This is a genomic window from Roseburia sp. 831b, from assembly GCF_001940165.2.
GTDB lineage: Bacteria > Bacillota > Clostridia > Lachnospirales > Lachnospiraceae > Roseburia.
Map to the genome: position 1 here is coordinate 1,690,001 of NZ_CP135162.1, position 57,671 is coordinate 1,747,671.

At 41.9% G+C, this 57,671-nt stretch carries 37 protein-coding genes and 1 pseudogene (2 of these 38 running past the window's edge); 5 read left to right on the top strand and 33 right to left on the bottom strand.

What is annotated here, in order from left to right:
• Positions 1 to 1,190 (top strand): annotated as a pseudogene (locus BIV16_RS07915) (transposase); it begins 188 nt to the left of the window's first position.
• 372 nt (positions 1,191 to 1,562) lie between these two features.
• On the opposite strand, the gene BIV16_RS07920 reads toward BIV16_RS07915, so the two are convergent.
• The 14 genes from BIV16_RS07920 to gpr all read right to left on the bottom strand — a co-directional run bounded on the left by BIV16_RS07920 (position 1,563) and on the right by gpr (position 24,715).
• Positions 1,563 to 3,230 carry an ABC transporter ATP-binding protein gene (locus BIV16_RS07920; protein WP_075681510.1) on the bottom strand — a complete coding sequence of 556 codons (1,668 nt, stop codon included), beginning with the start codon at positions 3,228 to 3,230 and terminating at the stop codon, positions 1,563 to 1,565.
• Positions 3,231 to 4,970 carry an ABC transporter ATP-binding protein/permease gene (locus tag BIV16_RS07925; protein WP_075681512.1) on the bottom strand — a complete coding sequence of 580 codons (1,740 nt, stop codon included), beginning with the start codon at positions 4,968 to 4,970 and terminating at the stop codon, positions 3,231 to 3,233.
• A 15-nt stretch (positions 4,971 to 4,985) separates the two neighbouring features.
• Complete coding sequence (locus BIV16_RS07930; RefSeq protein WP_242940408.1) at positions 4,986 to 5,315, bottom strand: nitrous oxide-stimulated promoter family protein; 330 nt, start codon at positions 5,313 to 5,315, stop codon at positions 4,986 to 4,988.
• A gap of 202 nt (positions 5,316 to 5,517) precedes the next feature.
• Positions 5,518 to 6,825 (bottom strand): O-acetylhomoserine aminocarboxypropyltransferase/cysteine synthase family protein, encoded by a 1,308-nt coding sequence (locus BIV16_RS07935; protein WP_075681516.1) that lies wholly within the window; start codon positions 6,823 to 6,825, stop codon positions 5,518 to 5,520.
• Positions 6,826 to 7,023: 198 nt separating this feature from the next.
• Positions 7,024 to 9,732 (bottom strand): response regulator, encoded by a 2,709-nt coding sequence (locus tag BIV16_RS07940; protein WP_075681518.1) that lies wholly within the window; start codon positions 9,730 to 9,732, stop codon positions 7,024 to 7,026.
• The gene (locus BIV16_RS07945) at positions 9,729 to 11,177 is read right to left on the bottom strand and encodes an HD domain-containing phosphohydrolase (protein ID WP_075681520.1); all 1,449 of its coding nucleotides are present in this window, start codon (positions 11,175 to 11,177) and stop codon (positions 9,729 to 9,731) included. The genes BIV16_RS07940 and BIV16_RS07945 overlap by 4 nt, the downstream gene beginning before the upstream one ends.
• A gap of 187 nt (positions 11,178 to 11,364) precedes the next feature.
• Positions 11,365 to 14,940, bottom strand: coding sequence for a carbohydrate binding domain-containing protein (locus BIV16_RS07950; protein ID WP_075681522.1), 3,576 nt, complete (start codon positions 14,938 to 14,940; stop codon positions 11,365 to 11,367).
• Between the two features lie 139 nt (positions 14,941 to 15,079).
• On the bottom strand, positions 15,080 to 16,807 hold the full coding sequence (locus BIV16_RS07955; RefSeq protein ID WP_075681524.1) for a [FeFe] hydrogenase, group A: 1,728 nt from the start codon (positions 16,805 to 16,807) through the stop codon (positions 15,080 to 15,082).
• Positions 16,801 to 18,633: an NAD(P)-binding protein gene (locus BIV16_RS07960; protein WP_075681526.1), complete on the bottom strand. Its 1,833-nt coding sequence runs from the start codon at positions 18,631 to 18,633 to the stop codon at positions 16,801 to 16,803. The genes BIV16_RS07955 and BIV16_RS07960 overlap by 7 nt, the downstream gene beginning before the upstream one ends.
• Before the next feature lie 135 nt (positions 18,634 to 18,768).
• Positions 18,769 to 20,562: a S8 family peptidase gene (locus tag BIV16_RS07965; protein WP_075681528.1), complete on the bottom strand. Its 1,794-nt coding sequence runs from the start codon at positions 20,560 to 20,562 to the stop codon at positions 18,769 to 18,771.
• A 259-nt stretch (positions 20,563 to 20,821) separates the two neighbouring features.
• Entirely contained in the window at positions 20,822 to 21,364 is a 543-nt protein-coding gene (locus tag BIV16_RS07970) for a phosphatase PAP2 family protein (protein ID WP_075681530.1), read from the bottom strand.
• 98 nt (positions 21,365 to 21,462) lie between these two features.
• A complete protein-coding gene (locus tag BIV16_RS07975; protein ID WP_075681532.1) occupies positions 21,463 to 22,392 on the bottom strand; it encodes an N-acetylmuramoyl-L-alanine amidase in 930 nt (309 codons plus the stop codon).
• Between the two features lie 64 nt (positions 22,393 to 22,456).
• Positions 22,457 to 23,623, bottom strand: coding sequence for a stage II sporulation protein P (locus BIV16_RS07980; protein WP_330546265.1), 1,167 nt, complete (start codon positions 23,621 to 23,623; stop codon positions 22,457 to 22,459).
• A gap of 135 nt (positions 23,624 to 23,758) precedes the next feature.
• A complete protein-coding gene (gene gpr, locus BIV16_RS07985) occupies positions 23,759 to 24,715 on the bottom strand; it encodes a GPR endopeptidase (RefSeq protein WP_075681534.1) in 957 nt (318 codons plus the stop codon).
• 216 nt (positions 24,716 to 24,931) lie between these two features.
• Here gpr and rpsT point away from each other — a divergent pair, with 216 nt between their 5' ends.
• Entirely contained in the window at positions 24,932 to 25,195 is a 264-nt protein-coding gene (gene rpsT / locus BIV16_RS07990) for a 30S ribosomal protein S20 (RefSeq protein WP_334309943.1), read from the top strand.
• A gap of 126 nt (positions 25,196 to 25,321) precedes the next feature.
• Here rpsT and BIV16_RS07995 read toward each other — a convergent pair whose 3' ends face one another.
• From BIV16_RS07995 to argC, 12 genes are all read right to left on the bottom strand, one after another.
• Positions 25,322 to 25,603, bottom strand: a complete 282-nt coding sequence (locus tag BIV16_RS07995; RefSeq protein WP_075681538.1) for a DUF4190 domain-containing protein — start codon at positions 25,601 to 25,603, stop codon at positions 25,322 to 25,324.
• Between the two features lie 160 nt (positions 25,604 to 25,763).
• Complete coding sequence (gene holA / locus BIV16_RS08000; RefSeq protein ID WP_075681540.1) at positions 25,764 to 26,744, bottom strand: DNA polymerase III subunit delta; 981 nt, start codon at positions 26,742 to 26,744, stop codon at positions 25,764 to 25,766.
• A gap of 5 nt (positions 26,745 to 26,749) precedes the next feature.
• Complete coding sequence (locus BIV16_RS08005; protein ID WP_083625291.1) at positions 26,750 to 29,086, bottom strand: DNA internalization-related competence protein ComEC/Rec2; 2,337 nt, start codon at positions 29,084 to 29,086, stop codon at positions 26,750 to 26,752.
• Positions 29,087 to 29,113: 27 nt separating this feature from the next.
• Positions 29,114 to 30,067, bottom strand: coding sequence for a GerMN domain-containing protein (locus BIV16_RS08010; RefSeq protein ID WP_075681542.1), 954 nt, complete (start codon positions 30,065 to 30,067; stop codon positions 29,114 to 29,116).
• Positions 30,068 to 30,077: 10 nt separating this feature from the next.
• Entirely contained in the window at positions 30,078 to 31,517 is a 1,440-nt protein-coding gene (locus tag BIV16_RS08015) for a sensor histidine kinase (protein WP_075681544.1), read from the bottom strand.
• Between the two features lie 12 nt (positions 31,518 to 31,529).
• On the bottom strand, positions 31,530 to 32,222 hold the full coding sequence (locus tag BIV16_RS08020) for a response regulator transcription factor (RefSeq protein ID WP_075681546.1): 693 nt from the start codon (positions 32,220 to 32,222) through the stop codon (positions 31,530 to 31,532).
• 9 nt (positions 32,223 to 32,231) lie between these two features.
• Positions 32,232 to 32,828 carry a ComEA family DNA-binding protein gene (locus BIV16_RS08025; protein ID WP_173664566.1) on the bottom strand — a complete coding sequence of 199 codons (597 nt, stop codon included), beginning with the start codon at positions 32,826 to 32,828 and terminating at the stop codon, positions 32,232 to 32,234.
• A gap of 106 nt (positions 32,829 to 32,934) precedes the next feature.
• On the bottom strand, positions 32,935 to 34,134 hold the full coding sequence (locus tag BIV16_RS08030; protein WP_075681550.1) for an aspartate aminotransferase family protein: 1,200 nt from the start codon (positions 34,132 to 34,134) through the stop codon (positions 32,935 to 32,937).
• Positions 34,127 to 35,026: an acetylglutamate kinase gene (gene argB / locus BIV16_RS08035; RefSeq protein WP_075681552.1), complete on the bottom strand. Its 900-nt coding sequence runs from the start codon at positions 35,024 to 35,026 to the stop codon at positions 34,127 to 34,129. The genes BIV16_RS08030 and argB overlap by 8 nt, the downstream gene beginning before the upstream one ends.
• A 33-nt stretch (positions 35,027 to 35,059) precedes the next feature.
• A complete protein-coding gene (gene argJ / locus BIV16_RS08040) occupies positions 35,060 to 36,283 on the bottom strand; it encodes a bifunctional glutamate N-acetyltransferase/amino-acid acetyltransferase ArgJ (protein WP_075681554.1) in 1,224 nt (407 codons plus the stop codon).
• Positions 36,284 to 36,343: 60 nt separating this feature from the next.
• Positions 36,344 to 36,805: a GNAT family N-acetyltransferase gene (locus BIV16_RS08045; RefSeq protein WP_075681556.1), complete on the bottom strand. Its 462-nt coding sequence runs from the start codon at positions 36,803 to 36,805 to the stop codon at positions 36,344 to 36,346.
• 60 nt (positions 36,806 to 36,865) lie between these two features.
• Positions 36,866 to 37,921: an N-acetyl-gamma-glutamyl-phosphate reductase gene (argC, locus tag BIV16_RS08050; RefSeq protein ID WP_075681558.1), complete on the bottom strand. Its 1,056-nt coding sequence runs from the start codon at positions 37,919 to 37,921 to the stop codon at positions 36,866 to 36,868.
• A gap of 442 nt (positions 37,922 to 38,363) precedes the next feature.
• On the opposite strand from argC, the gene BIV16_RS08055 reads away from it, so the two are divergent.
• On the top strand, positions 38,364 to 39,587 hold the full coding sequence (locus tag BIV16_RS08055) for an argininosuccinate synthase (RefSeq protein WP_075681662.1): 1,224 nt from the start codon (positions 38,364 to 38,366) through the stop codon (positions 39,585 to 39,587).
• 91 nt (positions 39,588 to 39,678) lie between these two features.
• Here the strand turns inward: BIV16_RS08055 and pdxR are convergent, their stop codons facing one another.
• The 5 genes from pdxR to BIV16_RS08080 all read right to left on the bottom strand — a co-directional run bounded on the left by pdxR (position 39,679) and on the right by BIV16_RS08080 (position 46,656).
• Positions 39,679 to 41,103 carry a MocR-like pyridoxine biosynthesis transcription factor PdxR gene (pdxR, locus tag BIV16_RS08060; RefSeq protein ID WP_075681560.1) on the bottom strand — a complete coding sequence of 475 codons (1,425 nt, stop codon included), beginning with the start codon at positions 41,101 to 41,103 and terminating at the stop codon, positions 39,679 to 39,681.
• A gap of 1 nt (position 41,104) precedes the next feature.
• Positions 41,105 to 41,962, bottom strand: a complete 858-nt coding sequence (locus BIV16_RS08065; protein ID WP_075681562.1) for a DUF2225 domain-containing protein — start codon at positions 41,960 to 41,962, stop codon at positions 41,105 to 41,107.
• Between the two features lie 22 nt (positions 41,963 to 41,984).
• Positions 41,985 to 43,667 carry a glutamine--tRNA ligase/YqeY domain fusion protein gene (locus BIV16_RS08070; RefSeq protein ID WP_075681564.1) on the bottom strand — a complete coding sequence of 561 codons (1,683 nt, stop codon included), beginning with the start codon at positions 43,665 to 43,667 and terminating at the stop codon, positions 41,985 to 41,987.
• A gap of 498 nt (positions 43,668 to 44,165) precedes the next feature.
• Complete coding sequence (locus BIV16_RS08075; protein ID WP_075681566.1) at positions 44,166 to 45,011, bottom strand: rhomboid family intramembrane serine protease; 846 nt, start codon at positions 45,009 to 45,011, stop codon at positions 44,166 to 44,168.
• 370 nt (positions 45,012 to 45,381) lie between these two features.
• Positions 45,382 to 46,656 (bottom strand): IS110 family transposase, encoded by a 1,275-nt coding sequence (locus BIV16_RS08080; protein ID WP_075680211.1) that lies wholly within the window; start codon positions 46,654 to 46,656, stop codon positions 45,382 to 45,384.
• A 295-nt stretch (positions 46,657 to 46,951) separates the two neighbouring features.
• Here BIV16_RS08080 and BIV16_RS08085 point away from each other — a divergent pair, with 295 nt between their 5' ends.
• On the top strand, positions 46,952 to 51,202 hold the full coding sequence (locus BIV16_RS08085) for an acyl-CoA dehydratase activase-related protein (protein ID WP_075681568.1): 4,251 nt from the start codon (positions 46,952 to 46,954) through the stop codon (positions 51,200 to 51,202).
• Between the two features lie 126 nt (positions 51,203 to 51,328).
• On the opposite strand, the gene BIV16_RS08090 is transcribed toward BIV16_RS08085, so the two are convergent.
• Both BIV16_RS08090 and BIV16_RS08095 read right to left on the bottom strand, forming a co-directional pair.
• Entirely contained in the window at positions 51,329 to 52,540 is a 1,212-nt protein-coding gene (locus tag BIV16_RS08090; protein WP_075681570.1) for a cohesin domain-containing protein, read from the bottom strand.
• 17 nt (positions 52,541 to 52,557) lie between these two features.
• Positions 52,558 to 57,276 carry a S8 family serine peptidase gene (locus BIV16_RS08095; protein WP_075681572.1) on the bottom strand — a complete coding sequence of 1,573 codons (4,719 nt, stop codon included), beginning with the start codon at positions 57,274 to 57,276 and terminating at the stop codon, positions 52,558 to 52,560.
• Positions 57,277 to 57,404: 128 nt separating this feature from the next.
• On the opposite strand from BIV16_RS08095, the gene BIV16_RS08105 reads away from it, so the two are divergent.
• Positions 57,405 to 57,671: the start of an IS91 family transposase gene (locus BIV16_RS08105; protein WP_075679811.1), read on the top strand. 858 nt of this gene lie beyond the right edge of the window; only the first 267 of its 1,125 coding nucleotides appear in the window; it begins with the start codon at positions 57,405 to 57,407; its stop codon lies beyond the right edge, outside the window.

Genomic DNA, 57,671 nt, shown 5'->3' on the forward strand with positions numbered 1-57,671 from the left:
AATGCTTAAAGCTTTTCTGATTCAGCGTATATTCTCAATCCCGACTGATATGCTCCTAATCGTTTTCTTGAAATACTCTCAGGAATTACGTGATTTCTGTGGCTTTGATGTTGTTCCTGATGCCTCAAAATTTACCCGTTTTAAACAGGATTTCCTGATGGACTTACAATCTATGTTCGTTCACATGGTTGATATGACCGAACCGATATGCCAAAAACTTGATCCTCATCTGGCGGCTATGACCATCTTCGATACCTCTGGCATTGAAGCCTGGGTGACTGAAAATAATCCAAAATACGCAAACCGTATTATCAAGCAGTTAAAGGCTTTCAAGAAATCCCATAACCTTGATGATTCCTATGATCCTTATAAGGCTGCTTATGGTTCCATGCCTACGCATGCTGCTTCCAATCAGGCAATCCAGCAGATGTACATTAATGGACATTTCTGTTACGCCTATAAGTTTGGCATTGTAACCAACGGACTTGGTATTGTCCGTGATATCACTTTCTATAACAAAGAGTTCCTAAAGGCTCATCCGGATATCGTTGTGGAAAAGAAATCTGACTCTCCTGATGAGGATAAATCTCTTGCCGATTCAAAAGCCCTGCTTCCTGTCCTGGTTGATTTCTTTCAGAAGCATCCGCTTATCGCCCCTAAGACTTTTCTTGGTGATGCTGCTTTTGACACGATTGAAATCTACAAATCTCTTTTCGGTGAAATTGGATTTGAAAAAGCATTTATTCCTCTCCGCGTTAAACTTTCTATGGAAGATAACGGTTATACCATCAACGAAAATGGTGTTCCCTGTTGTCCTCATGATCCTTCGCTTCCTATGAAAAGAGAAGGTAGTAAATCACACTTAAAAAGCAAAATTCCCACGATGAAATTTGTCTGCCCGAAAATGAAATGGGAATACAATAAAGCAGATAAAACAAAACGCCGTGTATGCCATTGTGATAATCCCTGCACAACATCTTCCTGTGGAAGAATGATTTACGTTTATCCCGAAAAGAATCTTCGTGCCTATCCCGGAGTGGAACGGGGGTCAGACGAATGGGAAGAAACATATAAAATCCGTGTAAACGTTGAAAAATCTATTAACCACTTTAAAGACAGCTTTTGCGTAGCTAATCGTAAAACCCAGAACGAAAAAACGCTTCATGCCGATTTACTTTTGGCTGGCATAGCTCAACTTGTTACAGTAATCGTTGCTGATAAAATTCATCAACATCAATACATCCGAAGTCTTAAGCCTTTGATTGCTTAAAATTGAGATTTTATAAATTTTTCTGCTTCATACTAACTATGAAGCCTTTTTGTCATGCCCTAAATGAATGACTGCCACCTTCCATTCCAAGAATCCTGCATTGCAGGATTCTATCCTTGTTTTCAATCAAGATTGCGAACTTGTTTCGCAATTACCTAATAATAGGTCTGTCCATGAAGCCCTCCACAAAGTATAACTTTGATAAAAAGTGCTGTCAACTCTATTTCTTCTTATGAAATTGTGGCAGATATTATGCTATCTTTTGAAATTGTGATGGATATGACAGTGTTTGTTACATGTGCAGCACGTTTTTGGCAATTCCCATTGTCGATTTACGGTGTGACACCAGAAGAATTGTCTTATCCTTTGCTTCTTTTTCCAGGCTTTTTAAAATAATGCCTTCATTCAAACTATCCAGATTACTGGTAGGCTCGTCTAAGAAAATGACATCTGCCTGGCTTAAAAAAGCTCTCGCAATTCCAATTCTCTGGCGCTCCCCTCCTGATACGGAGTCTCCTAACTCGCTTAACTTTGTGTCATAACCATCTGGAAGTGAGCATACAAACTCATGAAGAGACGCTTTTTTTGCTGCTTCTATCACTTCTTCTCTCGTCGCATTTTCCTTTGCAACCTTAATATTATTCTCAATCGTATCGGAAAAAAGAACGGTCTCCTGCGTCACGTAGGAAATGTGATTTCTTAATTCCTTTGTCGTAATTTCATTTACATTTGTAGTTTCATACTGGATGCTGCCACCTGACACTTCATAAAAACGCATCATCAGTTTTAGCAGGGTTGATTTTCCACAACCACTTTTTCCAAGAATTCCATGTATCGTATTTTTGGAAAATACATGGCTGAACTCAGAGAGCACCGCAGAATCTGCATCTTCATAAGAAAATGTCACGTCTTTTGCAAGAATATCTCCTTCTTCAAACGAAGCGCCATCTGTCACATCATAGACAACCGGTTCCTCCTCCAACAGATTTAAGACACGGTTTCCACTTGCAAGCGTCTGATTCAGATTGTTTGACAGCGCAGATAATGCTGCGGTCGGCCCAAAAGAGGACATCAGGGCAATGGTTACAATCAATACCTCTCCTTTGTCTAACATCCCTTTTTCAAATAGGAAACTCGATATTCCAAGCATCACAATCCCCGCTAAAAGAATCACACTGTCCGTTGTAATTCTTTGGATTGCCTCTTTTTTCTTTAGCGTACGATTTAATTCTTCTAACTCTTTGGTGCACGCCTCCATCTTTGCAAGGCGTTTCTTTTGCTGACCATACTGGATAATCTCGTCTAATCCATATAAATTGTCCAGTACAACGGTATTTAAATCACCGTATTTTTTCCGGTAGCGTATGCCATACTCCTGCCCTGCTTTTCCATTTAAAACCGGAATCACCACTCCTACCATCATGTAAAAGACAGCCGCAAGGATTCCAAGACTCACATGGTAGTGCCCCAGGAAAATACACATAACTACAGATGTAATTGCTGCAATTGCAATCGGTGAAATGGTGTGTGCATAAAAAACTTCCAATAACTCGATATCACTTGTAAGCACCGAAATCAGATTTCCTTTCTCACTTCCTTCTAATTTTGCCGGAGCTAATTTTCTAAGGGAAGCAAACACTTTCGAACGGATTCTTGCCAGCAGGCGAAACGCAATATTATGGTTGCTCGCCTGTTCTGCATAACGCAAAATCCCCCTTGACACCGCAAGTATGACAATCACCGTAAATAAGAATCGCCAGCTAATGTTTGCATAAAAGCCAAGCACCTTCCCTAGTCCTACTCCGCCAAGCACTGTGATAAAAGTTGCTGCAAGATTTCCCATGCATCCCATTAAAATTGCTACTGCCATAAGCCCTAGCAATGGTTTTACCATACCAATCAGACCAAGCATTACTCCAAATGCACTTCTGTTTTTTGTTTTCCTCTGTTCCATGCCCATCTAACCTACTTTCTTATCCTGATACCGCTCTAACTGTTTCTGCTCTAAGAACAATTTTGCATAATAGCCTTCCTGCCCCAGCAGTTCGTCGTGCGTACCATGTTCCACAAATGTCCCATTTTTCATCACATAAATCTGATTTGCCTTTGTCACATTCGCAAGCCTATGAGAAATCAACAGTACCACCTTCTCTTTTGCAAGCTGGCTGATGACCTGCATAATGTCATTTTCACTCTCCACATCAATATTAGAAGTTGCTTCATCAAATAAATAGACATCCGTCTGATGTAACAAGGCACGTGCAAGGGCAAGCCTTTGCTTTTGTCCACCGGACAGGTTAGACGCTTTCTCCAACAGCACCATAGAAAGTCCACCATTTTCCCTGACAAAAGAAAGCAGGTTTACTTTGCGAAGTGCCTCTAACATTTCTTCGTCACTCGCATCCTCTTTTCCCATAAGGAGATTCTCTCTGACGGTCCCTGCAAAAAGATAGCTGTCATGGCAGACTCTTGTAATCTTTTTATGTGAGAGTTCCGAGGAAACGCCTTCTATTTTTCTTCCATTGATTCGGATATTTCCCGCCTTTTTTTTCTGTTCTTTCATAAGCAGCGAAACCAGTGTGCTTTTTCCACAGCCAGACTCACCGACAATCGCAGTCAGCCCCTTTTTTGCCGTCATGGAAATGCCCTTAAGCACCGGCTGATTTTCTTCATAGGAAAATGAAACCTGTTCCAATTTAAGCCCCTGCTCCTTTGTCTCCATTTCTGTTTCTGTCGCCTCTACTGTCTCCTCTTTCTCATCGAGCAATGCAAAAATTTTATCTGCCGCGGCATTTCCGTTCATTGCAATATGAAAAAAAGACCCCAGCAGACGAAGCGGCAGGAAAAATTCGGATGAAATCATCATGATAAAAAAGCACTGTGGCAAATGGATTGCCCCTTTTTGTAATTCCAAAATACTAAGAACAATTCCGACTGCGGTTCCGCCATAGGCAACTAAATCCATCACACTGATGGAGTTCAACTGCATCACGAGCACACGCATTGTAATTTTACGGAAATTTTCAGACTCCTCGTCCATCTTTTTTGCATAGCGCTCGTCCGCCTGATAAATTTTTAACGTTGTAAGTCCCTGCAGGCATTCCAGAAATGAATCTCCAAGCTGTGTGTAAGTTCCCCAATATTTTGCCAGCATCTTTTTTGCAAACTTCTGGACTGCAATAATGGAAATCGGAATTAACGGCACGCAAAGCAGTAACACAAGTGCAACCTTTAAACTCATTTCTCCTACAATCACAAATAAGGTAAGCGGTGCAATCATACTATAAAAAAACTGCGGTACATATTTTCCAAAATAAATTTCTAACTGTTCTACACCTTCAGTACTAATCTGGACAATCTCCGCCGTCTTTAAACTATTTTTGTAGTTACTTCCCATCCGCATCAGTTTTTCATATACCAACGCTCTGAGGCGCTCTTTTAACTGTTTTGAGATGCAAAAAGAAAGCTGTTGATTCCAATAGGAAAGAAATCCTCTCACAATAAGTATCAAAAAAAGCGTTACCACAAGCTGTATGAAAGTCTGTGGTATACCTTTTTCCTTCACAACCGCCTCCACCATATCCGCAGTTGCAATCATTAGTACAATATTGGCAAAAAGCATGAGCCACTGCGTCAACACCATGCCAGCTATCATACTTTGATTTTCTTTAAACTCACGCATTAGTCTCTTGTGAAACATGTTATATCCTCTTTTCTATCTTTCCATCACATTTTTTATCTTTTGTGTATTTTGACTTTCACACTTCTTCTTGCTTCTTACATTCTTTATGGTTACATAAGCATGTTTGATTGCAAGAACCGGGTGATACCATAGCATCCGTGGTCCGGAAAAACGCATTACTTCTTTGATTTTTTCCTTTTTCTCCGGTGCGTAGCAGTGTACCTTACATGCACTACAAAAAGTTTTGGTCTCCATAAACGGACATTTGCTGGTGCGAAGCGCAGCATAATCAGCAAGTTCCTTACATTCCGCGCAAAGTCCCCCCTTTGTTTTATGTTTCTTTTTGCAATACACCTCTATCATCAGGCGCACGATGCGCTCCTCTTCTTGTCTTTTCTTATTCACATCCACTGGAATATTCCCCTCTCTTTTGCTAGTTAGTCCATTCTAACCACAATAGAATAGCGAATTTTTTCTGGTAACGCAACAAAAAAGGCACTACTGATAAAATCTATCAATAGTGCCTTTTTCTTGTTTTAAGACTTACAGATTATGGCAGTTTTCCTTACTGGATTGCCTTAAACGCCTCGTCTAAGTCTTCAATAATATCATCAATGTTTTCTGTTCCGATGGAAAGACGGATTGTGTTTGGTTTGATTCCCTGATCTAACAACTCTGCCTCGTTGCACTCGGAATGTGTGGTAGATGCAGGATGAATTGCAAGAGATTTCACATCTGCAACATTTGCAAGAAGTGAGAATAACTCTAAGTTATCAATAAATTCCTGTGCTTTTTTTGCATCCCCTTTGATTTCAAAGGTAAAGATAGAGCCACCGCCATTTGGGAAGTATTTTTTGTAGAGTTTCTGCTGTTCTGGGTCCTCTGAAATAGATGGATGGTTTACTTTCTCTACAAGCGGCTGATCCTTTAAGTACTGAACAACCTTAAGTGCATTCTCTACATGACGTTCTACACGAAGGGATAATGTCTCAAGTCCCTGTAAGAAAATGAAGGAATGTACCGGTGAAATGGTTGCACCTGTATCTCTTAAGAGGATTGCTCTAATATAGGTAGCAAATGCTGCCGGAGCGCAGTCTTTCGCAAAGCTGACACCATGGTATGATACATTAGGCTCAACTAACCATGGGAATTTTCCACTTGCTTCCCAGTCAAAGTTACCGCTGTCGATGATAACACCACCGATTGTAGTACCATGACCACCGATGAATTTGGTTGCGGAATGGATGACAACGTCTGCGCCATATTCAATCGGGCGAACCAGATATGGTGTTGCAAATGTATTATCCACCAAAAGTGGGATGTTATGCGCATGTGCAATTTTTGCAATTCGCTCGATATCCACAACCTCTGAGTTTGGATTTCCAAGTGTTTCAATCTCGATTGCTTTTGTATTTTCTTTGATGGCAGCTTCGATTCCATCATAGTCGAATGGGTCTACGAAAGTTGCCTCAATTCCGTAATCTGGAAGTGTGTGTGCCAATAAGTTATATGTTCCACCGTAAATATTTTTTGCTGCTACCACATGGTCTCCTGCATGAGCCACTGCCTGGAATGCATAAGTCAATGCTGCTGCACCGGAACCAACAGCAAGTGCTGCAACACCACCCTCTAATTTTGCAATTCTTTGCTCGAATACATCTTCTGTCGGGTTGGTAAGTCTTCCGTAAATATTTCCTGCATCACGAAGGCCGAAACGGTCTGCTGCATGCTGGCTGTTATGGAATACATAAGAGGATGTCAGATAGATTGGAACTGCTCTTGCATCGGTAACCGGGTCTGGCTGCTCCTGTCCAACGTGTAACTGTAAAGTTTCAAATTTTAAATTTCTTTCTGAATATGATTTTTTTGCCATAATAGACTCCTTTCCTGTGAGAAAAATATATCTTTCACATGAAGCATTCTTTTCTTTTTTGTGCTTCTGTTTTTATTTCCTACTTGATTACAAGGACATCTTATCATCTTAATTCCTACCTGTCTAATATGAAAAAACATCATCCAGTTATAGGCGTATCCTATATCTGAATGATGTCCTTATTCCACACAAATCCTGTTATACTTGTTCCTCTTTGGTCAGGAATTCTTCCAGGAGTTCGCTGCCCGTCTCATACTCGATCTGTTCCATCGCATCGCAAAGCTTTGCAAGCAGACTTACCTTTCTATCCTCTAATACAATTTTCTGCAATTGTGCAATCGCTTTTTCAATTGCATTCAAATCATAATCATCAAATCCTTTTTTCACGTCCTCCCAACATCTTCGTTCTTCCTCTGGCGAAACCACTTCTTTTACAGGTGCAGTCTCCTTTTGCGTCATACGCTTTAATTTTTCCTGAAGTTCTTCGAGTACCTCCCGGTACTCTTCCATAAAGTCTCCCAGGTTCTCCCGCAAAAAGAGTAAATGTCCTGCCTTTGCCGCCATTTCCATAATCTCCGCAGAACGTGCCATCGAAGGGAATCCCATCTGTCTCATCAACCCTTTCACGCCGTGCACCTTGATACGGAAAAGTTCGACATCTTCCCTTGCATACTGTTCCAGACTTTTTTCCAGTTCCTCTAATTCCCTTACCACCACACGATACGTCTTTTGTCTGTTCTGTTCCCGCAGACTTGCATCACTTTGATAGTTTTCCATGTTTTGCCCAACACAGGAAACTCTGAATGCCTCCGGGAGAAATTGTTCGAATTGTGCATTTAATTCATTTAATTTAATTGGTTTGGTAAGAAAACCTTCCATTCCGTGTTCTCTTGCCTTTAATCTTGTCTCATTGGATGCATCCGCTGTCAGAAGAATCATCGGCATCTTGTATTCTTTCCGCAGTAATTCCGCCGTCTCCATCCCACTTAACCCAGGCATCATCTGGTCTAAAATCAAAAGGTCGTAAGGATGCCTTTTTACACGCTCAAGTGCTTCTTCTCCGCTTGAGGCAACCTCCGGTTTGATGTTCCAGATGGATGCTAATTCCGCAAAAATCTCCTGGTTGACTTTCATATCATCTACAAGAAGTACCCTCGCCTCTGGATAATTCCAGTTTTTGATAAAAAAGGTCTCCTCTTCCTCTTCGTCAGATACCGGCTCCTTACTCTCCCAGTGAGATGGCTCGATTACACTACTGTTCTCACTTAATTCCTGCCAAAAAGAAAGTGTAATTGTAGTACCCGTTTTTCCATCACTAAAAGCTTTCACTTCCCCATCCATAAGCCTGGCGAGATTTTTTACAATCGCAAGTCCTAATCCAATCCCCTCTTCCTTATCTGCCCCTGCGTGGGTCACATATTCTTCAAAAACTTCCTCAATTTCTTCCTCACTCATTCCGCTCCCGGTGTCTTTCACCATGCAGGTCATTTTTACTTTATTTACTTTATTTTCTTTCTTTTCCATCTCGGCAAAAATTTCACAGGTAATGCTGCCCTTTTGCGTATACTTCACTGCATTATACAAAATATTTTGCAGCATCTCACGGACCCTTAGCGAATCTCCCACCAGTTCTTTTGGACATTCTGTGCGATAGTTCAATGAAAATTGTACCTGTTTTTGTTTCAGTTGAACCACGGTAAGTTGTGCTAGTTCCTCCATCAGCTCCCGGAACGAATACGCCTCCCGGAGTAAAATAAGCTTTCCTGTCTCAATTCTAGAATAGAGCAAAATATCATTTACAATCGAAAGCAGTGATGCACCGGCTTTTTTCATCTGTTTTAGGTAATTCCGGTTTCTCTGCGATAAATCCTTTCTGGCGAGCAAAATATCGTTTAATCCAAGCATCGCGTGGAGCGGGCTTCTTAAATCATGACTCATATTGGCAAGAAATCTGCTCTTAAAGACGGAACGTTTCTCTGCTTCCTGACGAAGTTCCTCCATCTTTTGCATTTCCTGCTTTTCTTTCGTAATATCGGTAAACGAAACGATATAGCCACATGACCTTCCATGCACCTTCCTCTTTTCCACATGGCAGCGATAACATCTTTTTCCAATCAAAAATTCTTCATCCACAGCCTGATCCAGATTTTCTTTCTTCTGCTGTTCTATGGGAACTTCTTTTTCCTCTTTTTCAAACAGTGTCCTTGCTGCCTGATTTGCCTTTAAAAAATATCCATCTTCATCATATAATACAATTGCGGCATCCGAGGAATCAAACAGATTTTCCTGCAATAGTACTGACGTATCCTCCAGCTGGTCTGTTTTCATCAAATATAAAGCAATCAGACACGACCCTGCTATGGAAATCGGAACAAGCACATCCTCCGGCATCTTTGTTAAATTGTGAATCAATAGTGCAATCTCCGGCAACACCAGCGCAAGATATAACATATTTGCCACGTGATGTTCCCTCATGTTCAAATAACAGTTCTGATATACATAGGTTGCCAGCACCAATACCAGAATCAGATATAAAAAAATATAAATGGTAAAACAAAGACGGTATAACTCATGATTATGATACAAAATCATTGCCATTGCATACATAAATAGCATGCTAAAAATCAACAACGCATCTCCCCATTTTGGCATTTTTAAGTAACTAAATTCCAGAATATAATACACCAGAACATAAAGTGCCTGTATCAAAATCACATTTTCCAAGATAACGATGACCTTGCTTAAGTCAATCGCATATTGCAACACCTGCAATACATTGTAGGCACTGATTAGACAAAGTAAAAGGGGCAACAGTCTGTGTGCCTTAGACTGAATGCCCTTTCTTATATAATAGAATATAACAGAAAACGTTATCAAAAAACAAATACACTGTATTGCAATCATCATCCGATATCACTACGTCCTTCCAAAATTCTTTTTATTTCTGATCGAACATATACCGGTTTATACGGTCTTACAATATAGCCGGATACCTTTAACTGTCTACAGCGAAGCACTGTCTCCCTGTCACAAAGCGCTGTCACGAAGATAATCGGAACTTTTCCTTTTGTAAGCTCTAACATGCGCTCCGCCGTCTCAATGCCATCCATTTCCGGCATATCAATATCAAGAAGAATCAAATCCGGAAATCCCTTTTTTTCGAGATAGGTAAGCGCCTGACTTCCTGATTTCATCAAGATAACCTCATAACTATATTTTAAGATTTCGTTGAGTACCTGAAGATTGGATTTCATATCATCTACCACCATAACCTTGGCATGGTAGAAATCTTTTATCATTTCCTTACGCTCTTCCTCATACCCTTCCATCACTTCCTGTTTCTGGTCTGTGATGCACTCTAATCCGATACTCAGATATTCTTTTCTGGAAAGATCCAGCAATTCCCCGGAATAGAGTTTTACGACAGGTCTTAGATTGTGAACCTCACTATTGTCAAAAATAATCCCTTTTTGTCCATTAGATAAGCTCACTTCCGTACCCTTCGGGTAAAGCGGAACATGGCACATTAACATCTCTACTGCTTCTTTATCAAAAAGGAATCCACAGCCTCCCATCAGATACTCAATCGCCTCTTTCGGCGAATATGGGTCTTTGTAAGGTCTTTTAGACACCAGTGCGTCGTAAACATCCGCCACATGCAAAATCTTGGTCAAAAGCGTCTGTTCATCTCCGGTAATTCCATTCGGATATCCGGTTCCGTCCACATTTTCATGATGAAGTAATACTGCATTTTTTACCTGCGCTGACAAATCCCATCTCTCACAAATCAATTCATAGGAAAGTCTGGAATGTGTTTTGATAATGGCGTACTCTTCCGGTGTTAAGCGCCCCGGTTTATTTAAAATATCAGGAGAAATCAGTAACTTTCCAAAATCGTGTAACAACGCAGCTATCACGAGATTGCGAAGATCTTCCTCTGGCAGTTGATAGCCCATTCCTATAATACAGGAAATGACAGCCACATTTACAGAATGGGCATAGGTGTAATCATCATAGGTTCGAAGATCCGTAAGATCCAGTGAGATATTTCCCTTATCTAAAATCTCCTCCACAATCTTTTTGGCAACATCCATACACATATCGACATCGCGGTTTCTGACGCTCTGCAGCCCCTCTGCGCGAAGCTGTGGGGAAATTGCTGCCTCAATCTCAATATCTTCCGAAAAATCGTCACTAATATAGACCCCGTCAAAACCAAAGTCTAACAAGCGTTCAATATAGTTTTCTGAAAGCGGAGTGTTTGCTCCCACAAGAATTCTTCCATATGAATCATATACATCATATGCCAGTCGCATTCCTGTCTTTGCATTCTTTAGTGAAATATATCTCATAAACTCTACATGTTCCTCCTCGTGTGTACACCTGATACTACCCTTAAGTATAGCATGTTTTTCCTTTTTCTAAAATCCCTTTTCCTAAGAAAATCAGGTCCTTCTTGAAAGAATTTTTCTTAAAAAGGACCTGATTTTTTATTTTATATTCTTTTATGTAAAAATTATATTTTCACCCACACAATTTCTACTCTGCAATCAAGGCTGCAGATACATCCTGCATGGTCAGATTATGGTTTCCTAACACAGCACCACTTTCCGGTGTTCCAAGAAGCAACGCAAACTCTCCTGTATTCGTTGTATCCTCTGTCCAGATTGTTTCTACTTCATAGTCGAGCTGCTGGCCTGCTGTTACTGTGATGTCGTCATAATAACCTTTATAGCCATTCGCAGGATCACGGAATGCAAGTTTACATGTACGATTCACATCTGAGACGACGGAAAACTTAATCCGATACCTTCTGTTCTTTTCCAAAACAAGATTCTGCTGTGCAAGCTGAATATCCCAATTGTTTGTTCCAGAATTGTCGATTGCAAGTGTATAAACACCATCTTCCTGCGATGCTGACACATTACATGCAGGGTCCGCATAAGTATAGAGACCATTTAATATATTTTCTCCTTCTGGCTGCGTCGGCGTAATCACTGGTGCCTCAATCTTCTCTAAGGAAATCTGGTCGAAGCAGACACGATGTTTCTGTGAAATCTGTATGCCATCAACAGCTCCAAGTGTAAAGGACAAAATCGAATGCAAGTCTGTTGCGCTTGACATCTCAAACTCAAGTCTTATTGTCTGATATTGATTATCCCCCCGCAATTCCACAATCTTACTTCCTGTATACGGAATCCAGTTATTATCTGCGGAACCATCTCTTTGAATCGCATACATAATCTTACGGTTTAAGTCGGATTTCACATCAAACTGCAAACGATACCATTGACCTTCCTCTAACACAATGTCATTCTGTTTCAACTGGATATACCAGTCTGTATCTCCTGTATTTTCAATTGTGATGTCTGCTGCATTATTTTCCTTTAAGCTGTCTACCACAACCGTTGCCAATCCATCCGAATATTTGTAGAACTCATAACCGGAAAGACCTGCATTAAAAGAACCGTTTTTTATCAAAGAATCTTCTACAATCTTGATATTGTCAAGATATACTTCCCCATTTCCGGTCATTTCAAATCGTAAATCTTTGTTTTCATAAACATTGTCTTGAATCTTCATGGTATAAGTCTGACTCTGATCCGTTAAGGTATACGACTGCTCCACGCCTGCTGCTTTTACAAGTAAAGCTACATTTCCTCTTGCAACAAAAGACAATTCATAATTGACACCATCGTTAAACGCAAGTCCTTTCTGTTCCACCACAAGTGGATTGTCCTGCATATGTGCTACTATTGCATGAAGCTCCCTGACATTATCTTCATTTGTAACAGACACTGCGCCAGCATCAGATGTCTCCCAGTATGCAAATCTTCCCTCGCCTTCCTGGAATTCTCCATTGTATACAAGACTTCCATTCGCAAGAATTGTTTTTTCTTCCTGTTCATTTGGATCTGCATCGCTTACCATTCGAATCACAACATTTTTTAAATCAATTTCTGCAATAGAACCTGCATTTCCCATATTAAATTCCAAGCGGCCATTGGCATCACTATCCTCTGTCATCTTGAAGGTATAAGCGAAATGCGTCCAATCTGGCGTTAATACTGTATTTTCACTCATATACGCCATGTAAGACCGATCTGGTGCTTTCACAGCCGTATTCATAGTCCTTGCTTCCGCTGCTTTGGCATCATAAGACACCTCGTAGGTTGCCCCCTTCTTAAACGGAACTCCTGCCTGTACAAGCTGAACGCTATAATCTACACTGCCAGCACTCTTTGTCTGGATCTTCATCATATTATCTTCAATCACAGCCTGTGCCTCTCCACCATTTGCAGCTAAGAATTTCCAATCCACATCATCTGTTAAACTTTCTTTCGTCTGGAAACTTCCGTTATTAATATAGTTTCCATTTTCATCTGGATTACGTAACACAATCTCCTTTTTCGGTTTTGTCACATTCTCATCATAACTGTCTTTCTGATATACTCTCACATAATCAACGACAAGCTGTGCGCGCTCATCAAATGGTGTTTCTTCATCGATATCACCTACCCAAGAACCACCAACCGCAACATTTAAAATCATATAGAATGGCTGATCAAATGGTGCCGGATACGCAACCGTTCCCACGTTTTTCTTTGTGGAATACCAGTCCTGTTCCTCATGATATAGAACACCATCTACATACCATTTTATAGAACCTGGCTCCCATTCACATCCAAACACATGATATTTATTTGCAAAATCTCCACTCCTAAGTATCTTCGTTCCCTGGCTCTGTGCATGTGGTTCTCCATAATGAATGGTTCCATATAATTTATTTGTCTGCTGTCCCATTACCTCCATGATATCAATTTCACCACATTTTGGCCACTGACCATAAAGGTTTTCATTGGATGGCATCATCCAGAATGCCGGCAGATAACCAGAACCTTCTGGGACTTTTGCGCGACATTCAAAATAACCATATTTAAAATCATGTTTTCCCTGTGTATTTACTCTTCCAGATGTATAGCTGACATTTCCATTCTCATCTACTATTTTCTTAGGCTGGATAACTAAATTACCATCTTTTAAGAAAACATTATCATCACTCTTTACATAGGATTGCAATTCTTCATTTACCCATCCTGGCTCATGAATTTCATAGTTCCAATCCGTTTCTGCCAAAGAAGCCTCCTCAAATTCGTCCTCCCACACCATATGATATTTCGACCAGTCTGGTTCCTTTGGTGTATCCGGTTTCTCTGGTGTGTCTGGTTCCTCTGGTGTGTCCGGCTCCTCTGGTGTGCCCGGTTCCTCTGGTGTGTCCGGCTCCTCTGGTGTGCCCGGTTCCTCTGGTATGTCTGTTTTCTCTGGTTCATCTGGCGTGTCCGATTCAGCTGGTGTATCCGGCTTCTTTGGTGTGTCCGGTTTCTCTGGTTCGCCTGGTGTGCTCGATGTACCAGATGGTCTAACATTCTGTTCTGGAGTCACATTTATAGCCTCGCTTCCTGACGTATTATTTGCTGTAACAACATTCACTTTTTGACTGTTCTTCTTCTCTTTATTGACTGTTCCAAGCATTTCCAATGTATTGTCGTTTGTCACGACAAGCATAACTGAAAGTTTTTTACTTTCTACCGCCCCTTTAATCGCATCTTTTATCTTTCTGATAACCAGATTCTGAATATCTTCCTGCTCAGACGTAACAGATAGCTGAATCTTTCCATCTGCTTTTAAAAATCCCATCTCATACGTACAGGATATAATCTCATCCATACATTTTTCTAATGTCAGATTTTTTTTATCTAATGTTTCAATCACCTGCTTTGCATCGTCATTGACCGCTTCTATTGCAAGTACATTATTTTCCTCATCAAGATAAATACGAAATTCTGGATTAATCTTAATTGTAATTACCGATGCATATTCTTCTGGTGGAACAAAATCCGTTTCTGTCTCTGGTTCCATCGTCCGCTCTTCATCCTCCTGTGCTATCTGTTCCTCTTTTTCAGTCTCCTCCTTGACCATCACATCTTTTGCTCCTGTCTCTTGTCTTTGCTTCAAAAGTGAAATGCAAAGACAAGTTCCCGCGATAATTACCCCAATTATCACCGCGCCCAAAATCATGTAGCGCTTTCTCTCCTTACTCCATTTGCTTAACATAAAAAACCTCCCTTTTCTTTCTGCATCCTTTCGAGTGTCCCACTACTCTGATGCATGTACCTTTAAGATACAAAAGAAAAGGGAGTTTAAAAATCATTTTTTTGAACTAAATATCATTTTTTTGTCATCTTTTTCACTCTTATTCATCCACACAACAATGCTTCGTGTGCAATAACTGATGTGAACGTCTAGAAAGTGGTTTCTCCAAATAGTCCTGATATAATTTTATTACATCCGGATTCTCATGTGAAAAACGAATCGCTGCATGCTCATCTAAAAAATACAGTTTTTCACCACGAACTGCTGCAAGCTCCTCGCCGTCGCAGATAGGTTGTCCACCACCGCCGACACATCCGCCTGGACAGGCCATCACTTCCACAAAATCATAGTGAACCTCTCCACGTTCTATCGCTTCCATCAGCTTTCTGGTATTGCCTAAACCACATACCACTGCTGCCTGCACCGTATCGGCTCCTAACGTGATTTGTGCCTCTGTCACACCATTTTCTTTTGAGTTTCTCACATTCAAGAATGCATCCGCAGACGGATTTTTCCCATTTACAAGGAAATAAGCGCTTCGAAGTGCTGCCTCCATCACGCCGCCTGTGGTTCCAAAAAGAACGCCTGCTCCGCTTCCTTCTTTCATCAGAGCATCACATTCTACATCCTCTAAATACTTTGGATCTAAATGCGCAGAGCGAATCATTCTCGTCAATTCCCTTGTCGTTAACACGGCATCCACTTCATGACCTGCATACTCTCCGTCATAAAAATCCATTTCTGCCTCTGCTTTTTTTGCCACACAAGGCATGATGGAAACCGTGTAAATATTCTCCGGTGCAACATTGATTGCTTTTGCAAAATAACTTTTCATCACGGCACCAAACATCTGCTGTGGCGATTTTGCCGTGGAAAGCTGTGGCAGGAAATGTGGAAACTGCGTTTTTAAAAAGCGTACCCATCCCGGACAACAGGAGGTAAACATTGGGCGGAACTTCGTCTCACCCTTTCCAAAACGCTCCAGGAATTCATTTCCTTCTTCCATGATGGTAAGGTCTGCGGAAAACGCAGTATCAAACACATAATCAACGCCCATTTTCCGCAGTGCATCCACAATTTTTCCAACGGATGCTTCCTCCCTGGACAAGCCAAGTGCCTCTCCCCAGGCTGCGCGCACCGCCGGTGCAATCTGCGCAACGACAATCTTTTTCTCATCTGCGATTGCATCCCATACTTTTTCGGTATCATCACGTTCTCTTAATGCGCCAACCGGACAGTGCGTCACACATTGTCCGCAAAGTGCGCAGTCTGCCTCTGTAATCTTACGGTTCCCAGACACTCCTACTGTCGTTCTCGAACCGGTTCCTGCCACATCCCAGACATGCAGTTCCTGTACTTTATCACAAATCTGGATACAGCGCATACATTTTACACATTTGGCACTGTCACGGATGATTGGAAAATCTTTTTCCCACGGAACCGTTTCCAATCGCTCCCGGTACGGAAGGTCGATGATATTCAAATCATTTGCCACGCCCTGAAGGGTACAGTTTCCACTTCTGACACAGGTTGCGCACTTACAGTCATGCTGCGACAATAACAGCTGAACGGTTCTTCTCCGATGCGCCCGCACCTTCGGGCTGTTCGTGTGAATGACCATTCCCTCTTTTACCACGTTGTTGCAGGAAGTGATTAATTTCTCCATTCCCTCTAACTCTACGACGCAGATTCGACAGGCTGCAATTTCATTGATGTCTTTCAGATAGCAAAGCTTCGGAATTGAGATATGCTGCTGCCCTGCGGCCTCCATAATGGTCGTGCCTTCCGGTACACTAAATTTCTTTTCATCTATTGTAATCGTTACCATATCTTCTCACGACCTCCTTTCAGAATTCCATAGCCAAAATGATCGCAGCGCAAGCATCTGCCTGCCTCCTGTTTTGCCTCCGCTTCTGTCATGCAGTTTTCTACACCTTCAAAATCACAGACTCTCTCCCCTGCTTCCCGTTCTGTTAAATTGACACGTCCGCAAGGCGGTCTGTCATCCAATCTTGCCGGTGGGATTTCCACATCACAGGAAATGATATGGCGGTATCCTAAGTATTCATCTATATTTGCTGCCACTACCTTTGCCGCTGCAATCGCCTTGATTACCGATGCCGGCCCGGATGCACAGTCTCCTCCAGCAAAAACGCCTGGAATATTATCAAATCCACCGTATTTTTCGGTTAAAATTTTACCGCGTCTGACCGGAACACCGGCTTCCTCAAAATGCTTCGTCTCAATATCCTGTCCGATTGCCACGATAATGGTCTGACAGGGAATTAAGATATCCTCTTCCCCGGTCGGCACCACACTTGCCCTTCCATCTTTGATTTTGCTAATCATCTGAGGGGTCACATAAAGTCCTGACACCGCACCGTTTTCATCCACTGCAATCTTAGCTGGTGCCATCAGGGTCTGCACTTCAATCCCTTCTGCAACTGCACCTTCAATTTCCGCCGGCAGTGCTGTCATATCTGCCACTCTTCTGCGGTAAATGATGCTTACCTTTTTGGCACCTAAACGTCTTGCGGTTCGCACTGCATCCATGGAAACGTTACCGCCACCGATTACAGCAACTTCCTGTCCGGTCAGATCCGGATTACATTCTTTTCCCACATCACGTAAAAACTGTACGGCTGAGAGAACCCCTTTTGCCTGCTCTCCCTCAATGCCAAGCTTTTTGTCGGTGCTTGCCCCAATAGTAATCAGTACTGCATCGTACTCTTTTCGAAGAGACTGAATCGTGATATCCTCTCCGATACGAAGTCCATGCTTCACCTCGACTCCGGTCTTTAGAATTGCCCAGATGTCATCCTCTAAACGTTCCTTTGGAAGTCTGTAATTTGGGATTCCATAACGAAGCATTCCGCCAAGTTTTGGCAACATCTCATACACCGTTACCTGATGTCCCATCAACTGTAAGTAATAAGCTGCGGAAAGGCCACCCGGTCCGCCACCAACAATTGCAACTCTCTTTCCGGTGGAAGGCGCGCACTTCGGTGGCTCCACCCTTCTGGCATAATCCGCTGCAAAACGTTTTAATCCTCTGATGTTAATGGCATCATCCACAAAGTTTCTCCGACATCTTGCCTCGCAAGGATGTTCACAGATAAATCCGCATGTAGTTGGAAATGGATTGTCCTTTCGAATCAGGCGAATGGCATCTTCGTATCTTCCTTCCCCAACCAGTGCCACATAACCTGGCACATCTACATTTGCCGGACATAACGCCACACATGGAACCGGCTGTTTGGACTGACAGATGCATTTTCCCAGTAAAATATGTTCCTCATAGTCATCCCGACAGCCGATGATGCTCTTGTGTACCATCTCTGCCGCCTCGTATCCAATCGCACAATCCGCTGAATCCATAATGGACGTCGCTAATTTTTCCATCTCATCCAAAATACTCATTTCTGCCTTGCCATTCATAATATCGGTCAGCATATTTTTCAGCTGCCATAGACCAATCCGGCATGGAACACATTTTCCACATGTCTGTGCATGACACAACTCCAAAAATGCTCTCGTAATGTCCACGGGACATAATCCAGGCGGGCTGGATTCGATTCTTCGCTCAAGATCTTTGTAAAGCCCCTCAATTACAAGCTGTGCCTGACCTGGATTTGGAATTTCAAGTCTGCTCATGTTTTCTCCTCCTCTTTCCTTAGAATGCGACGAAAAATGACTTCGTCTGCCTGATAATTTCATTATAAAGGAGCATTTTCGGAATTTCAACGAATGTTAATTTCTTGTCGGGGATGTTAAATTATTATCATTTTTTTACAAATCCGGCAGACTGTCTGCCACACAAAGCGACCCAAATCCAGTCATGGGGTTTGGACTTTGCAGCCCAGGTAACTGCCTTGCTCCGCGCAATAAATAGGCCTTCATTTTCTCTCCATACAGATACGGATCATTTCCATTTAAAATCCCCCATTCCATCAAAAGTGCTGCCGCTCCCGTCACGAACGGTGTTGCCATGGACGTTCCGGTCCGCACCGCATATCCTCCACCCGGAGCCGTCGATGTAATGTCAACGCCGGGAGCAGCCAAATCCGGTTTCACCTGATTGGTCTCTCTCGTAAATCCTCTCCCGGAAAAGGAAGCATATTGATTATAGTAAGCATCGTATGCTCCTACCGTAATGGCACGCCCTGCCGTGGATGGAATCGTCAGCGTCGTCTCTGCCGTCGGCCTTAAAAAAAGTGTATCCTGATTCAAAACACCACCCGAAGGAAACCACATATCATAATTGCCCAGCACAATTTTTTGTGGAATCAGGCGAAGTTCCCAGACGCCAGAATCGACATACTCTCTTACCGGAATAAAGTCAAAATAAATTTCCTGGTACGGGCTAAACGGACTTGGCTCCCCATAATACAGTAAAATCTGTGTCCCCTCGATTGTAAAACGCTGTGGTCCCTGGATTCTTTGCACGGTTCCCACCACTTTTCCAGACGGATGCACCAGAGAAACTGCCACCTCATCTAAATAGGATTTCCATAGTTGCAGATTCAGCCCTGTTTCGTATTCTCCAATTGCAAACTCCACGACCTCCATCTGACTTTGCTTTATGACTCCAGACGTATGACGTCCTGCCGCCCCCTCATTTCCGCTTCCAATTACAATTGTAGTTTTCCAGCTGTTTGCCATCTCATTTAAGTACGTTTCAATCAAAGACGTACCGGAATGGGAACCATAATTATTTCCAAAGCTAAGATTCAGGGCAATCGGCATCCCATAGTTTCTTGCCTTTCTGATACAGTAATCGACCGCCTCCATCAGCTGCGTGGTTCTTGGAAACGCATTTCTTTGCTGCACCCCAAGCTTTACAATAAGAAGTTCGCTCTCAAAAGCAACACCGCGGTATTTTCCGTTAGAAGCCCTCCCGTTTCCTGCTGCAATTCCTGCCACATGTGTGCCATGCCCCGATATATCCCTGCTCGGACAGATGGCATAGCGTTCTGCCTCCGTTGGCATACGAAGTGCCTCATTGATTTTCTCCCTGCTATATTCCACCCCCTGCAAAAATCCTTCTGGCGGCCTCTCTGCTCCCCCTTCTTTTGGCACAATCGTCTGATCCCACAAATCAAGAATCCTTGTCGTTCCATCTGCATTTAAAAAATCTGGGTGCGCGTAATCAATTCCAGAATCAATGCAAGCCACGATGACACCTTTTCCGGTCAAATGATTTGTCCCTGTCTTTTGCACATTTCCTGTTACAGCTGTCTGAAGCGGCAGAATACACGACGAACGAATCCCCTGATTTACCGCAAAAAAAAGAAGTTTTGGCTTTTCCATATATTCAATCGACGGAAATGCTGCCACGGTCTCCACCAGATTTTGTGGAATTTTTAAAATGGCATATCCATTACTAAGACTCGTAACCGTAATCATGGGAAATGCCTCTAATAATGCCTCCCTGGTTCCCCCATATTTCACGACAACCTCCCAGACATTGTCTGTTTCATCAAAGCCGATATGAAGTTCAATCGATTTTTCACGTTCTCTCTCGGTTGCATCCAGGGCAAGATTTAAAAGATTTTCTATTTTTTCATTATTTTCCGATGCCACAACGTGCTCCTGTTAAACATTCTTTCTAAAATATACGCGTCATGTTTTCTCATCGGAACAAAATTGACTTGTCATTGTGCAATTTGCCAGGGAGAAAATAAGAATCCTGCTTGCAGGATTCTCCGCCTGCGGCGGGTCGCATTTGCGACATTATTCAACTCCGCCGCAGTGCGATCCTCGCGGAGCATTTTTTTGTAATAGGAAATTTCCTATTACAAAAAAAGAACCATGAAACACTTCATGGTCCTAAAAATTATTTTTATTCTTTTGTCTGAAATTTCTTTTTGTATACGGTACACACTGTAATTGCAACCAACGTTCCAATGATTCCTCCGCAAAGGACATCCGTCGGATAATGGATTCCGATATAAAGTCTGGAAAATCCCATTAGAAATGCATAGATAAGTGCCGGCACACCGTATTTTTTCGGCAACATGATAAACATGACCACCGCAGTTGCAAACGAACTTCCGGTATGTCCGGACGGGAACGATAAATCAACCGCCTTCGGCACCATAAGGTGTAAACCATCAATCACTTCGTAAGGTCTTGTCCGCGCCACTAAATTTTTCAAAATCAGATTGTTAATCACAAACGCCCCACCCAGGGAACATGCCATCAAAGTTCCTGTCTTTCTGGTCTTTTGAAAACATAGAAATGCGACAGTAAGGAAAATCCAAATAAATCCAATATTTCCTGTTTTGGTAATAAATTTCATAATCGGTGTCAGGAAATCATTTCGGACATTATCCTGAATCCAAAGCAATATTCCTGCATCTATCTGCCATAATGTATGTAACATATTTCTGATACGCTCCTGTTTTTCTTTTGTCTCCCCATATTCTAGATTGTGTATTATACACAAACTTTTTCAGATTCGCAACTGTTTTTTCACCTAGATTATCTGCTAAAATAAGCATCAATTCCATTTGCAATTCCATTTGCAAGCTGATTCTGATACTCGTCCGTTGCCATCAACTGATCCTCATTCGGATTTGTCATATAACCCATCTCAACGATTGTCACCGGAACACTGCACCAGTTGATTCCACTCATGGTATCTGTTTCCCAGACATATTCTTTTTTACAGCCACACGCAGAAACCAGACCGTCTAACACATCATCCGACAACGCCCTGCTTTGACTGTAATAGGCACTGTTATAAGGATTGGACGCTGTCTGACAGATGGTCATTGCACCGTTTGCACTCGAACTTTCCGATCCGTTTGCATGAATTCGGATAAACGCATCCGCACCGGCATTGTTCGCCACCGCAGCACGTTCACTGTTGCTGATATTCACATCGTTGGTGGTACGCACCATAATAACCTGATATCCTCTGTTCGTAAGCTCCGTCTGAAGCTTTAATGCAACCTGTAATGTCAGTTCATACTCTGGCAAACCGGTTACAACACCGCTCGTTCCGCCTGCTACCTTTGCTTTCATCTCGGAAGAACCTGGTCCTATCGGTTCCTTTTCGCTGTTTCCTCTGCTCTGATGTCCTGCATCGATGCAGACGACATACGAACCACGGTCAGCCGGCGCATTTTCCTGAACCGCCTCCTGACTACTGGTATCTGAAACCGCTTCCTGCGTCTTACTTTCCTCCGTCTTTGTTTCTGTCACATTACTCTCCTCTGTTGCTTCTTCTGTTGCTTCTTCTGTGACTTCTTCCGTCACTTCCTCTGTCTCCACCGGATTTGATGTTTCCTGCTCTGATGTTTCTTGTTGTAACACTTCTTTTTGTGGTACGTCTTTTTTCCCACATGCCGCTATCAGGCAGACGATAAGAAGAAATGCGATACATCCTATTTTTTTATAACTCTTCATGATTCCTCCCAAATTAACACAATTTTTCAATTGTATTATAGCATAACAAAAATACCCATGCATCTTAATTTTTCGGATGAATCACCTTATCCATGATGTCCGCAAGCGGAACCATCGCGTTCTTCGCTTCCTCGTAAGTGTTATTCTGATCCCCAACCTCAATCAGGGTGCTTTTCGGCAGAAAATGCATGTTATACCGATAACCCTTCAGATAAATCTTTCTGGAATAATCGGGATAATACTGCGCTGCCGTAAGCTGCATCTGAAAGGAAAATGCCAGGTTGGCATCTAAGTTTGGATTGGCAAGATACGCAATATCCCCATGCGCTGTCGTATGGCTTAGCCCATTGAAAAACATGATTTTTGCCATCTCTGTTCCATCTACATTTGTAGTTGTTTTTGTGTCACCTAAAATTCCATTCCTATGTAAGTCAATCACAACCTCTACACCTGGATTTTCTGCTAAAATCTGTTGGATATGCGGTGCTGCCACACTGTATGCCTTGTCGTGTTCCGGTATATCATAAATTCCGGTATCATGAATGACCTGATATCCATATTGTTCCCGCAAAATCTGTGCCAGATATTCACCCACGCCTACAATTGTAGTTGAAGTGTCCTCATAATTCGTATCCACAAACCCTTCCTGCGAATGGGTATGATAAATCAAGATTTGTGGCGTCGTGGCATCATGGGAAAGGGACATGTCCATTCCCAACATATTTTCTGCATTTAGCTGCCTTCCGTCTGTCGTTGTCGTACTGTCCACCGAATAAAAATTTTGAATCAGATAGTCAAAATCATTCAGTTTTTCAATCGGATAATCCACTAATTTTTCTGTTCTTTTCGCAACGGACATGGTCGTTTCCGCTGCCTCTATTTCTTCCGTGACCGGCGGTTCTTCCCTTACGGCAGCTTCCGTTTCTGGCTGTGGCTGCTGTTCTTGCCCATTTGCAGCGGAATCTTCCCCCAGAAAAAGTTCATCCGAACCCTCCCTTTCTAACACAACCTCATAGGATAGCTCGCTCTCCACCAAAGTCTCATATTCGACCTCCTTTTTTACATATTCATTCAACGGAAAAAAGGAATCCATCACACACTCTGCCATTGTTTTGGTATCGTTCGTCCCTGTTCCATGATACAGGTTTGGTGCATATAGTTTTAATATTTTTTCATAACAAAAGGACTCTGCCTCTTTTTTCAAATGTAAGGCATCTGATTTTACCTCCATTTTTCCTAAGAAAAGAGATAGCGCACAGATTCCGATGAAAAAAAGGCAGATAAGCATTGCATATTTTCTTCGTTTTCTTTTTTTGAAATACATATTACACTATATGCATGTCCCTTTCTTTTTATGTCACGGTTTTTATGCAAAAACAGCCTCCGAAAACGCAAGGTTAATTCCTTCTGAAATGGTAAAACTAAGTCGTTTGATGGACTCGTCAATGTCCTTTGGCGTCACAAACATAGTATTTAAGTTCGGAGAAAGCAGTTCCCGAATCAGTTCATATTTTTCCGCATCGCTAAATTCCTCTAAGGAATTTCCAATCGTCTTAAGCAGCTTGCTCTGGCTCATCGCTGCAATTAAATTATGCATCGTATCATTTACAATGGTGGCTGCATCCACAACGGTCGGCACCCCAATGGAAATCACCGGAACTCCTAAACTTTTCTGATTTAACCCGTGTCTGTGGTTTCCGACTCCGCTTCCCGGATTTATCCCCGTGTCGGTAACCTGTATTGTCCGTTTGAGCCTTCTGGTGCTTCTCGCTGCTAACGCATCAATCACAAGCACAAAATCCGGTTTTGTCTCCTTCATAATTCCGTGTACAATCTCCACGCTCTCCATCCCGGTCTGTGCCATGACACCTGGTACGATACTGCTGACCCTTGGAACGGTCTTTTCCCCAAATGCATACTTTCCGTATTCTTTTAAAATATGTCTGGTGATAAACAAGTTATCGACGACCCCGGGTCCTAGCGCATCCGGTGTCACTTCCCGGTTTCCAAGCCCTACCACCAAGACCGAGTAATCTTCTTTCTTATCCGGAATCAGCTTCTTTATCACATTTGCTAATTCCTCGGACACCTCCCTGTGATATCCCTCGTCTTCCTCCTCTAAGCTTCCCGCCTCGATTGTAATGTACGTTCCCTTTGGTTTTTCCATCGTTTTTGCACCGTTTTCTGTTTCAATTACAACTGTACTTACGACCAAATCCGTTCCCTTTTTTTCCTCTAGGAAACGCACTCCCTTTAGGTCTGCATGTTCCTCCTGCTTTTGTTCCTGTGTTTCTAATGCTAAGTCTGTTCGAATCTGATACATAAGAATTCCCACACCTTTCCTGGACGTGTCCTGGCACACTCTCCATTTTTTTCTCTTTCCTAGGTATTTTTTACATCTTTTTTCAAATTATGTATTGACAAAATGTGATTCTTATCCTAAGATATTCTAGTATGTTTACATTGAACTGTCCGTGTCCGGCTTTAATGTAACAATCATGAACAATAACAATATTGATTATAGTTGGAGGTGTACAGATTGGCTAACATTAAATCTGCAAAAAAAAGAATTTTAGTAACAGAAACTAAAGCTGCAAGAAACAAATCTATCAGATCAGAAGTTAAGACAGCTACAAAGAAAGTAGAAGCTGCAGTTGCTGCTAACGATAAAGAAGCTGCAAAAGCTGCTTTAACAACAGCAATTTCTACAATCGAAAGCGCTTGTTCTAAAGGTGTTTACCACAAGAACAATGCTGGTAGAAAAGTTTCCCGTTTAACAAAACTTGTTAACACATTAGCTTAATAACAGTAATAGATAAAACACCAGTACCGTCATACTGGTGTTTTTTTGTGTGCAAAAAAAGAAGCGGAAAACCTCCGCTTCTTTTTCGTTCCTATCTAAATTGGTTACATCCCAAAAATGCCGAAACTACATTAAATTAGATACTGCAAGTGCTGCTCCTGCAATTGCATTGATTACTGCAAGGATGATGGTAATAACGGACATGATAATACCTGCGATTGCCATACCCTTTCCACCTTTTTTCATTCCCACAATACCAAGGATTAAACCTACGATACCAACAGGTCCACCAATGATTGGAATACACCATGCAATCAAACCTACGATACCTAATACCATAGATGCGATGGACATGCCCTTCTTCTCTTCCTGTGGTGGCTGCTGATCATACATGTAATTGTCACTCATAACATTCTCTCCTGTAATTTTATTGAAACTGCCTACTCTCCATGACAAATCTCCATATCCCTTGTCACAGTTCACTCTGCAATCCCTTATACATAAGCGTAACATACTTTGACTCTCAAAACAACTCCATTTGTTTTAATTTTTCTTTAATTTTGCAAGATTATGATTTGCTGTAAGTCAAAAGAAAAAGCTCGACCGCCATCTGGTCATTCATGCGTCCTGTCTTTACCGCTTCCTCATAAGATACGCCGTCCTCTAATGCCTGTCTTAACTGCTCTAGTGTAAAATTTCTTGCCTGAGCCTGATTTCTTCGTACGGCGAACTCCGGGATTCCGGCCTTTTGTGCAATCGTTCTGTTATCCACACGCTTTGCCGTTGCACTCTTGACGTTGAATAAAATCTGAAACTGCCTGCTGATTAAAAATAAGATTCTCATCGGAGGTTCCTTTAATGCAAGCAAGTCATAGTACAAATCCAGTGCCTTCTTCTGGTTATGTTCTGCAACTGCATTGACCATATCAAATATCTTATTGCTAATCTGTTCTGTCGTAACGGCCTCCACATCCTCCGCCGTTATCACATCACGCCCCATCGTATAGCAAAATAGCTTTTCTAATTCCCTGTCGATATTTCCCATATCCGTCCCTGTTTTGCTCAAAAAAAGCTGCATGACCGAACCGGTAATTTTCTTATCCTCCCGCTTCAGTCTGCCTAGCACCCATCTGGTGAGGACGTCCTCGTTCTGCTCCGCAAATTCTACAATTTTTCCTGCATTTTTCACAGCCTTGTACATTTTCGAGCGCTTATCCACTTCTTCTTCCACAAAAAGAAAGTAAGTCGTCGGTGCAACCTGTTTGATATATTCTGCCATCTCATCCGCTGCGTTCTTGAAAAATCCGCTGTTTTCAATCAAAATCACGCGTCGCTCCGCAAAAAAAGGCAATGTCTCGGCCAAGTCAATGACTTCCTTTACATTAATGTCCTTTCCCTCAAATGCAGAAAAGTTCATAGTGTCCTCCGCATCTGCCATCGCCTTTTTTAATTTATCCTTATATTGTTTTTTCAAATATGCTTCGTTTCCATATAGCAGATAAATCTGTTTAAATTGTCCTGTTTTAATATCTTCATCAATTGTTCTCATGCCTTTTATTGTACCACAGGATAGGCTGTAACTTCAAGTTTGTCTAAATACTTTTGAATCAGAAGCACTTCCTTTTTTCTTGTAATCTGAATCTGTCCACACTTTCTTGTGTCAAAAATATCACAGCCCACGTCTTCAATATGCGCAACCGCTTCTTTTCCCGGATGACCGTAACGATTTCCTTCTCCACAGGAAATCAGAGCAATCCTAGGATGTAATTCTTCTAGAAGCTCTTTGGAATTCGAATAGTTCGACCCGTGGTGCGCAGCCTTATAAATTTCAAGTGACGCTCCTGATTTTACTTTTTCAATTAACACTTCTTCTTCCACGCTAGAAATATCCCCCGTCAAAAGAGCGGACAGCCCATTCTCTTCATACCACAATACCAGTGAAGCTGCATTGCGGTCTTGCGTATCCTGATTTTCCCCAGGAAAAAGGCACCGGAATTCTGCACTTTTGGTATGAAGTACATCCCCCTCCTCCAGAAAAAGTAACTGCGTGTCACATTCTTTTGCCAGCGATGTCAGTTTCTGATATGCCTCATCTTTTATCACCCACTTCGAAAACACCAGACACTTTACCGGATAACCGGATTCTAACACCTCCGTCAGTCCCGAAATGTGATCGGCGTCAAGGTGGGAGACAAACCAATAGTCTACCCCCTTCACACCTTTTGCCTTTAAAAATGGAAGAATCCGGTACGTTCCAACCTTTGACACATCGGTACTTCCTCCATCGACAAAACAGACCACATCATCCTTGGTGCGAAGAAAAATGCCATCCCCCTGTCCGACGTCTAACATGCTAAGCTCGAATCCCCTTCCGCCATTTCCTGCCAGTAAAAATACCAGTGCCACGATTGGAAACACCATGAACCAGGATTTTTTCCAGGTTTTTATGAGAAATACAACTACAAAAAGTAATAGATAGTAACCTATCATCTTCGGAAAAGACGGTTTTCCAGAAATCCAGACCGCGTTTGGAACAGAAAGAATTCCCTCACATACCTTCTCATAGGCCCATAGAATAATCTCACACGGAAGAAGCAGCAGTTTTGCAAAAGAAAGGTTCACAAATCCAACCACTCCTCCTAATATTCCAAACATCAGCACGCCGCCCAGAAACGGTAATAACAGGGCATTTATCAAAACGCAATAGACCGGTATTTCATAATAATAAAACGCCGCAAGCGGTAGCGTCATAAGCTGAATCGAAAGACTCGCCCTAAGTGTCTGTTTTTTCTGCATCTGTATGCCGTCCTCTTTTGATTTCTCCCATATTTTCCCAACTCCAATGACGCCTAACACCGCTGCGTAGGAAAACAAAAATCCGGCATACCAAAGCAAAAACGGATTCTCCCAGAGCAGTACAATCGCTGCAAGGGAGAGCGCACTTGCGGAATCATAACTCCTTCCAATCGAGGAAGCGGCAACAGAAAGCAAAAACATAAACACTGCACGCTTTGTCGAGGTCCCCATGCCAGTCATCATGCCATAACTGATTAAAAGTATGGAGGATACGAAAGCTGCCATTGCCAATGACATTTTCCGCTTTCGAAGGAAACGATAACAGGTTATTCCAATAAACGAAACGTGGAGCCCTGAGATTGCTAATATGTGAGAAATTCCCGCTTTTTGATAAAGCTCCTTTGTCTTTGCATCCAAAAGTGATTTATCCCCTAACAGCATGGTAAGAAGAATTCCAGCCGTATCCTCCTTCATACACTGCTGGTAAACCGTGCAGAATTTTTGCTGCAATTGAAATAATTTTTCCTTATATGTATTTTCTTTTCCATAAGCATCTGTTATGGTTGCATTTTGGAGCGAACACGCAATTTTTCTGCTGAAATAAAAGCCCTTTTCATCAAAATTCCCTTCGTTTACTGCGGTTCTTCCTAATACTGCTTTTCCGGTTACTAAAATGGTTTTTCCGATGGGATATCCATCCTGATTCTGATAAACTAAGATTTGATGACAGGGAATCATCCCCGTCTTATGATTTAGATAACATTGATCTAACGTATAGACAATCTGATTTGATTTGTTCTCTTTTTTGCTGATTCTGCCCTGTACCTGTATTTGCATTTCATTTTCTAAGACAGCCTCATATCGATTTGCAAACTCCCGTTCATTGCTGTAACGCGTTGCGCCTGCCACAATACCTGCCACAAAGAAAAAGAGGTACCAAACGAAATAATTCCATTTCTTTTGTTTTCCAAAACTGGCAGCAATTTTGCATATCATCAAAATCGCTGCCAGCAAAAGATACCATTTCTGAAATGCCACAAGAAGGATTCCAAGAATCATGCCACACGCCATAAGACAACATGGCCTTTTCGTCATATTTTTTTCTCCATTCCTGCGTTACTGCTACTGCGCTTCCGTATCAGACAACTCCTCATCACTTTCCTTTGATACAACGTAGTCTAGATTTCTGTCATACAATTTATCTAACTCGAAACTGTCGCGATACGTTCCTTTGGTATCACCGTTCACCGAAATCTGTACTTTGCTGATTGTTGGAAGCTCCGACAGAGAATCCACAATGGAATAGATAACAATCGGTTCACTAATCTCATAATTTTGATTTCGGAATGTCTCGTCTAAACTGACATAGCAGACGCCATCTACCACCGATACATTGACCAGCTTCGTTCCCTCTGGAATCGCGGACTTCGCATCAGCACCTTTCGGTCCCTCTAAAAGCTGCTCTAAAATCAGCTTCTCCAAAGAAATATTACTGCTATAATAAACATTTCTGGTTTCCTTGATAAGTCCGTCTCCGGAATTATTGGAAAAGTAAAGCGTCAGTGTCGCATTCTGAATCGAGTTAATCTGCTCGCCCGGATTCTCAATAAAGCTGTCCTGTGTCATTGCACCAATCAAATTTCCGTTTCCATCTGATAGTGGCGTGTCACCCACATAAAATGTAACACAGTCAATTCCGTCAATCTGCGTTAATGTCCGAACAATCGCAGCTCTTCGAAGCACTTCCTCCGACGGCTCCATCGAACTATATTGGTCTGAAAAGTGCAAGGTCAAAAGCGCACCGTCCACATCATAGCTTGTAATCTGAACATCGTTTGGAATCGTCTTCCGGTACTCCACACTTCCGGGATCTGTCTCTAGCTGTTCTATCAGCTCGTCAATCAATCCCCTTGTGTCGGTTGCCGTGGGTTCATAATCTACCCGGACAATCTTGGTCTTCTCTTTATTCAGATATTCAATCTGATACGCATTCGCATCGTGTTTCTCCTGCTTTGTGCATCCTGTCAAAAGAAGAAGGAACACAAAAAGCACCACCAGGCTTACTTTTTTCTTCATGCTCTTCCTCCTATGAAATATAATTTAACGGGATTCGTACATTAAAAATCGTACCCTCTCCCTCTGTACTAAACACCTTGATTGCACCGCGGTGCATCAAAATAGCATTTCTCGTAATCGCAAGTCCAAGTCCTGTTCCACCAATTTCTCTCGAATGGGACTTGTCTACGCGATAAAAACGCTCATAAATATGCTCTAAGGATTCTTCTGGAATTCCCATACCCGAATCCTCCACCTTTAAGTATAAGTACTGATGATCTGCATTTAGTGAAACATGCACCCATCCACCCTCATGATTGTATTTGATTGCATTCTCAATCAGATTCGTAAAGGCGAGCGTGATTTTCACCTCATCCACATCGGCAGTAACCGGTCTGAAGCTTTCTAACACAAGCTCCACCTTCTGCTTGTCTGCAATCGGACGAAGACGTTTCATAATCTGCTCTAACAGTTCATTCACATTCACATTTGTGACATTCAAATCTGCAGCCGACTTATCCATTTTTACAAGCGACAGCAAATCGTTGATAATCTTTGTCTCACGCTCAATTTCATTTCCGATATCTTCCATGAATTCCTTATAAAGTTCATTTGGAACATCTTCCATGCTGTTTAAGGAATCCGCTAACACCTTCATGGATGTAAGCGGTGTTTTTAACTCGTGAGACACATTGGAAACAAACTCCTGTCTGGAATCGTCCAGAACTTTCATTCTTCCAAGCATTTCGTTAAATTTTTCACAGATTTGGATTGTCTCCGTATAATCATTGATTGCCAGACTATCATCGCCGTATCCGGTCTGAATCTCCTCAATAGATTTTGACATATGATGGAGAGGCTTCACCAGTCTTGTTGCAACAATGACACTGAAAAAGATGATAATAAATCCGCAAATCATCTCAATGACAAACGCATTGTTCCGCAAATATCCAAGATTTAGTTCTACATTATCCGTAGAGACACTCATCAGCATAACACCAACAACGGTCTTATCCGTATCATTGACATCTGTTAACGGAATGGTCATCTCAATGTAACGGTTCTGCGAGTCATATTTGGAAATCTCCTGTCCGTGATAGCTCTCAATCACTTCCTGTGAAATAATCGTCTTTTGTTCGTCCAGATTATAGGTGTCCTTTACAATATGAAACGAGTTATCAATAATCATCACTCTTCCATCATAAACATTCGATAACTGTTCTAATTCTGCATTGATAATATCCGATGTGTCTACATTGGAAAGATAATCGCTCGCCACAATCTGGTTCGCAAGAATTTTTGCCTGGCTTAAAATCTCGCTGCTCTTAATCGAAACCGCACGATCCTCGTAAGATTTTAAAATTCCGATTCTAAGAATGACCGCCGGAATAAATCCAAGCAAAATAAAAAGTAAGATTAGCCTGAATTTCAGGCTATGGAAAAAATTAGAAAACTTCTTTAATCTTGTCATACCAATCCTCTGTTAATTCTGATAGTAGTAGTAACCAACGCCCCACTTGGTATGGACATACTTTGGCTCACTTGGATTACTCTCAATCTTTTCTCTTAAACGACGAACATGTACATCCACCGTTCTCACATCGCCCGGATATTCATATCCCCAGACAAGATTCAGTAAATCTTCTCTGCTGTATACCTTGTTTGAGTGGTTCACCAAAAGCTCTAACAAGTCAAATTCCTTCGCGGTTAAATTGACCTCTCTTCCAAGAATATAAAGTCTTCTGCTCTCACAGTCTAACTTTAAGTCACCATCTTCTTTGATTTTCGGATTCTCCTGTTTTGGCGCACTTACTGCTGTACGTCTCATAATCGCCTTGATTCTTGCCTTGACTTCCAGAATATTAAACGGTTTGGTAATATAATCGTCTGCACCATATTCAAGGCCTAAAATCTTATCCATATCATCGCCTTTCGCGGTTAACATCACGATTGGCACATTCGAAAAGTCGCGAATATGCTGACACACCTCAAACCCATCCATCTTTGGAAGCATAATGTCTAACAGAATCATGTCGTATGGGTTTTCTTTTGCCATCTTAAGCGCCTCTTCCCCATCATACGCACAATCCACTTCCATTCCATCCTGCTCCAAACTAAAACGGATTCCCTTTACGATTAATTTCTCATCATCTACTACAAGAACCTTTTTTGCCATTCCTACACCTCAATCAACTGTTATCTTATCTTTAATCTGGTTGTAGACACCGTCTTTTATCCCAGACACCTTTTTTATTGCATCCACAGAGGAAAATGCTCCATTCTCCTCCCGATAGGAAACAATGCTCTCGGCTTTCTGCTGTCCAACACCCGGAAGTGTCATTAAAATCTCTGCCGTCGCCGTATTGATGTTTACCCTGCCATCCTGCTGCACGGACTGCTCCTTTAAAGCATCCGCAGCCGCTTCCTCACCGGCTTTCTCTTCCATCTCATCCGGCGTATAGATTTTAATCATCTGCCCGTCTGCGATCAGCTCTGCCTGATTCACGGCTTCCGCCGCTGCATCCTCTGTCATTCCACCCGCCATCTCTACTGCTTCAAAAATATGGCTTCCGGCAGGCAGCGAATAGACTCCCGGCTCTTTTACTGCTCCGCAGACATACACGTAACAGAGACCAACATCTTCACGCATGTCAGTCTCTGTTACCTTCTCTTCCGTTCCTTCCTGTTGCACCGCCTCAAGATACGTCGTCTCTTGCCTTCCGCACCCAGCTAAAAGCACTGCCACAGCACCGAATACATATATTTTCTTTTTCAAATTCATGTTGTGCATTCTCCTTCATCTGCTATGAAAGAGTTCCTCAATGCCGTTACATCCATTTTAACGAAATTTTACAACAATGACAAGTCTATTTCAAAAATATTTCAGTTTAAAAATGATTTTCGTCCAATACTTTTTCTAATTTTGCAATCATCTCATCTACATGTTTCTTCTCGATGATAAGCGGTGGCACTAAACGAATCACGTCCGTTCCTGCCGTAATAATAATCAATCCCTCTTCTAACGCTTTTGCTGCAATCTTTCCAACCGGTTTTTCGCAGACAATTCCCTGCATCAGTCCCATTCCACGGTGTGCCGTAAGGAAATCATATTTTGTAACAATTTCGTCTAATTTTTCTTCCAGATAAGCACTCACTTCTTTGACATGGTCCGTGATGTGATCCCGTTCCATCATCTCAAGCACTTTATTGACTGCTGCGCCGATAAACGGATTTCCTCCGTATGTTGTTCCATGGTCTCCCGGTGCAAGCGACATATCTGCCACCCTTTGTGTCATCAAAAAGGCACCAACCGGCACGCCACAGCCTAACGCTTTTGCGCTTGTCATAATATCTGGCTTCACACCATAGTGCTGCCATGCAAACATCTCTCCGGTACGCCCCATTCCACACTGAATCTCATCTAAAATAAGTAAGATATCGTGTTCATCGCAAAGCGCTCTGACACCTTCTAAGAATTCCTGGGTTGCCGGGTAAATGCCGCCCTCTCCCTGTACGGTCTCCATGATAATGGCACATGTTTTTTCATTGATGAGTTTCGCTACGCTGTCTAAGTTATTGAACTCGGCAAAATGTATTCCTGGAAGTAATGGTTCAAACGGCTCCTGATAGTGTGCATTTCCGGTTACAGACAACGCCCCAAGGCTTCTTCCATGAAAAGAATGCTGCATTGCAATCACTTCATGTCCTGCATGTCCGTCTCTTGTGTAGGCATACTTCTTGGCTGCCTTAAGCGCTCCTTCAATTGCCTCTGTTCCACTGTTGGTAAAAAACACGCGGTCCATGCCACTTACCTTTAACACGCGCTTCGCTGCTTCCATCACCGGCACGTTATAGTAAAGGTTAGAGGTATGCATCACCTTATCAATCTGTGCTTTTATTGCATCGTTATATTCTTTGTTGTTATACCCAAATGCCTGTACGGCGATTCCGGCTGCAAAATCTAAATATTCTTTTCCATCCGTATCATAAAGGTAAACGCCTTCTCCATGGTCTAACACCAATGGGAAACGGTTATAGGTATGTAATAAAACCTTCTCTTCTTCCTCGATATATTCCTGCTTATTCATGATAAAATTTCGACTCCTTATCCCCTAAAATAGCGGTTCCAATTCCGCGGTTTGTAAAGATTTCAAGCAACAGACAATGTGCAATTCTTCCATCTAAGATATGAACTCTTGATACACCATTCTCAATCGCATCGATACAGTTATTGAGTTTCGGAAGCATTCCTCCGCCGATATAGCCATCGGAAATTAATTTCTTTGCATCCGAAATCGGTAATTCGGAAATTAACGTAGACTTATCCGCTGGGTCTTTGTATACACCCTCGATATCGGTTAAGAATGCCAATTTTTCTGCATTGACTGCCCTTGCAATCGCGCAGGCTGCATCATCCGCATTGATGTTGTAACTGTTATACTCGTCATCCATTCCGATTGGGCAAATGATTGGAAGAAAATCTTTTTCTAACAAATCATACAAAATTTTTGGATTGACCTCCTTGACATCCCCGACAAATCCGATGTCCTGTCCGTTGGAATATTTCCGCTCTACTTTTAAAAGTCCGCCATCTTTTCCACTGATTCCGACCGCGTTCACGCCAAGTTCTTCCACCATCTGAACCAAAGATTTGTTGACTTTATTTAACACCATCTCCGCAATTTCCATCGTCGCCGCATCTGTCTTGCGAAGTCCATTGACAAATTCCGGTTCCATTCCGACTTTTTCAACCCACTTGCTGATTTCTTTTCCACCGCCATGCACAATAATCGGCTTAAACCCAACCAGTTTTAACAGTGTCACGTCCTGAATAACATGCTTTTTCAATTCCTCGTCAACCATTGCGCTTCCGCCGTATTTCACAACAATGATTTTCCGGTTAAATCTTTGAATATAAGGAAGTGCCTCAATCAGCACATTTGCTTTTTCCAACAACTCTTTCATATATTTCTCATCCATGTTCGTCTATACACCTTTCTTTTTTTTGCTTTCTTAGGAACGATAGTCTGCGTTGATTTTGACATAATCATACGTCAGGTCACAGCCCCATGCCGTTGCACTCGCATCCCCCATTTTGACGTCCGCAATTGCGGTTACTTCTGGTTCTGACAAAATCTTTGTCGCCTCTTTTTCATCATAGTCAAGTGCAACACCGTCTTTAATAATCTGCATTTTTCCTGCTGCACTCTCAAAGTAAAGATCTACTTTTTCCGGGTCAAACCGGACACCGGAATAACCCATTGCACAAAGAATTCTTCCCCAGTTTGCATCATGTCCAAAAATTGCAGCCTTGGTAAGACTGGATGTGATAACGGATTTGCTTAAAATCTTTGCCTCTTCCTTATTCTTTGCTCCGATTACTTTTACTTCAAACAATGCTGTTGCACCCTCTCCATCTCCAGCCATCTGTTTTGCCAGGTATTCATTGACTGTATAAAGTGCTTCTTTGAAGGTGTCATAATCTTTGTTTTTTTCTGTAATCACGTCATTTCCGGCAAGCCCGTTCGCCAGAACCACACAGGTATCATTGGTGGAAGTATCGCCATCCACGGACACCATATTAAATGTATCCGGCACAACCTCACTCAGTGCCTCTTTTAACAGTTCCTGTGAAATAGCTACATCCGTAGTTAAAAAACAAAGCATGGTGCACATATTGGGATGAATCATGCCGGAACCCTTACACATTCCACCAAGAACTGCCTTCTTTCCACCGACTTCAAATTCCACTGCAATCTCTTTTTCATGTGTATCCGTTGTCATAATTGCCTTTGCCGCCTGATTTCCTGCCTCTATGGTATCCTTTAATTCTGGAACCATCGCTTCAACTCCGGCGCAGATACGCTCGATTGGAAGCTGCATTCCAATGACTCCTGTTGATGCAACCAAGACATCCTGTTCCTCAATATGAAAAAGTTCTGCCGCCTTTTCCGCTGTTGCCTTACAATAAGAATAACCTTCCTCTCCGGTACACGCATTCGCGATTCCCGCATTGACGACCACTGCCTGTGCCTTCTTGTGTTCTTTTACAATTTTCTGATCCCACAAAACAGGTGCTGCCTTTACCACATTTGTGGTAAACGTTCCTGCCACGGTACATGGATTCTTGCTATATATCATTGCCATGTCGGTACGATTCTGATATTTGATTCCAGCTGCTGTTGTCGCTGCCAGAAAACCATTTGCTGCTGTCACGCCACCTTGTATCTGTTTCATATAAGCCTCCGTTCCTATGTGAAAAATTTCACATTCATAACTTTTTCTAAACTCTCTTTTTTAAGGATTTACCGTGCTGATATTATTCTGGTTTAAAACTGCCTCATAATAGTTGATATCATCCCGGATTTTCCAGTCTAATCCCTGCCAGAACTCGTTTCCAAGCTCGTTATTCTTAAATGCCATCAAATTTACTTTATTGATTTTTTCTTCTTTTAATGCCACAAGACAATGTCTGACCATCGCTTCCCCGATACCTCTTTTCCGGTATGCCTCGTCCACGCAGACATGGTAAAAGCATGCGCTTCTGCCATCATGTCCGCAAAGGATTGCACCAACAACATGCCCCTCTTCCACAGCAACTACGCTTGTCGTTGGATTTCTTTTTAAGAAGCGCTCAATTCCTTCTCTTGAATCGTCGATGCTGCGGATGGCGAAACCATGAATTTTTCCCCACAGTGCATACACCTCATCGTAATCGTCCATCTCCATTTTTCTGATCTGATATTGTTCCTGTTTCATCTTAATCTCCATTCTTGCACGGCTTTTTTGTATCAGGTTTGTACAAAAACACAACCTTTCTTACGGGAACATCGGAACAAGGCAAAGTCCCTCGTCTTCCGGTAAGCCAAATAATAAGTTCATATTCTGTACCGCCTGGCCAGCCGCACCTTTTACCAAGTTGTCAAGTGCACCCATCAAAATAACTCTTCCGGTACGCTCGTCAATCTTAAAGTTGACATCAACATAATTGCTTCCCTCTACCCATTTTGTCTCCGGGCAGACATCTTTTTCCAGTACACGGACAAATTTTTCTTTTCCATAGTACTTATCATAAACTGCCTTGATTTCTTCATAGGTTGGAAGTGAGCCATCCGGCTTTTTCACAAGGCTTGCATACTCCGTTGCCAGGATTCCACGGTTCATTGGAACCAGATGTGGTGTAAAGTTCACCATGATTTCTTTTCCTGCCGCGTATCCTAACTGTTCTTCAATCTCCGGTGTATGGCGGTGCGTTGCGACACCGTAGGCTTTCATATTCTCATTTACTTCACAAAACAGGTTTGGAACCTTTGCTCCTCTTCCTGCACCGGAAGTTCCTGATTTTGCATCGATAATCAAAGTGGTCGGGTCAATCAGGCCTTCCTTTACCAATGGATATGCGGTCAGAATCGAACAGGTTGTGTAACATCCAGGGTTTGCAATCAGTCTTGCATTTTTTATCTGTTCCCGGTTTACCTCACAGAGTCCATACACTGCCTCCTTGATAAACTGTGGACTCTTATGCTCGATTTTGTACCATTTTTCGTAAACGGACACGTCCTTTAGACGGTAATCCGCACTCAAATCCACAATCTTGGTCTGACTTAAAATTTCTTCTGTCAAAACACCTGCCAGATATCCCTGTGGTGTTGCCGTAAAAATCACATCCACTTTTTTTGCAAGTTCCTCTATCTGATCGTCCATGCAATCCGCATCCACCAGTTCAAACATGTTCTGATAAATCGATGCGTACTTCTGATCCACATAGCTTCTTGAACCAAACCATACAATCTCTACATCCTTATGTCCTAATAAAATTCGAACCAGTTCATTTCCCGCATAACCGGTTGCGCCAATGATTCCTGCCTTTATCATTTTTCTACCTCTCAGTGCTTCTTATTTTATAATCTCACAAACCAGATTCCTGACTCTCTTTCTTGCTACTTCCTATCTTAGTCCTTCTGTTTGCCTTAGTAAAGTGTTAAATTGTATATTTCGCTTTGCTGTATTGCATAATTATACATCCATGTTTTATATTATGCAATACCTGTTTTTATTTTTTCAAATTTGCATCATGTTAGTATGAATATATTTTCTACGTTATTATATATATCATGCATTTTCATTCTGTTTTATGTATTTTATACAGAAATTAATGTATATTTATCACGCAATTATGTATAAATTTACGGTTGCTGTTTTTGTGTTTTTGTTGTATATTAATTCTTGTCAACAAAATTTGATTTTAAAAAAGTTGCAGAGAACATTTGCGAAATCTGTGACAGCGATAAGAATAGAAGAAGGAAGGTACATTATTATGAAAGAAAAAGTTGTATTAGCTTACTCTGGTGGTCTTGATACTACCGCTATTATCCCTTGGTTAAAAGAAACCTACGATTATGATGTTATTTGCTGCTGCGTTGACTGCGGACAGGAAGAAGAATTGGACGGTTTACAGGAACGTGCTAAGTTATCCGGCGCTTCTAAATTATATATTGAAGATATCGTCGATGAATTCTGTGATGATTATATCGTTCCTTGTGTGATGGCAAACGCTACCTACGAGAACAAATACTTGCTCGGAACTTCCATGGCTCGTCCTGGTATTGCCAAAAAATTAGTTGAAATCGCAAGAAAAGAAAACGCCGTTGCGATCTGCCACGGTGCTACCGGAAAAGGAAATGACCAGATTCGTTTCGAGCTTGGAATCAAGGCGTTAGCTCCTGACATCAAAGTAATTGCTCCATGGCGTAACGATAAATGGAACATGGATTCCCGTCAGGCAGAAATCGATTACTGTAAATCCCACGGCATCGACCTTCCATTTTCTACGGACTCCAGTTACAGCCGTGACCGTAACTTATGGCACATCAGCCACGAAGGTCTGGAATTAGAGGATCCTTCCCAGGAGCCAAACTACGATCACTTATTAGTGCTTGGTGTCTCTCCTGAAAAAGCTCCAGACGAGGGCGAATATGTGACCATGACATTCGAAGCCGGTGTTCCAAAGTCTGTCAATGGAAAAGAAATGAAAGTTTCCGACATTATCCGTGAATTAAACAAACTCGGCGGAAAGCACGGTATCGGTATCATCGATATCGTAGAGAACCGTGTAGTCGGCATGAAATCCCGTGGTGTCTATGAGACTCCTGGCGGAACTATCTTAATAGAAGCACACAAACAGTTAGAGGAATTAGTACTCGACCGTGCAACCATGGAAGTAAAAGAAGAAATGGGCAACAAATTAGCACAGGTTGTTTACGAAGGAAAATGGTTCACACCACTGCGTGAAGCAATCCAGGCATTTGTAGAGTCTACCCAGCAGTATGTAACCGGTGAAGTGAAATTCAAACTTTACAAAGGTAACATCATCAAAGCCGGAACAACTTCTCCATATTCTCTTTACAGCGAATCTTTAGCAAGCTTTACAACCGGCGATTTATACGACCATCACGATGCAGAAGGATTTATCACTTTATTTGGACTTCCATTAAAAGTTCGTGCCATGAAGATGCAAGAAGTAGCCAAACAGCAAAAATAATTCGAATAAATTTTTCCTCTGTGTAGAAAAATGCCATGCACTCTTTCTGCACACACAAAAAAGGAACCGGTTGACCGGTTCCTTTTTTCTTTTATTTTTGCGCCGTCAGAATCTGATTTAAAAGCTCCATTCCCTGCTCAATCTCTTCTTCCGACGGATTCCCGTATCCTAAGAGAATGGTTGGAAAGCATTCACCTTTTTGCTCCATTACCTCATAGGCACTTAGGCCCTCTAGCTTCATGCCACATTCCCTTGCTTTTTCTACAATCTCATTCTCCTCCATTGTCGTCTCAATCTCCACAAGCAGATGAAGTCCGGCATTATCCCCATGAATTTTCTTTACCCACGGATATTTTTTTAGGACACTCACTAACTTATCGTGCTTGTTTCGATAGATTCCACGCATTTTATTTAAGTGTCTGCCAAAATGGCCTTCCTCTAAGAAAACACGAAGCACATCCTGTGACAATCTAGAAACCGTTGTAGAATAAAAAGCGCATCGTTCCTCATACACTTTTTTTAGATCCTTTGGCAGCACCATGTAACTGACACGAAGGGACGGTGCGATGCTTTTAGAAAAAGTTCCAAGATAAATGACTTTGCCATGCGAATCGATACCCTGTAACGACGGAATCGGCTTTCCCTTATAACGGTATTCACTATCATGGTCATCTTCAATCAAAAAACGTCCCTCATCCTCCGTCGCCCATTTTAAAAGCTCTAGGCGCCTTTTTAACGGCATCACGCCACCGAGTGGGAATTGATGGGATGGCATTAGATATAAAAGATTCGGTGCCACCTGGCGGATTTTCTCCAATGGAATTCCCCCCTCTTCTTCCACCGACACACAGCTTACCTGATAGCCGATGTTTTCAAATGTACGATACGCCTGCAGATAGGTCGGATTTTCCATTAAAACATGCTTCTTTTCCCCAAGAAGCTGTGAAAGCAGAATCAACAGATATTCATTTCCTGCGCCGATCACAATATCATCCGGCTCACATTTTACCCCTCTCGCCTGGTAAAGATATTTTGCAATTGCATTCCGAAGTCCATACTCGCCCTGTCCATCCCCGGACAGTAAGATTTCATCCCTGTCATCCAACAGCAGATTTTTATGTATTTTTCTCCAGATATTAAATGGAAAATGTTTGTAGTCAATTCCATCTGCCGTGAAATCCAGGTATTTTGTTTCCTTGGAATCAATCTCCTCTTGTTCCAGATTCTCTTTGGGATAAAGGCTCTTTTCCTGAAGTTCATACAAATCCGCAATGTCACAGACATAGTAACCGCGGCAGGGCTGCGATTCAATATACCCTTCCGACAAAAGCTGTTCATAGGCAAGTTCCACGGTGCTGCGGCTCACCTGAAGATATTTTGCCATAAAACGAGTAGACGGTAATTTTTCTCCCTGAGAAACCTTACCGTCTGAAATATTTTTCCTTATCGATTCGTATATCTGTTCATACAAAGGGATGTTGCCATCCCCTTGTAAATGAATCATAAACTCGATCATTTTATTTACCTTTTCTGATTTCTGCGATGATTTTTTCTTTCATATCATACGCACGGTCCTTCATCTTCTGACCAGCTGACTGTGATGTTAAAATACCACCGACCAGTTTGGAGGACACGTCAAATTTTCTAAAGTGGAATGCCATTGCTGCAAGCAGGTAATCAATGGTAGTCTGATCCATTCCACAGATTGGGAACATTTCAGTAGACACTGCTTTTGTCAGACCATCGTATGCCTGCTGATAAAAAGCTTCCTCTTCCTCTTTGCACGCTGCTTTTAATTTCACAGTCTCTTCGTCTGTTCCGGTTAAAGTCTCTGCTTTTCCACGTAACAGCCATGAAATCTTAAGGCAGGTGTATGCCTTCTCACTTGTTTTTCCTTTCTTGACAAGTGTATTATATAAAGCTAACTTATAGCGCTCGATTGCGGTATCATAATCATACTCTTCCGGAAGCTCTGGTTTTACTTCTGGCTTGAAGTTTGCACAAACCTGCTCTTTTACCAGTTTTATCTGAGCGGATGTAAGATGCTCAAAATAACGGTTCATTGCGGTATAACCGCAAAACGGACAGGATGAAACATCATATTTTAAAGTATCGATATACTGAAAACGTGGTCTTAAGTCAAAATCAGGCTCTAAACGCTTGATACGGCCATTTTTAATCATCTTTGTCTTAAATACTTTGTCACACACGGTACAACGAATTGCCTTTTCCAATAAGAAAGAGGACTCTGCCGGAACTTCTTCGCCTGTGCTGGTCTTTACCACTGGTCCTTTGTCTTTCTTATCCTCTTCAAACAAATCTGTTTTCTCGTCCGCCTTAATTCCAAATTTTTCCAATCCTGCAAATAAATTCATATTTTACCTCACTATTTCTATCCTAATTATTCGTTGGCAATTTGTAGGAACTCTTTAGTGATACGATTCGGTTAAATACCGGATGTTCTTTGGTGGAATCCTTCGCATCCACACAGAAAAATCCCTGTCTGACAAACTGGAAGCTGTCATATGCCTTTGCATCGGCAAGGTCTGGCTCAACATAGCAGTCTGTCAAAACTGTTAACGAATTTGGATTTAAATTTAAACTACCGTCTTCATTATAAACCCCAAGCTCTTCATCTACAATATTCTCATATAGACGAACTTCTGCTTTTTTCGCATACTTTGCGGAAACCCAATGGATAGTTCCCTTTACTTTACGTCCATCCGGGCTGTTTCCACCCTTGGATGCAGGGTCATACGTACAGTGAATTTCTGTCACTTTTCCATTTTCATCTTTGACAAAACTTTCACATTTTACAAAATATGCATTCATCAGACGAACCTCGTTGCCTGGGAACATACGGAAATACTTCTTTGGAGGTTCTTCCATAAAGTCTTCTCTCTCAATAAAGATTTCTTTGGTAAATGGAACCTTACGGCTTCCAAGTGCCTCATTTTCCAGGTTGTTTACAACTTCAAGATATTCCACCTGATCTTCTGGATAATTGTCAATTACCACTTTAACCGGGTCTAAGACTGCCATGGTTCTAGGTCTTTTCATCTTTAAATCTTCACGGATACAGTACTCTAACATTGCGTAATCGACAGAACTGTTTGCTTTGGAAATACCGCAAAGCTCTACAAACTTCTTGATAGATTCCGGTGTAAATCCTCTTCTTCGAAGTGCTGCGATAGAAACAAGACGTGGGTCATCCCATCCATCTACGATTCCATCCTCGACAAGACGTTTGATGTAACGTTTTCCGGTTACAACGTTTGTCAGGTATAATTTTGCAAACTCAATCTGTTTTGGTGTTCCGTCCGGTGTGTCTTTGTAACCAAGCTCCATCAATACCCAGTCATAAAGTGGTCTGTGGTCTTCGAACTCCAAAGTACAGATGGAATGTGTGATTCCTTCGATTGCATCCTCAATTGGATGTGCGAAATCGTACATTGGGTAAATGCACCATTTATCCCCTGTTCTATGGTGTGTCATATGTGCCACACGATAGATAACCGGGTCTCTCAAATTAATATTAGAAGAAGACATATCGATTCTTGCACGAAGCACTTTAGAACCATCCTCAAATTTACCTGCCTTCATATCTTCAAAAAGGCTTAAGTTTTCTTCCACGCTTCTGCCTGCACTTGGGTCTTCCTTACCTGGCTCTGTCAGTGTACCACGGTATTCACGAATCTCTTCTGCGGAAAGGTCTGAAACATAAGCTTTTCCTTTTTTGATTAATTTTACAGCTGCCTCATACATCTGGTCAAAATAATCCGATGCAAAAAACAGTCTGTCCTCCCAATCTGCGCCAAGCCATTTGATATCTGCCTTGATAGACTCTACGAACTCAGAACGTTCCTTGGTCGGGTTCGTATCATCAAAACGCATGTTGAATTTTCCATTATATTTCTGTGCCAGACCATAATTTAACAAAATAGATTTGGCATGTCCGATGTGTAAATATCCATTTGGTTCCGGTGGAAAGCGGGTGCGAATGGTTTCGCAATGACCTTCCTCTATATCTTTTTCAATAATCTGCTCTATAAAATTCTTGGAGACAATTTCGTTTTCCATTTGCCTACTCCTCCTAATCATACAATTCATGTTTTATCATACCCCATACACCACTGTTTTCGCAAGTAGAAGTTCCTATGAAATGCAATTTTCTTAATTCTCCAGATTTTAAATCCATATTATCAGACATGTCGAATTTGGCAGCAAATCGGCGAATTCTGCACTTTCATCTTTTCGATTCAATGCTATAATATTTATAGACGGCGAAACAAACACTTATTTTACTGTTTTCCATTAACGAATAAGATTTAAGCCGTTTTCAGGTAAAACCCCTTTCTTTTATAACCCCTCTTAAAAGGAGCTGTTGCAAGGCAACAGCTCCTTTTATTTTTTATGTAATAGGAAATTTCGTTCCTATTACATAAAAATGCTCTACGAGGATTGCACTGTGGCGGAATTGAATAAAACCGGGTCTATTTTCTCCTTATGGAAAGAAACATTAGATCCGGCTTTTTATCATTTTTCAATCATGAGATGATGATTCACCTGTTTTTTCATCTATTGTCTTTTGATATGCTGGTGGGTAAATAAGTGATCCTGGCAATATTCATAGTTGCCTTCACATTTTGAACAGAAACGGAACTCTAGCGTAGGATCGTCTAGCTCTGTTCTTCCGCAGACCGCACATTTGTGTTTTGTGATACCGGAACCCGGTCTTGGTTCTCTCATCTGTGCTTTAAACTGCTGCTTTCTGTGAATCTCATGTGGTGCATATCTCTTGTAATTTCTTGTTGATAAGAAGAAAATCAGGAAGTTTAATAACGACATTACAATCGCAATCTTTCCTGCCCAGCCTGTTCCAAAGAAGTCGAACAGAATAATCACGGCATAGACAATTGCCAGCCATTTCATCTTAATCGGAATAATAAAATAAAGCATTACCTGCATGTCCGGGTACATTAATGCAAATGCAAGGAAGATGGACATGTTAATATAATAAGTAGAGAACGCTCCACCCATCGGAGTTGGAATACCGGTTACCAGGTAAATCAGGCCGTATAATAAAAATGCTCCAAGAAGCGTGAATAACATTCCGCTGAAAATATATACATTATAACGGAACGTTCCCCAGGTATGTTCCAGCGCCTGTCCAAGCTGATAATAAAACAGCATCATAATAATTGCAAAAATCAGATTGGTTGTCTCCGGTATTAAAATCCAGGTCACAAGGCGCCAAATCTGTCCATGTAAAATATAATATGGCTCCAACGTCAATAATTGCAAGAAATTCGGATTAACAAAATACAACACACATCCAACTGCATACCCCATCACCAGCCAAAGACTTAAGTTTGGAATGGCATACTTTCCAAGTTTTCGTTCTAATTTATTCAACCAGTTCATATACTGCTCCTATCTCTTTTCAAACTACATTTGTAATTTAAATCGTTTTTTTCTTTTTTTCAAGTATATATTTTGCCCCTGGCTTTGTCAACGAATCACTTGTTTCTTCATAAAAACTTTAGACTTTTTGGAAATTTATAAGTTGTCATTTAGCATATCCTGTCGTATAATGTACATTGCTTGGCGTCTGCCAAACCCCTATTTTAATAAGAAGTAATCATTGCGATGAAATCGTTACAGTATGTATCTCATACCGTTTAATTGGAGGAATAGTGTGAAAGAAAGTAGAGGACAGCCATAAATGGGCGCACTTTACTAAGCTGTCTAAATCAGGCAACTTTTTAGAGTGTTATAGATATAGTGAATTAGATTAAGAAGCTAATGGTTCATCAGGAGGAAGTATTCCCTCCCGTTGCAATAGTTTCTTGGCTTGCTTGATAGCTTTTGCCTTTTGTTTTTCAACAAGAGCTACAGGCATATCGATTTTGTAAAGATCGCTCGGATTCCACTGCTCACCAGTAGACAGCATCTGGTAGATGGCAGTAAGAATCATACGGGCAATAGCGATAATGGCTCTTTTCTTGCCACGACGTTTAACAAGTGATTCATATTTCTTTTTGTAGTAAGGAGATTTGTCAGATTTTACGGCTGCATGAGCACACTGTACTAATGCAGGTTTGAGGTAGACACCGGCACGTGTAATCCGAACAGATTTCTTCTTACCAGCAGATTCATTGCTGCCTGGTGTAAGACCAGCCCAGCAACATAAACGTTTGGAACTTGAGAACTGAGACATATCAGTACCGATTTCGGAGATGATAGTGATTGCACTATCACGTTTGACACCCGGAATGGTACAGAGGAACTGGACAGCATTTTCAAAATCAGGATTAGAAGAAATCATATTTTCTATCATTTTATCAACATCGTTGATTTCTGCTGTGATATAATCCATATGTGTGCGGACGAGGCGCACACGGTATTTTTGGGCATCAGTCATCTGATATCCTTCGACGGATTCTATAACAGCATCTTCTTTGGATTTGAGGCTCCGAAGAAGCTTAGATGCGATTTCTTCGTGGTTAATGGATGTACCCGATTGTTCAAGCAGATAGTCGATAATGGACATGGATGACTTCCCAAAGATATCGGAAACAACAGAATCTAATGCAACATTACAGACAGTAAGAGCATTCTGATATCGATTCTTTTCACTTGAACGGCAGGAAACAAGCTTGTAACGATAGCGAGTGTATTCCCTGAGAATACGGACTATCTTACAAGGGATATAGCTGCCTTTGACAAGTCCGAGACGGAATAAATCCCCAATCCATTTAGAATCTTTGGTATCATCTTTGTTGCCTTTCACAGCCTTTACCCACTTGGGATTGGCAATGACAACATTGATCTCATCTTCCAGAAGATTAAAGACAGGAACCCAGTATTTACCTGTGGATTCCATACAGACATCATGGCAATCATTGTCGAGAAGCCATTGCTTGAATTCAAGAATTGAATTGTTAAAGGTGGAAAAGCGCTTCTTTTGGTAAGAAGGCTCAATGCCACCAGTGGTTTTTACAATTGTGGCAACGAGAAAAGATTTGTGAACATCGATACCACAACAGGTTTGATAAGTAACTTTCATAGTCAGACTCCTTTCGTGAATGATAAGAAGCCATTGACTGAACTGCCACACAATTAAACTAAGGTGCTTAAACAATTCTTAGTGTACGGATTCATGATGCCACTTATTTGTGCTTGAAAAGGCAGAACTTACACTGATTATTATGCTGTCTAAAACGAAGAAAGTTATTACAACTCCTCCTCCCGTGCTTTGTAGTGTAGCTTCTTGCAAACTATTTTACAGCACAGTGTAGAGAGTTGGAACACTTTCATTACTATTTGTGCCGCCAGCCGAAGGCGGCGGAATGGAGATTATTATGGAAAACCATGCACTTTGCAAACTGGGAATTGATATCGGTTCCACAACCGTTAAAGTTGCGGTTCTTGATGAAAACGACCAGCTTTTATTTTCGGATTATGAAAGGCATTTTGCCAATATCCGTGAAACATTAGCAGACCTGGTTCAAAAAGCTTATGATAAACTTGGCGAACTTTCGGTTGCACCTATGATTACCGGTTCCGGCGGTCTTACACTTGCCAAACACCTTGATGTACCATTTGTGCAGGAGGTTATCTCCGTTTCTACTGCATTGCAGCATTACGCACCTCAGACCGATGTTGCCATCGAGCTTGGCGGTGAGGATGCAAAAATCATCTACTTTGAGGGTGGAAACGTCGAACAGCGTATGAACGGTATCTGTGCCGGCGGTACAGGTTCTTTTATTGACCAGATGGCATCCTTAATTCAGACGGATGCTACTGGCTTAAATGAATATGCCAAAAATTACAAAGCAATCTATCCAATCGCTGCGCGTTGTGGTGTTTTTGCCAAAACAGATATCCAGCCATTAATCAATGAGGGAGCAACAAGGGAAGACTTGTCTGCATCTATTTTCCAGGCTGTAGTAAACCAGACCATCAGCGGTCTTGCCTGTGGTAAACCAATCCGTGGACATGTCGCTTTCTTAGGTGGACCACTTCACTTTTTATCTGAACTTAAAGCTGCTTTTATCCGCACCTTAAATCTGGATGACAAACATGCCATCACACCGGATAATTCCCACCTTTTTGCAGCAATTGGTTCTGCTTTAAATTATAAAGAAGATCACACGACAACCTTAGAGACCCTGCTTTCCAAATTATCACAGGATATCCACATGGAATTTGAGGTAGCACGTCTTGATCCACTTTTTGAAAATGAAAAAGACTATGCTGAATTTACAAATCGTCATGCGGGTCATAATGTTGCAACCGGCGATTTATCTACATATGAAGGAAACTGTTATCTTGGTATTGATGCCGGTTCTACTACAACCAAGATTGCATTAGTCGGAGAAGATGGTTCTTTGCTTTATTCCTTCTACAGCAACAACAATGGAAGCCCGCTTGCAACTGCAATCCGTTCCATTCAGGAAATCTATGCAAAACTGCCGGAAAAGGCTCACATTGTTCACTCCTGCTCAACCGGTTACGGAGAGGCACTGTTAAAAGCTGCACTTCAGCTTGATGACGGCGAAGTAGAGACAGTTGCACATTTTTACGCTGCAGCTTTCTTTGATCCTGATGTTGACTGTATCCTTGATATCGGTGGACAGGATATGAAATGTATCAAGATTAAAAACCAGACCGTAGACAGCGTTCAGTTAAATGAAGCCTGCTCTTCTGGTTGTGGTTCCTTTATCGAAACTTTTGCAAAATCCTTAAATTATTCCGTACAGGACTTCGCAAAAGAAGCTTTGTTTGCCAAACACCCGATTGACCTTGGAACACGTTGTACCGTATTTATGAACTCCAAAGTAAAACAGGCGCAAAAAGAAGGTGCTTCCGTTGCCGATATTTCAGCCGGACTTGCCTACTCTGTTATCAAGAACGCTTTGTTTAAGGTTATCAAGCTTTCCGATCCAAGCGAACTTGGTAAAAACATTGTCGTTCAGGGTGGTACATTCTACAACGATGCAGTTCTTCGAAGCTTTGAAAAAATCTCCGGATGTGAATGTGTACGCCCGGATATTGCCGGTATCATGGGTGCTTTCGGTGCCGCTTTGATTGCAAGAGAACGCCACGAAGCCGGATATCAGACTTCCATGCTTAGCATCGACGAAATCAATGCCCTTACCTTTGACACCAAACTTACCAGATGTCAGGGATGTACCAACCACTGTCTGTTGACCATCAACCGTTTCTCCGGAAACCGTCAGTATATTACCGGAAACCGTTGTGAGCGAGGCATTGGAAAAGAAAAGAATAAAGACAATATTCCAAACCTTTTTGAATACAAAAACAAACGTTTATTTGACTACAAACCACTGACTGCTGAGGAAGCTACCCGTGGAACCGTCGGAATCCCAAGAGTTTTAAATATGTATGAGAACTACCCATTCTGGGCAACTTTCTTTAAAAAGCTTGGTTTCCAGGTTGTGCTCTCTCCACAGTCCACCCGTAAGATTTACGAGCTCGGTATCGATTCCATTCCAAGTGAATCCGAATGTTACCCGGCAAAATTAGCACACGGACATGTTTCCTGGCTGATTCACCAGAATGTGGACTTCATTTTCTATCCATGTGTTCCATATGAGAGAAATGAATTCCCGGATTCAAACAACCACTACAACTGCCCAATCGTTACCTCTTACGCAGAGAACATCAAAAATAACGTGGATGAAATCACTTCCGGACAGATGCGTTTTCTAAACCCATTCATGTCCTTTGCAAGTGAAGAAACACTTTCTTCCCAGCTTGTTAAAACTTTCACAAAAGAGTTTGCCATCCCAGAATCTGAGATTCGTGATGCCGTATCGGAAGCATGGAAAGAACTTGCTGTTGTCCGCATGGAGATGAGACAAAAAGGAGAAGAGGTTTTAGCTTACTTAGAGAAAACCGGAAAAAGAGGAATTGTCCTCGCCGGACGTCCTTACCACGTTGACCCGGAAATCAACCATGGTATTCCAGAACTGATTAATTCTTACGGTCTCGCTGTTTTAACGGAGGATTCCGTCTCTCACCTTCACCAGGTAGAGCGTCCTCTTATCGTCATGGATCAGTGGATGTACCACTCCAGACTTTACGCTGCAGCAAACTTTGTAAAGACCAGAGACGACTTAGACCTGATTCAGCTGAACTCCTTTGGATGTGGTCTTGACGCTGTTACAACTGACTGTGTAAATGATATTCTGTCAAAATCAGGAAAGATTTATACCTGCTTAAAGATTGATGAGGTAAACAACCTTGGTGCAGCCAGAATCCGTGTTCGTTCCCTTCTCGCTGCCATTCGCGTCAGAGAAAAGAAACAGACCAAGCGCACCATTGTACCTGCAAATTACAACCGTGTTGTCTTTACTGAGGAAATGCGTAAAAACTACACCATCCTATGTCCACAGATGTCCCCAATTCATTTTGAATTGTTAGAGCCTGCTTTCCAGGCTGCCGGCTACAATCTGGTTGTACCAGACGTACCGGCCCGTACCTGTGTTGATGTCGGATTGAAATATGTAAACAACGACGCCTGCTACCCTTCCTTAATTGTAGTTGGTCAGTTGATGAGTGCTGTCATGTCTGGAAAATATGACATGAGCAAAACCGCCATCTTAATTTCACAGACTGGTGGTGGATGTCGTGCAAGTAACTACATCGGTTTTATCCGCCGTGCCTTAGAAAAAGCCGGCCACCCGGATGTTCCGGTTATCTCCATCAACTTAAGCGGTCTGGAGAAAAACCCAGGATTTAAGCTGACACCTGCTTTGATTCAGCATGGTCTTTACGCCTTAGAGTTCGGCGATATTTTCATGCGCTGTCTCTACCGTGTACGTCCTTATGAAGCAACGCCAGGTTCTGCAAATGCCCTGCATGAGAAATGGAAAAAAGAAGTCATCGCTTTTGTGACACAGGATAAGATTCTTTCCCATAAGAAATTCAAAAAAATGTGCCGTGAAATCATTGAGGACTTTGACAATCTTCCAATGCTGGATGTGAAGAAACCTCGTGTCGGCGTCGTCGGAGAAATTTTAGTAAAATTCCTCCCTGCTGCAAACAACTACTTAGTAGACTTATTAGAGTCCGAGGGAGCAGAGGCTGTCGTACCGGATTTAACAGACTTCTTACTCTACTGCTTCTATAACACCGGATTTAAAGCCGACAACCTTGGTATGAGCAAAAAATCTAAATTTGTTGGTCAGATGGGTATCAATTTCTTTGAATGGCTCCGAAAACCTGCAAGAAAAGCATTTGAAAAGAGTAAACATTTCGATGCACCTGCCCATATTGAAAATCTGGCCACTTATGCAAAAGACATTGTATCCATCGGAAACCAGACCGGTGAAGGCTGGTTCTTAACCGGAGAAATGTTAGAGCTTATTCATACCGGAACAAGCAACATCATTTGTACACAGCCATTTGGCTGTCTTCCAAACCATGTCGTAGGAAAAGGTGTCATCAAAGAACTTCGCCACCGTTACCCGCTTTCAAACATCGTAGCCATCGACTATGATCCGGGTGCAAGTGAAGTAAACCAGTTGAACCGTATTAAATTAATGCTTTCCACTGCAAATAAAAATCTTGCAAAAGAGAACTAATTCTTTAACGAATTCGTTATCCAACCTGGAATTTTTCCAGTTAACTGCAAAATGCCAGAACCAACATATTAGTTGTCGGTTCTGGCATTTTTGCTTTATCATCGTATGTTCTTTTGTTATAACATCTTAGCGTGCTTTTCTTGTTCTTCTTACTGCTACCGCAAGAATTACTGCTGCCCCGCAAAGAAGTAAGAGATATCCTGCAACAGGAGTGTTATCCCCTGTATCTACGGTCTTTACCTGTGCACCGTTTGTCTTGCTGACTGCAACCACATAATCAGATGCATGTGTAAAGGAATAGGTTACCATACCATTCTCATCTACGGTATCCGTCTGCATATACTCTAAGGCTCCTTTGGTTGGATTGTAGTAATATAAGTTACCATACAAGCCTGCACCTTTCACACCGACAGGAATGGACAACTCAAATGTACCGCCAAGTTCTCCTTCATAATCTAATGAGAACTGCATCTCGTATGAAATTCCGTCATCTTTTATTGTTTTTAATACACTGTCTGGAATCTTTGTTGTATTCAACGTAACGCCAAGGTCAATTTCCTTTGCATCCGTAATTTTTGTACCGTTTACTTTCCATACAGCACCATTTTCAAGACGAAACTCTACGGTAACGTTCTTGCCTTTCAATGCTTCAAAGACACGTGCCGGAATCACTTCCTCGGATGCACTGACATTTGCAGATATGGCTGCCCCATCTGCGGCACCGGAAATCTGACCGATTAAAACATCTGACAAACCTGCTGCCTGGACATTACCGTCTGTTGCAGGCGTATTTTTATTGTCATCCGTGTTCTTATCATCATCTTTTTTTGCATCGTCATCTTTTTTCGCATCATCGTCTTTCTTTGTATCTGTCCAGCTTGGTGTGACAGATACTTCTTCCGACTTTCCGCTTTGCTCTAACGCAGCATCCGCATTGTAAAGTTCCTTTACCTCTGTTCGGATGGCAGCCTCCTTACCATTTGCAGCATCTGTTGCAAGAAACGTAAGTGTCATGACATCTCCACCCTTCTTGCTTCCATTTACATTTGCAAATGCATAGGAAACGCCTTCCTCATAATCCGTATTTACGTCCTCTGCTTCCCATGTATCCGCTGTTTCTACTGTCTTTAATGTCAACAAATCCTTGTCATAAGAAACAACAACACGTCCACTTGTAATCTCTGTTCCGGCTTCTGCTGCCACCTCAACGGTAACAATCTTTCCATCTGCATCTGCCTTTGTCGAAATTACAGCTTCATCCGCCATGGCCGGCACTGTGCCAGCCAATAGCGTAAAAGAAAACAGAAGTCCACATAAAATTTTATTCAAATGTTTCATTTATCTGATTTTCCTTTCTATTTTCCCTGAACCGGACGATCCAATGCCGGTACACTGTCTACGAGAGTTCCCTGTTCCAGACTTGTATTTGTCATTTTTCCAAGAACACTCTCTGTCACGGAAGTCTGGCTCGTCTGATTCCACTGATACAATCCGGCAACCGGCCATACACCATCCGGGAATTTTCCTAACTCGTAGGTGAGAACGGTATCATCCTGATCGTCTCCATTAGAAATATCCTTAATTGCATACAAGGTTGTTTTTTTACTTCCATCATACATTGCCCAGAACAGATAATCTGCCTCTGAATCATAGTAAAGGGAATTGTAATACCAATTGCCATTGGTGCTGACACCGGTATTTCCTACTTTTACAAAAATGGGTTCTAAACCAACTACATATGCAAACTGGTATAAATTACCCGCATCCGATACTGCATAAAAGATATCCATCAGATGTGTCTCATCATACTGTGTTGTACCTGCATACGCAACGCCGACAAGATATTCCTCGCCAAGTTTGGAAGCAAAGTTCAAATTGCCAAGGCTTTCACCTGATGCTGCGTCAATCACCTGAACATATGGTCCATAGGTCGCATAAAGAAGACCTGTGGATGAACTGTATGCCATGTCGGTACACCACTGTGTATTATTCAACTTTGTTGCACTGTATCCATTTGCAGGATCAATCATATAAATGTCAGACTTCTGTGAAGTATCATACGTTGCTGCAAATAACTTATCGCCAACCTGTGCAGCTGACATATATTTGTAGCTCTGCTCTTCTGAAATCTTGTTGTAAGATGAAGTATCAGAACTGTTGAAAGAAGACCAGTATACAGCGCCCTCTTCATCCCAGACAATACCGTTTAACCCAACGGATAACGTTTCTACCGTCACATTACACTCTGCCTTCAATGGTGTTCCATCTGCACCGTTTGCCACTGTTGTTGCTGTAATCACTGCTGTTCCATCACCGTTTGCTGTCACAACACCATTTGCATCTACCGTTGCAACTGCTTCGTTCGAAGAACTCCAGGTTACAGAATCATCTAAAACGTATTCTGGTCCAACGGTTGCTGTCAGCTGCGCTGTGCCACCTTTTAGCATACTAAGTGTGGTCTGATCTAAGGTAATACTATCTGCCTGATTCGTATCTTCATTTCCACTGTTGTTGATACGATAGGTTGTGTAGTTTCCTGCATAATCATATACTTTTGCATAGAATACACCGCTTGGAACATCGATGGACACAGTTGTCTTTGCACCGATTTTTTCCTGGTTCATATCGTAAGAGCCACATACTGTCTTTTTATCACTCTTATAAAGTTTTACCGTTGCTACATAGCGGTTATCGGAAACGGTAAATGCCATCTTTCCATCATCGCTATTCTCCACCTTTTCAACCTTAGGTGCTGTGTTATCAATTGTCATCGGAACGGTATAACTTAATCCTTTTCCGGTTAAATCCTCTAATGCAACACCGTCGTAATAAGATGGAACTGCGGTTACCGTAATATTTACTTTTGTTCCTTCCGCAAGTGGTTTTCCAGCTGCGTCTGTTCCCTTCCAGTCAAGAGCTGTGCTTGCAAGCGTATTTTGCCAGCTCGACTCATTTGCATAGTAGAATGCTGCTGTACCTTCACCACTCTCTTTGGTCAGATATACTTCCCCTGTCTCTGCATTTGAAACAGTTGCAACCACACGTGCTGCATTACGGATTAACGTATAGTAAGCACTTGCAATGCTGTCTCCTGATTCAGAAGAGAATGCATTGCGGTCTGCGATATATGCCGCATCTCCTGTTGTTGAGAACATATTTGAGGTATAGTAATACTTTTTATTGCTTCCTGCATAGGTGTAAGTCAGATAATTTGTCTTTTCCACCTGTGTATAAGTTGCTTCTGTCTCTCCATTATTTGCTGCCTCTAGGAAATCGTATGGCTCATACATGGAAGAGTCACCCCAGTTTCCATAGAATGCAAGCATTGGAACAGAAAGGTCTACCTTGCCTTTCATATAGATAAATCCATCAACATACATACCATTTTCAAAGCTGTTTTCCAAGTATGCCTTATCTTCTGCTGATAATGTAACTTTTACTGTTACATCCGTGCGGTCTTTTACCGCAATTACTTTCTGGCTAAAATCTACAGATGGCTTATCTGCTTTTACTTCTTTTAAGAAATGGTAAACATCCGCTGTATTGACTGTACCATCTCCATTGAAGTCAAATGCATCCTGATAAAAAGATACCACGGAAAGTGTCTTTCCGTTGACGTGTGCTAACAGTGCTTTCGCATCTTTTTCATCCACTTTTCCATCTTTGTTTAAATCATATAAATAGTTCTGTTCTTTGGAACTGATTGTTACAGTCGGATTCAGTTTATGGGAAGTTCCTCCAATAAATGCATCCTCTAAAAGTTCTTCCGTCATAATAGAACTATCCGCTGTGTAGTACTGTGTCTCGTCGGATAAGTTATACATACTGAACGAGAAATTGTAAACACCAGTTCTATCCGGGTCATCCCCTAATTCAGCTTTTACTTTTCCGTCATTTCCTTCTTTGTCTCCTACCAGAATGTAAACTGGAGATGTCGTAGCCTTTTCTACATTTGCAAGTCCTGCACCCTGACTTCTTGGGGAATATTCTTCTCCATCGGATTCCGTCAGAGGAATTGCGGTACTCATCAACAGAGACTGTGATAAGGTACGCACACTAAGACCTGTTTTTGTGGCAAGATTGTTCTCCTTGATGTACTGTGCCATCAATGCACTCATACCGGCTACACTTGGTGCTGCCATGGAAGTACCACTCATCAATCCATACTGTCCATCATCTAAAGTAGAGTAAATATTTCCACCCGGTGCCGTAATTTCCGGTTTTAATGCAAGGCTGTCCGGAACTCCGACGGATGAGAAATCACTCATCAAATATCCATCTGCTGCATTATAGTTTGTCGTTACTTTTGCTGATACTAAAACTTTTCCGGTGTATGCCTTTGTGCTCTCATCGTAAGATGCACCTTTCGCAATTGTCTGTGCATCTGCCTGTGTAATGGATGCGCAAGGAATTGTCGCCGTAGAGCCGGAAAGGCTCATGCCGATGGTGCCTGATGTATTATTATAGATAAGTACGCCGATTGCACCTGCTTTCTCTGCATTCATATGTTTATCCGAAAAACTGATGGTACCTCGGCTGACAAGCACAATTTTTCCTTTTACATCAACGTTTGCATAGTCTGATTCCTCACCATAACCTGTGAGCAGCACATAATCATACTCTGTTCCACTCGCATCCGACGAAGTATCCAATGTTGTAAATGCTTTGTTTGATGCGCTAGAGCCATCATCATAATAAGAATCATATGCACCGTCAAATTTTGCACTGTGTCCGGTATAACCTGAGTTTACAGCACTTGCAACGGTAAATGCATTGGTATAGGAACCAGGGGAACCTACGGTGTCAAGATTGACATCACTTGCTAAGTTACCGCCATAATAGCTGTCGTCTGACCATCTTCCGGAGTTACCGGCAGAAATGCTTACTACGGTATCAGACCCCTGCAATTTATCAAAAATCTCATTGACATAGGCTTCACTGTCTGTGGAGTTACCGGCGCTCGAAGAACCGAGACTTAAGTTGATGGCATCTGCTTTTAAAAGAATGGCATCCTCAATGGCAGCCATATAATCATCGGTATAAGCGCCACCTTTTGTACCAAATACTTTCATGGTAATCAACTGTGCTTCCGGTGCAACACCGACAACACCTGATTCCTGTGCGGCATATCCGTCTGCTGTTGGAACATAACGGTTTGCGCAGGCAATACCGGATACATGTGTACCATGATCCCCCTGTGTATCATTGTCGTGTGTAACATCGAGATTCTCATCTACATAGTTAAATGCATATGCAATCTTATCACTCAAAAAAAGATCATCCGCTGTTAAGCCGCTATACATAGACGTGGCATTTAACTTTGGAAGAACCTGTGCGATCTCATCTTTATTTAACAACTGATATGCGTCGACGGTTGTTCCCTCTTCTTTTGCTGTCTCTGCTAACGCATAATCGAATGCAGCGCCGTCGAACGATGGATGATCAGCATCGATACCGGTATCGATAACTGCGATTCTCTGACCTGCTCCTGTATATCCAGCTTCCCATGTATGGTAGCTTCCAATCATGGTGCCTGCTGTAATGGTATTTGGATTTGCAGTCTCCATCACATCATATTTTGGTGTAATGTAAACATTCGAAACCCCTTCTACCTCCTTGATGCTCTCAATATCACCATATTTTACGGTTGCAGCAACCGCATTGGTCAAAATGGTAAAATTGTAACGAACATCTAATTCTTCACCATCTAAGGCTTCTTCTGAAATCTGGTCTACTACCTGATTCTGTTCTTTTTCCACTTTGTCAGAATATGCCATTGCCTTGGAATTGTCTGCAAGATCTGATGTAGAATAACCCTTATCTACCACTGCATCCTCATCCATGACAATCATAACTCTGACTTCATCTTCATCCTCATATTCGGTCTCCGGCTCTGTTGCTTCTTCCGCCGAAACCGCTGTGTCTGACATATCGTCATCCACTTTTTCCAAGACAGGTTCCTCTGTATCTGTCTGACCTGTGGTGCTGGCAAATGCTGTACTTGTCATTTGCACCGTCATACACAGAATCAGAAACAGAGATGCCAATCCCTTTTTCCAGTTATGATTTTTCATACCTTCAAGTTTTCCTCCTCTTTTCTTTTATCTATAAAAAAGTGTCTTCGACACTCTCAACTCCCCTAGCCCCTCATTCATGAGGGGTAGGGGTTTTCTTATCTCCTTCTTTATTGTAAAATTCTATTATGAATATATTACAATCCATCTTTACCGATTATTATGAACACATCATTTACCAACTCCATCCTCGTCCTGCTGTCATTGAAAATGTCAACAAGATGATTCATTGTGGTGACTCTTCTCACGGTGGTGCCATGTATGGCTGTCCTCACTGCGGAAATCTTAAATTTGTTCCCTTTCGCTGTAAAAGCCGTTTTTGCCCTTCCTGTGGAAACAAATACAACCAGCTTCGTTCTTTTCAGATGTCCTGCAAGCTCGTTTCCTGTGTTCAC

What these genes read in the sequence shown, in the direction of transcription:
- BIV16_RS08005 (WP_083625291.1), bottom strand. Translation starts at nt 29,086, where the DNA reads ATGACGAAAAGGCCATGTTGTCTTATGGCGTGTGGCATGATTCTTGGA.
- BIV16_RS07970 (WP_075681530.1), bottom strand. Translation starts at nt 21,364, where the DNA reads ATGTTACATACATTATGGCAGATAGATGCAGGAATATTGCTTTGGATT.
- BIV16_RS08010 (WP_075681542.1), bottom strand. Translation starts at nt 30,067, where the DNA reads ATGAAGAAAAAAGTAAGCCTGGTGGTGCTTTTTGTGTTCCTTCTTCTT.
- BIV16_RS07945 (WP_075681520.1), bottom strand. Translation starts at nt 11,177, where the DNA reads ATGAGATATATTTCACTAAAGAATGCAAAGACAGGAATGCGACTGGCA.
- BIV16_RS07925 (WP_075681512.1), bottom strand. Translation starts at nt 4,970, where the DNA reads ATGTTTCACAAGAGACTAATGCGTGAGTTTAAAGAAAATCAAAGTATG.
- BIV16_RS08080 (WP_075680211.1), bottom strand. Translation starts at nt 46,656, where the DNA reads ATGAAAGTTACTTATCAAACCTGTTGTGGTATCGATGTTCACAAATCT.
- BIV16_RS07935 (WP_075681516.1), bottom strand. Translation starts at nt 6,825, where the DNA reads ATGGCAAAAAAATCATATTCAGAAAGAAATTTAAAATTTGAAACTTTA.
- BIV16_RS08065 (WP_075681562.1), bottom strand. Translation starts at nt 41,962, where the DNA reads ATGAATTTATTTGCAGGATTGGAAAAATTTGGAATTAAGGCGGACGAG.
- BIV16_RS07930 (WP_242940408.1), bottom strand. Translation starts at nt 5,315, where the DNA reads ATGATAGAGGTGTATTGCAAAAAGAAACATAAAACAAAGGGGGGACTT.
- holA (WP_075681540.1), bottom strand. Translation starts at nt 26,744, where the DNA reads ATGAGAACAATTGATGAAGATATTAAAACAGGACAATTTAAACAGATT.
- BIV16_RS07980 (WP_330546265.1), bottom strand. Translation starts at nt 23,623, where the DNA reads ATGGAGGTAAAATCAGATGCCTTACATTTGAAAAAAGAGGCAGAGTCC.
- BIV16_RS07995 (WP_075681538.1), bottom strand. Translation starts at nt 25,603, where the DNA reads ATGAGTGACAATTACATGTATGATCAGCAGCCACCACAGGAAGAGAAG.
- BIV16_RS08085 (WP_075681568.1), top strand. Translation starts at nt 46,952, where the DNA reads ATGGAAAACCATGCACTTTGCAAACTGGGAATTGATATCGGTTCCACA.
- BIV16_RS08055 (WP_075681662.1), top strand. Translation starts at nt 38,364, where the DNA reads ATGAAAGAAAAAGTTGTATTAGCTTACTCTGGTGGTCTTGATACTACC.
- BIV16_RS08090 (WP_075681570.1), bottom strand. Translation starts at nt 52,540, where the DNA reads ATGAAACATTTGAATAAAATTTTATGTGGACTTCTGTTTTCTTTTACG.
- pdxR (WP_075681560.1), bottom strand. Translation starts at nt 41,103, where the DNA reads ATGATCGAGTTTATGATTCATTTACAAGGGGATGGCAACATCCCTTTG.
- BIV16_RS08070 (WP_075681564.1), bottom strand. Translation starts at nt 43,667, where the DNA reads ATGGAAAACGAAATTGTCTCCAAGAATTTTATAGAGCAGATTATTGAA.
- BIV16_RS08075 (WP_075681566.1), bottom strand. Translation starts at nt 45,011, where the DNA reads ATGAACTGGTTGAATAAATTAGAACGAAAACTTGGAAAGTATGCCATT.
- BIV16_RS08025 (WP_173664566.1), bottom strand. Translation starts at nt 32,828, where the DNA reads ATGAATTTGAAAAAGAAAATATATGTATTCGGTGCTGTGGCAGTGCTT.
- BIV16_RS08095 (WP_075681572.1), bottom strand. Translation starts at nt 57,276, where the DNA reads ATGAAAAATCATAACTGGAAAAAGGGATTGGCATCTCTGTTTCTGATT.
- BIV16_RS07950 (WP_075681522.1), bottom strand. Translation starts at nt 14,940, where the DNA reads ATGTTAAGCAAATGGAGTAAGGAGAGAAAGCGCTACATGATTTTGGGC.
- BIV16_RS08045 (WP_075681556.1), bottom strand. Translation starts at nt 36,805, where the DNA reads ATGAAACAGGAACAATATCAGATCAGAAAAATGGAGATGGACGATTAC.
- gpr (WP_075681534.1), bottom strand. Translation starts at nt 24,715, where the DNA reads ATGTATCAGATTCGAACAGACTTAGCATTAGAAACACAGGAACAAAAG.
- BIV16_RS07955 (WP_075681524.1), bottom strand. Translation starts at nt 16,807, where the DNA reads ATGGTAACGATTACAATAGATGAAAAGAAATTTAGTGTACCGGAAGGC.
- BIV16_RS07920 (WP_075681510.1), bottom strand. Translation starts at nt 3,230, where the DNA reads ATGGGCATGGAACAGAGGAAAACAAAAAACAGAAGTGCATTTGGAGTA.
- argB (WP_075681552.1), bottom strand. Translation starts at nt 35,026, where the DNA reads ATGGATGAGAAATATATGAAAGAGTTGTTGGAAAAAGCAAATGTGCTG.
- argJ (WP_075681554.1), bottom strand. Translation starts at nt 36,283, where the DNA reads ATGAAACAGATACAAGGTGGCGTGACAGCAGCAAATGGTTTTCTGGCA.
- argC (WP_075681558.1), bottom strand. Translation starts at nt 37,921, where the DNA reads ATGATAAAGGCAGGAATCATTGGCGCAACCGGTTATGCGGGAAATGAA.
- BIV16_RS08020 (WP_075681546.1), bottom strand. Translation starts at nt 32,222, where the DNA reads ATGGCAAAAAAGGTTCTTGTAGTAGATGATGAGAAATTAATCGTAAAG.
- BIV16_RS08015 (WP_075681544.1), bottom strand. Translation starts at nt 31,517, where the DNA reads ATGACAAGATTAAAGAAGTTTTCTAATTTTTTCCATAGCCTGAAATTC.
- BIV16_RS08030 (WP_075681550.1), bottom strand. Translation starts at nt 34,134, where the DNA reads ATGAATAAGCAGGAATATATCGAGGAAGAAGAGAAGGTTTTATTACAT.
- BIV16_RS07960 (WP_075681526.1), bottom strand. Translation starts at nt 18,633, where the DNA reads ATGAGCAGACTTGAAATTCCAAATCCAGGTCAGGCACAGCTTGTAATT.
- BIV16_RS07975 (WP_075681532.1), bottom strand. Translation starts at nt 22,392, where the DNA reads ATGAAGAGTTATAAAAAAATAGGATGTATCGCATTTCTTCTTATCGTC.
- BIV16_RS07940 (WP_075681518.1), bottom strand. Translation starts at nt 9,732, where the DNA reads ATGATGATTGCAATACAGTGTATTTGTTTTTTGATAACGTTTTCTGTT.